General features: G+C 72.9%; 53 protein-coding genes (2 of these 53 running past the window's edge). 33 read left to right on the top strand and 20 right to left on the bottom strand.

Annotation, left to right across the window (positions count from 1 at the left end; translation table 11 throughout):
- Positions 1-244, top strand: the 3' portion of a protein-coding gene (locus J7523_RS04745; RefSeq protein ID WP_291882890.1) for a hypothetical protein. It extends 167 nt beyond the left edge of the window; only the last 244 of its 411 coding nucleotides appear in the window; its start codon lies off the left edge, out of view; the stop codon is at positions 242-244.
- A 3-nt stretch (positions 245-247) separates the two neighbouring features.
- On the opposite strand, the gene J7523_RS04740 is transcribed toward J7523_RS04745, so the two are convergent.
- Together J7523_RS04740 and J7523_RS04735 are read right to left on the bottom strand one after the other, a co-directional pair.
- On the bottom strand, positions 248-1192 hold the full coding sequence (locus tag J7523_RS04740; protein WP_291882887.1) for a DMT family transporter: 945 nt from the start codon (positions 1190-1192) through the stop codon (positions 248-250).
- A 16-nt stretch (positions 1193-1208) separates the two neighbouring features.
- On the bottom strand, positions 1209-1787 hold the full coding sequence (locus tag J7523_RS04735; protein ID WP_291882884.1) for a GNAT family N-acetyltransferase: 579 nt from the start codon (positions 1785-1787) through the stop codon (positions 1209-1211).
- A gap of 66 nt (positions 1788-1853) precedes the next feature.
- On the opposite strand from J7523_RS04735, the gene ligA reads away from it, so the two are divergent.
- Both ligA and J7523_RS04725 read left to right on the top strand, forming a co-directional pair.
- Positions 1854-4085, top strand: coding sequence for an NAD-dependent DNA ligase LigA (gene ligA, locus J7523_RS04730; protein WP_291882881.1), 2232 nt, complete (start codon positions 1854-1856; stop codon positions 4083-4085).
- Between the two features lies 1 nt (position 4086).
- Positions 4087-5379: a GNAT family N-acetyltransferase gene (locus tag J7523_RS04725; RefSeq protein WP_291882879.1), complete on the top strand. Its 1293-nt coding sequence runs from the start codon at positions 4087-4089 to the stop codon at positions 5377-5379.
- A 90-nt stretch (positions 5380-5469) separates the two neighbouring features.
- On the opposite strand, the gene J7523_RS04720 is transcribed toward J7523_RS04725, so the two are convergent.
- Complete coding sequence (locus J7523_RS04720; protein WP_291882876.1) at positions 5470-6123, bottom strand: ThuA domain-containing protein; 654 nt, start codon at positions 6121-6123, stop codon at positions 5470-5472.
- A gap of 17 nt (positions 6124-6140) precedes the next feature.
- Positions 6141-7310, bottom strand: a complete 1170-nt coding sequence (locus tag J7523_RS04715; protein WP_291882873.1) for an ROK family protein — start codon at positions 7308-7310, stop codon at positions 6141-6143.
- Between the two features lie 109 nt (positions 7311-7419).
- Between J7523_RS04715 and J7523_RS04710 the strand changes: the two genes are divergently transcribed.
- The 5 genes from J7523_RS04710 (at position 7420) to J7523_RS04690 (ending at position 13392) form a co-directional block, all read left to right on the top strand.
- On the top strand, positions 7420-8934 hold the full coding sequence (locus tag J7523_RS04710) for a sugar ABC transporter ATP-binding protein (protein ID WP_291882870.1): 1515 nt from the start codon (positions 7420-7422) through the stop codon (positions 8932-8934).
- 41 nt (positions 8935-8975) lie between these two features.
- The gene (locus tag J7523_RS04705; protein ID WP_291882963.1) at positions 8976-9977 is read left to right on the top strand and encodes an ABC transporter permease; all 1002 of its coding nucleotides are present in this window, start codon (positions 8976-8978) and stop codon (positions 9975-9977) included.
- 53 nt (positions 9978-10030) lie between these two features.
- A complete protein-coding gene (locus J7523_RS04700) occupies positions 10031-11092 on the top strand; it encodes a substrate-binding domain-containing protein (protein WP_291882866.1) in 1062 nt (353 codons plus the stop codon).
- A gap of 147 nt (positions 11093-11239) precedes the next feature.
- The gene (locus J7523_RS04695; RefSeq protein ID WP_291882960.1) at positions 11240-12394 is read left to right on the top strand and encodes a Gfo/Idh/MocA family oxidoreductase; all 1155 of its coding nucleotides are present in this window, start codon (positions 11240-11242) and stop codon (positions 12392-12394) included.
- Positions 12391-13392 carry a sugar phosphate isomerase/epimerase family protein gene (locus J7523_RS04690; protein ID WP_291882863.1) on the top strand — a complete coding sequence of 334 codons (1002 nt, stop codon included), beginning with the start codon at positions 12391-12393 and terminating at the stop codon, positions 13390-13392. The genes J7523_RS04695 and J7523_RS04690 overlap by 4 nt, the downstream gene beginning before the upstream one ends.
- Positions 13393-13450: 58 nt before the next feature.
- Here the strand turns inward: J7523_RS04690 and J7523_RS04685 are convergent, their stop codons facing one another.
- Positions 13451-14722 carry an FUSC family protein gene (locus J7523_RS04685; RefSeq protein WP_291882861.1) on the bottom strand — a complete coding sequence of 424 codons (1272 nt, stop codon included), beginning with the start codon at positions 14720-14722 and terminating at the stop codon, positions 13451-13453.
- Between the two features lie 54 nt (positions 14723-14776).
- On the opposite strand from J7523_RS04685, the gene J7523_RS04680 reads away from it, so the two are divergent.
- The 6 genes from J7523_RS04680 (at position 14777) to J7523_RS04655 (ending at position 19821) form a co-directional block, all read left to right on the top strand.
- Positions 14777-15271 (top strand): MarR family transcriptional regulator, encoded by a 495-nt coding sequence (locus J7523_RS04680; protein ID WP_291882858.1) that lies wholly within the window; start codon positions 14777-14779, stop codon positions 15269-15271.
- A 43-nt stretch (positions 15272-15314) separates the two neighbouring features.
- Positions 15315-15737: a pilus assembly protein CpaE gene (locus tag J7523_RS04675; protein ID WP_291882856.1), complete on the top strand. Its 423-nt coding sequence runs from the start codon at positions 15315-15317 to the stop codon at positions 15735-15737.
- A gap of 84 nt (positions 15738-15821) precedes the next feature.
- Positions 15822-16121, top strand: coding sequence for an Asp-tRNA(Asn)/Glu-tRNA(Gln) amidotransferase subunit GatC (gene gatC / locus J7523_RS04670; protein WP_291882853.1), 300 nt, complete (start codon positions 15822-15824; stop codon positions 16119-16121).
- Positions 16118-17623 (top strand): Asp-tRNA(Asn)/Glu-tRNA(Gln) amidotransferase subunit GatA, encoded by a 1506-nt coding sequence (gatA, locus tag J7523_RS04665; RefSeq protein WP_291882850.1) that lies wholly within the window; start codon positions 16118-16120, stop codon positions 17621-17623. Before gatC ends, gatA begins: the two co-directional genes overlap by 4 nt.
- On the top strand, positions 17620-19119 hold the full coding sequence (gene gatB / locus J7523_RS04660; RefSeq protein WP_291882847.1) for an Asp-tRNA(Asn)/Glu-tRNA(Gln) amidotransferase subunit GatB: 1500 nt from the start codon (positions 17620-17622) through the stop codon (positions 19117-19119). Before gatA ends, gatB begins: the two co-directional genes overlap by 4 nt.
- Positions 19120-19272: 153 nt before the next feature.
- Positions 19273-19821 (top strand): GNAT family protein, encoded by a 549-nt coding sequence (locus J7523_RS04655; protein WP_291882845.1) that lies wholly within the window; start codon positions 19273-19275, stop codon positions 19819-19821.
- A gap of 28 nt (positions 19822-19849) precedes the next feature.
- On the opposite strand, the gene J7523_RS04650 is transcribed toward J7523_RS04655, so the two are convergent.
- Complete coding sequence (locus tag J7523_RS04650; protein ID WP_291882842.1) at positions 19850-20443, bottom strand: TetR/AcrR family transcriptional regulator; 594 nt, start codon at positions 20441-20443, stop codon at positions 19850-19852.
- Between the two features lie 95 nt (positions 20444-20538).
- Here J7523_RS04650 and J7523_RS04645 point away from each other — a divergent pair, with 95 nt between their 5' ends.
- Positions 20539-21606: an ABC transporter permease gene (locus tag J7523_RS04645; RefSeq protein ID WP_291882839.1), complete on the top strand. Its 1068-nt coding sequence runs from the start codon at positions 20539-20541 to the stop codon at positions 21604-21606.
- Positions 21607-21724: 118 nt separating this feature from the next.
- Positions 21725-22798, top strand: coding sequence for a zinc-dependent alcohol dehydrogenase family protein (locus J7523_RS04640; RefSeq protein ID WP_291882836.1), 1074 nt, complete (start codon positions 21725-21727; stop codon positions 22796-22798).
- 6 nt (positions 22799-22804) lie between these two features.
- Here the strand turns inward: J7523_RS04640 and J7523_RS04635 are convergent, their stop codons facing one another.
- Positions 22805-24160, bottom strand: coding sequence for a deoxyribodipyrimidine photo-lyase (locus tag J7523_RS04635; RefSeq protein ID WP_291882833.1), 1356 nt, complete (start codon positions 24158-24160; stop codon positions 22805-22807).
- A gap of 63 nt (positions 24161-24223) precedes the next feature.
- Here J7523_RS04635 and J7523_RS04630 point away from each other — a divergent pair, with 63 nt between their 5' ends.
- The 4 genes from J7523_RS04630 to ilvD (J7523_RS04615) all read left to right on the top strand — a co-directional run bounded on the left by J7523_RS04630 (position 24224) and on the right by ilvD (J7523_RS04615) (position 30086).
- The gene (locus J7523_RS04630) at positions 24224-25750 is read left to right on the top strand and encodes a peptide MFS transporter (protein ID WP_291882830.1); all 1527 of its coding nucleotides are present in this window, start codon (positions 24224-24226) and stop codon (positions 25748-25750) included.
- Between the two features lie 38 nt (positions 25751-25788).
- Positions 25789-26652, top strand: a complete 864-nt coding sequence (locus J7523_RS04625; RefSeq protein ID WP_291882827.1) for an oxygenase MpaB family protein — start codon at positions 25789-25791, stop codon at positions 26650-26652.
- 165 nt (positions 26653-26817) lie between these two features.
- On the top strand, positions 26818-28098 hold the full coding sequence (locus J7523_RS04620) for an extracellular solute-binding protein (protein WP_291882825.1): 1281 nt from the start codon (positions 26818-26820) through the stop codon (positions 28096-28098).
- Between the two features lie 125 nt (positions 28099-28223).
- The gene (ilvD, locus tag J7523_RS04615; protein ID WP_291882824.1) at positions 28224-30086 is read left to right on the top strand and encodes a dihydroxy-acid dehydratase; all 1863 of its coding nucleotides are present in this window, start codon (positions 28224-28226) and stop codon (positions 30084-30086) included.
- Positions 30087-30110: 24 nt separating this feature from the next.
- Here ilvD (J7523_RS04615) and J7523_RS04610 read toward each other — a convergent pair whose 3' ends face one another.
- Positions 30111-32534, bottom strand: a complete 2424-nt coding sequence (locus tag J7523_RS04610) for a GGDEF domain-containing protein (protein WP_291882822.1) — start codon at positions 32532-32534, stop codon at positions 30111-30113.
- Positions 32535-32729: 195 nt separating this feature from the next.
- Here J7523_RS04610 and ilvD (J7523_RS04605) point away from each other — a divergent pair, with 195 nt between their 5' ends.
- On the top strand, positions 32730-34424 hold the full coding sequence (gene ilvD, locus J7523_RS04605; RefSeq protein WP_291882820.1) for a dihydroxy-acid dehydratase: 1695 nt from the start codon (positions 32730-32732) through the stop codon (positions 34422-34424).
- 35 nt (positions 34425-34459) lie between these two features.
- Positions 34460-36178 carry an alpha-glucosidase gene (locus J7523_RS04600; RefSeq protein WP_291882817.1) on the top strand — a complete coding sequence of 573 codons (1719 nt, stop codon included), beginning with the start codon at positions 34460-34462 and terminating at the stop codon, positions 36176-36178.
- On the opposite strand, the gene J7523_RS04595 is transcribed toward J7523_RS04600, so the two are convergent.
- Entirely contained in the window at positions 36157-36927 is a 771-nt protein-coding gene (locus tag J7523_RS04595; RefSeq protein ID WP_291882813.1) for a DUF2306 domain-containing protein, read from the bottom strand. The two genes, J7523_RS04600 and J7523_RS04595, sit on opposite strands and share 22 nt — an antisense overlap.
- A gap of 131 nt (positions 36928-37058) precedes the next feature.
- Between J7523_RS04595 and J7523_RS04590 the strand changes: the two genes are divergently transcribed.
- The 7 genes from J7523_RS04590 to J7523_RS04560 all read left to right on the top strand — a co-directional run bounded on the left by J7523_RS04590 (position 37059) and on the right by J7523_RS04560 (position 44519).
- On the top strand, positions 37059-37628 hold the full coding sequence (locus tag J7523_RS04590) for a pyridoxamine 5'-phosphate oxidase family protein (protein ID WP_291882811.1): 570 nt from the start codon (positions 37059-37061) through the stop codon (positions 37626-37628).
- A 240-nt stretch (positions 37629-37868) separates the two neighbouring features.
- Positions 37869-39746 (top strand): acetolactate synthase large subunit, encoded by a 1878-nt coding sequence (locus J7523_RS04585; RefSeq protein ID WP_291882809.1) that lies wholly within the window; start codon positions 37869-37871, stop codon positions 39744-39746.
- A gap of 99 nt (positions 39747-39845) precedes the next feature.
- Positions 39846-40370 (top strand): acetolactate synthase small subunit, encoded by a 525-nt coding sequence (ilvN, locus tag J7523_RS04580; RefSeq protein ID WP_291882806.1) that lies wholly within the window; start codon positions 39846-39848, stop codon positions 40368-40370.
- A gap of 45 nt (positions 40371-40415) precedes the next feature.
- Entirely contained in the window at positions 40416-41444 is a 1029-nt protein-coding gene (ilvC, locus tag J7523_RS04575) for a ketol-acid reductoisomerase (protein WP_291882804.1), read from the top strand.
- Between the two features lie 103 nt (positions 41445-41547).
- The gene (locus tag J7523_RS04570) at positions 41548-42090 is read left to right on the top strand and encodes an ASCH domain-containing protein (RefSeq protein ID WP_291882802.1); all 543 of its coding nucleotides are present in this window, start codon (positions 41548-41550) and stop codon (positions 42088-42090) included.
- Between the two features lie 74 nt (positions 42091-42164).
- Complete coding sequence (locus J7523_RS04565; RefSeq protein ID WP_291882799.1) at positions 42165-43229, top strand: 3-isopropylmalate dehydrogenase; 1065 nt, start codon at positions 42165-42167, stop codon at positions 43227-43229.
- 180 nt (positions 43230-43409) lie between these two features.
- Positions 43410-44519, top strand: coding sequence for a branched-chain amino acid aminotransferase (locus tag J7523_RS04560; protein WP_291882796.1), 1110 nt, complete (start codon positions 43410-43412; stop codon positions 44517-44519).
- 81 nt (positions 44520-44600) lie between these two features.
- On the opposite strand, the gene J7523_RS04555 is transcribed toward J7523_RS04560, so the two are convergent.
- The gene (locus J7523_RS04555) at positions 44601-45236 is read right to left on the bottom strand and encodes a hypothetical protein (RefSeq protein ID WP_291882793.1); all 636 of its coding nucleotides are present in this window, start codon (positions 45234-45236) and stop codon (positions 44601-44603) included.
- Between the two features lie 359 nt (positions 45237-45595).
- Between J7523_RS04555 and cimA the strand changes: the two genes are divergently transcribed.
- Positions 45596-47215, top strand: a complete 1620-nt coding sequence (cimA, locus tag J7523_RS04550) for a citramalate synthase (protein ID WP_291882790.1) — start codon at positions 45596-45598, stop codon at positions 47213-47215.
- Positions 47216-47311: 96 nt separating this feature from the next.
- A complete protein-coding gene (locus J7523_RS04545) occupies positions 47312-48388 on the top strand; it encodes a biotin/lipoate A/B protein ligase family protein (RefSeq protein ID WP_291882787.1) in 1077 nt (358 codons plus the stop codon).
- A 10-nt stretch (positions 48389-48398) separates the two neighbouring features.
- Here the strand turns inward: J7523_RS04545 and J7523_RS04540 are convergent, their stop codons facing one another.
- The 6 genes from J7523_RS04540 to J7523_RS04515 all read right to left on the bottom strand — a co-directional run bounded on the left by J7523_RS04540 (position 48399) and on the right by J7523_RS04515 (position 53857).
- Positions 48399-48704: a DUF202 domain-containing protein gene (locus J7523_RS04540; protein WP_291882785.1), complete on the bottom strand. Its 306-nt coding sequence runs from the start codon at positions 48702-48704 to the stop codon at positions 48399-48401.
- Positions 48701-49072, bottom strand: a complete 372-nt coding sequence (locus tag J7523_RS04535) for a DUF202 domain-containing protein (RefSeq protein ID WP_291882782.1) — start codon at positions 49070-49072, stop codon at positions 48701-48703. The genes J7523_RS04540 and J7523_RS04535 overlap by 4 nt, the downstream gene beginning before the upstream one ends.
- 291 nt (positions 49073-49363) lie before the next feature.
- The gene (locus J7523_RS04530) at positions 49364-50107 is read right to left on the bottom strand and encodes a YggS family pyridoxal phosphate-dependent enzyme (RefSeq protein WP_291882779.1); all 744 of its coding nucleotides are present in this window, start codon (positions 50105-50107) and stop codon (positions 49364-49366) included.
- A gap of 21 nt (positions 50108-50128) precedes the next feature.
- The gene (gene ybaK / locus J7523_RS04525; protein WP_291882957.1) at positions 50129-50629 is read right to left on the bottom strand and encodes a Cys-tRNA(Pro) deacylase; all 501 of its coding nucleotides are present in this window, start codon (positions 50627-50629) and stop codon (positions 50129-50131) included.
- Positions 50630-50637: 8 nt separating this feature from the next.
- A complete protein-coding gene (locus J7523_RS04520; protein WP_291882776.1) occupies positions 50638-51201 on the bottom strand; it encodes a VIT1/CCC1 transporter family protein in 564 nt (187 codons plus the stop codon).
- A 94-nt stretch (positions 51202-51295) separates the two neighbouring features.
- Positions 51296-53857 carry a DEAD/DEAH box helicase gene (locus tag J7523_RS04515; RefSeq protein ID WP_291882774.1) on the bottom strand — a complete coding sequence of 854 codons (2562 nt, stop codon included), beginning with the start codon at positions 53855-53857 and terminating at the stop codon, positions 51296-51298.
- 59 nt (positions 53858-53916) lie between these two features.
- Here J7523_RS04515 and J7523_RS04510 point away from each other — a divergent pair, with 59 nt between their 5' ends.
- Positions 53917-54654: a glutamine amidotransferase gene (locus tag J7523_RS04510; RefSeq protein ID WP_291882772.1), complete on the top strand. Its 738-nt coding sequence runs from the start codon at positions 53917-53919 to the stop codon at positions 54652-54654.
- A 72-nt stretch (positions 54655-54726) separates the two neighbouring features.
- Here the strand turns inward: J7523_RS04510 and J7523_RS04505 are convergent, their stop codons facing one another.
- Positions 54727-55713 (bottom strand): zeta toxin family protein, encoded by a 987-nt coding sequence (locus J7523_RS04505; protein WP_291882769.1) that lies wholly within the window; start codon positions 55711-55713, stop codon positions 54727-54729.
- Positions 55710-56189, bottom strand: coding sequence for a hypothetical protein (locus J7523_RS04500; protein ID WP_291882765.1), 480 nt, complete (start codon positions 56187-56189; stop codon positions 55710-55712). The genes J7523_RS04505 and J7523_RS04500 overlap by 4 nt, the downstream gene beginning before the upstream one ends.
- A 134-nt stretch (positions 56190-56323) precedes the next feature.
- On the opposite strand from J7523_RS04500, the gene J7523_RS04495 reads away from it, so the two are divergent.
- Complete coding sequence (locus J7523_RS04495; protein ID WP_291882762.1) at positions 56324-56950, top strand: hypothetical protein; 627 nt, start codon at positions 56324-56326, stop codon at positions 56948-56950.
- Positions 56951-57085: 135 nt separating this feature from the next.
- On the opposite strand, the gene J7523_RS04490 is transcribed toward J7523_RS04495, so the two are convergent.
- Together J7523_RS04490 and J7523_RS04485 are read right to left on the bottom strand one after the other, a co-directional pair.
- The gene (locus tag J7523_RS04490) at positions 57086-57520 is read right to left on the bottom strand and encodes a DUF4913 domain-containing protein (RefSeq protein ID WP_291882760.1); all 435 of its coding nucleotides are present in this window, start codon (positions 57518-57520) and stop codon (positions 57086-57088) included.
- On the bottom strand, positions 57517-57671 hold the 3' portion of the coding sequence (locus tag J7523_RS04485) for a TraM recognition domain-containing protein (protein ID WP_291882757.1). 1594 nt of this gene lie beyond the right edge of the window; the window shows 155 of its 1749 coding nt (coding positions 1595-1749); the start codon falls outside the window, past its right edge — the gene reads right to left on this strand; its stop codon occupies positions 57517-57519. Before J7523_RS04485 ends, J7523_RS04490 begins: the two co-directional genes overlap by 4 nt.

Below are 57671 nucleotides of genomic sequence, written 5' to 3'. Positions count from 1 at the left end.
GCGCACCGGTGGCGAGCCCTGCCTCGAGGCGTACGCGGCCCAGACCGACGACGCGTACGTGCGGTACCAGGCCTTCCCGCCGAGGTCGGTGTGCGAGTGGGACGTCGACGGGACGCGCGAGGAGGTCGTGGTCGCGAGCGTGTCCGGGCCGCTGGTGACCGTGGGCGGGGCGCTCGCGGTCGCGGGGGTCGTCACCTCGCTCGCACTCGTGGTCGTGCCGCGCGTGCGTCGCCGGGAGTCCTGACGCTCACGCCGGTGCGGGGTGCTCCTCGTCCGGGCGGAGCGCGACGACGGCGGCGAGGATCAGGACTCCGCCGAGCATGGTCGGCCAGGTGAGCCGCTCCCCGAGGACCAGGGCGGCGAGCAGCGCCGCCGACAGCGGCTCCATCAGCGTGGCGATCGTCGCTGCCGCGCCCGACGTCGTCCGCAGCCCGGCGTAGAGCAGGCCGTAGGACAGCGCCATCGTCCCGACGCCCAGGTAGACGAGCAGCACCAGCGACCACGCGTCGCCCGGGACGAGAGGTTGTCCCGTCGCGGCCGCCACGACGGCGAACGGCGCGAGCACGACCGCCCCGACCGTGGTGGTGCAGGTCGTGAGCGCGATCGGGTCGGCACGCTGCGCGAGGGTGTGGCCCAGCACGGTCGTCGCCGCGTACGTCGCTCCCGCGGCGACGGCCAGCGCGAGCCCGACCGTCGGGTTGCCGCCGGGGGTCGGCGACCCGTGTCCCGCCGTCGCGCTGATGAGCAGCAGACCGGCGAGCGCGGCGCCCAGGATGGCGGCCTCGGTCCACGACGGCCGGGTGCGCCGGGCGACGTGCTCCCAGGTCGCGGCCAGGATCGGCGCGAGCCCCAGCGAGACGACGGTCGCGACGCCGACTCCGACCAGGAGCACCGAGACGAAGTAGAGGCCCTGGTAGGCGGCCGTGCCCGTGCCGATCACGATCGTGAGGAGCGGGTGGGTCCGCATCAGGGCGACGGCCGGTCGCAGCCGTCCGGTGACCGCGGCGAAGGCGACCAGCGCCACCGCGGCGACCGCCATGCGCCACGCGCTCACGGTCATCGCGCCGAGCGCAGCCCGGTCGTGCAGCAGGGTCACGACGACGCCGCCGGTGCCCCACAGGACGCCGGCGGCGCAGACCTGGTACAGACCGGTCCGGGACGCTCGCGGGGGTGCGGCGGGACGGTCGATCACCGGACGGACTCTACGGTCACCTCGGGGTCGTCAACGCGAGCCGCATGACCGGCCGTTCGGGGGAGCGGCGGGCGACCTCGACGAAGCCGGCCGCCGCGAACGTCGCCGCGTAGCCGGTGCTCGTCGCGCTGGGGGACCGCGTGGCGTCGAGCGGGTACGCCTCGACAGCCGGGGCGCCGGCTCGCCGCGCGAGGTCGACGGCCGCGTCGACGAGCGCCCCCATGACGCCCGCGCGGCGGCGGCCCTTGCGGACGTAGAAGCACGTGATCGCCCAGACCGGCATGTCGTCGACCGGGCGCAGCCGCCACTGGCGGCCGATCGCGGGCACGTCGGCGCGCGGCGTGACCTGGCACCAGCCGACGGCGACGCCCTCCGCGTCGAACGCGAGCAGCCCCGGTGGCGGGCCGCGCCGGACGACGCCGTGCATGTCCTCGCGGTTCTGGTCGGCCGGGCGGCGGCGGTACCCCGGGCCGACGCGGTACGCCATGCACCAGCAGCGACCGGCCGGGCCACCCGCGTCCATGAGCTCCTCGAACGCGGGCCAGCGGTCGGGCGTGAGCGGCTCGACGACCAGGTCGGTCCGGCGTGCGGGCATGTCCCAGCGAACCGCGTGCCGGGCCGCCGTGCCACGGGTGTGGGTGGTCCGCGCGATGATGTGCGGGTGAGCGACGACGTCCCCGCGCCGGTGAGCGCCTCCGCCGACCAGGAGATCCCCGCCGACGCGCGGCACCGCTGGACCGAGCTGGCGGACCTCATCCAGGCCGACCAGTTCGCCTACTACATCCGCGACGCCCCGACGTCGTCGGACGCGGAGTACGACGCGCGGCTGCGCGAGCTGCAGGCGCTCGAGGACGCGCACCCCGGCCTGCGGACGCCCGACTCGCCGACGCAGCGGGTGGGCGGCACGTTCTCCACGGAGTTCGCGTCGGTCGAGCACGTCGAGCGGATGCTGTCGCTCGACAACGCGTTCTCCGACGAGGACGTCGCGACGTGGGCGGCCCGCGCGCACCGTGACCTCGAGACGGACGCCGTGCTGCACTATCTGTGCGAGCTGAAGATCGACGGGCTCGCGATCGCGCTGCTGTACGAGAAGGGCCGCCTGGTGCGGGCCGCGACGCGCGGCGACGGGCGGACGGGCGAGGACGTCACGCTCAACGTCCGCACGATCTCGACGATCCCCGACGTGCTGGCCGGTGACCCGGCCACGCACCCCGAACGGATCGAGATCCGGGGCGAGGTGTTCCTGCCCGTCGCGGCGTTCGCGGAGCTCAACGCCTCGCAGGTCGAGGCGGGCAAGAGCCCGTTCGCGAACCCCCGGAACGCGGCTGCCGGGTCGCTGCGGCAGAAGGACCCCCGTGTGACGGCGTCGCGCGACCTGCGGATGTACGCGCACGGCATCGGCGCGCTGGTGTGGGGTGCCGGGCGCGGGACCGGGATCGAGCGGCAGTCCCAGGTGTACGACCTGCTCGCGTCGTGGGGCGTGCCGGTCTCGGGGCACACGCGCATCGTGGAAGGGCTCGACGGCGTGCGCGAGATGATCGCGTACTACGGCGAGCACCGGCACGACGTCGAGCACGAGATCGACGGCATCGTCGTCAAGGTCGACGAGATCGCGCTGCAGCGCCGGCTCGGGGCGACCAGCCGCGCTCCGCGGTGGGCGATCGCGTACAAGTACCCACCCGAGGAGGTCAACACCACGCTCCTCGACATCCGCGTCAACGTCGGCCGCACGGGTCGCGTGACGCCGTACGGCGTCATGGAGCCCGTGTTCGTGTCGGGGTCGACGGTCGAGATGGCGACGCTGCACAACGCGAGCGAGGTGGCCCGCAAGGGTGTGCTCATCGGCGACACCGTGGTGCTGCGCAAGGCCGGCGACGTGATCCCGGAGATCGTCGGACCGGTCGTCGACCTGCGCGACGGCACCGAGCGGGCGTTCGTCATGCCGACGGAGTGCCCGTCGTGCGGCACGCCGCTCGCCCCCGCGAAGGAGGGCGACGTCGACATCCGTTGCCCCAACCAGCGGTCGTGCCCGTCGCAGCTGCGCGAGCGGCTGTTCCACGTCGCGTCGCGCGGGGCGTTCGACATCGAGGCGCTCGGCTGGGAGGCGGCTTCGGCGCTGCTTGCGGCCGGCGTCGTGGCCGACGAGGGCGACCTGTTCGCGCTCGACGCCGACGCGCTGCGCAAGGTCCCGCTGTTCACGCTCTCGACGAGCTCGAAGGTCGGCGGCGTGGTGCGCGAGGCCGGCGACCTCAACGCGACGGGCACCGCGCTGCTCAGCAACCTCGAGAAGGTCAAGCAGGTCGCGCTGTGGCGTGTGGTCGTGGCGCTGTCGATCCGGCACGTCGGGCCGACCGCGGCGCGGGCGCTCGCCCAGCACTTCGGGTCCGTGCCCGCGATCGCGGCCGCCACGGAGGAGGAGATCGCCGCCGCCGAGGGCGTCGGGCCGACCATCGCGGGGGCGGTGCGTGCGTGGTTCGACCAGCCGGGCGAGGACGACAAGTGGCACGCGCGGATCGTCGAGAAGTGGGCTGCCGCAGGAGTGCGCATGCAGGAGGAGCGCGACGAGTCGGTGCCGCGCACGCTCGAAGGTCTGACCGTCGTGGTGACCGGCGGGCTCGAGCGGTTCAGCCGGGACGGCGCCAAGGAGGCCATCCTCGCGCGCGGCGGGAAGTCGGCGGGCAGCGTGTCGAAGAAGACGGACTACGTGGTCGTCGGCGAGAACGCCGGCTCCAAGGAGACCAAGGCTCGCGAGCTCGGGCTGCGCATCCTGGACGAGGCGGGCTTCGAGCTGTTGCTCGCGCACGGGCCCGCCGGGGTGGGAGACAGCTCGCCCGGGGACGGTGCCGGAGCGGCGAGCGCCGACGGTGGCGCCGTCACCGTCGAGGACGCCTGAGGTGCCGGCTGCGGTCGTCCGCGTCGCCCGCGGTCGCGAGGTCGCCGACGCCGGTGCGTTGACGGCGGAGGCGTACCTGGCGGACCGGCTGGTCGACGCGACGGACGCGTACGCCGACGAGCTGCGGGACGCCGAGCAGCGGTCACGCGAGGCGACGGTGCTGGTCGCGCTGCTCCCGGGCGGTGAGCCGGAGGACGACCTCGTCGTGGTCGGCACCGTGACCCTCGCGCCTTACGGCACGTCGTACGCGGAGGTCGCCGAACCGGGCGAGCTCGAGATCCGCATGCTCGCGGTCGCGCCCGAGGCCAGGCGGCAGGGGATCGCCGAGCTCCTGGTGGGTGCGGCGCTGCGCGAGGCCGTCGCGGGCGGCGCCCGGCGCGTGGTCCTCTCGACGCTCGACTCCATGGAGTCGGCTCGGCGCCTGTACGCGCGGCTCGGGTTCGTCGCGGTGCCGGAGCGCGACTGGGACCACACCGTCGTGCACCTGCGGGTGCACACGTGGACACCTCCCGACGCGCCGGGTGCGCTCGTCGAGCAGGCGACCTGGCCACCGGCGCGCATCGTCGACGTGGACGGGTGGCGGGTCGGCCTGTCGGGCGGGCTCACCCGCCGGGCCAACAGCCTGCTGCCGCTCGGCGTGCCGGCGGATCTCGACGCGGCTCTCGACCGGGTCGAGGCGCTGTATGCCGAGGTCAGCCAGCCGACCGTCGTCCGCATGTGCCGCGCGGCCACACCGGGGCTCACCGAGCTCCTCGACCGTCGGGGGTACGCGGTGGTCGCCCGCACGGACGTGCTGGTCCGCCCGGTCGACGACGGCGGGCGAGCCGGGCACCGGGCGGCTGCGACGCACACCGACGCGGGCCCGGTGCGGGTGTCGCTGGCGGACCGGCCCGGCGACGCCTGGCTCGCGCTGTGGTCGGGAGCGAAGTCCCGCCTGCACGCCAGCGGGAGCGCGGCGCAGGACGACGGCACGAGCCTGGCGCTCGCGCGCACGGTGCTCGGTGGTGCACCCGCGGTCTACCTGCTCGCGACGGATGCCGACGGGCCGGTCGGCGTGATCCGTGCGGCGTTCGCCGAGGACTGGGTCGCCCTGTCCTGCCTCGTGGTCGCGCCGCACGCCCGGCGGCGCGGGCTGGGTCGTGCGCTCACGCTGCGTGCGCTGGACGAGGCCGCCCGGCGTGGGGCGCGTCGAGCGTTCCTGCAGGTCGAGGCGGACAACACCGGGGCCGCGGCGCTGTACGCCGGACTGGGGTTCCAGCCCGCGGAGCGGTACCTGTACCGCGAGCGCCGCTAGGCGGCGCGGCGCCCTGCGCGCCGGGTCGCCAGCAAGGGGGATGAGCGACGAGCAACGGCGACGAGCGAGGGCGATCGCGACGAGCAGCGGTCAGCGGGTCGCCCAGAGCAGTCCGCGCTCGATGATGGTCCGCACGGCGGGCACCTCGAGGTCGGCGAGCTGGTGCCCGGGTGCGCAGACGAAGATGCGCCCTCGGCCCCACCGGCGGGTCCAGACGGCCGGGGACGTCACCGGGGCGTGCCACGGGTCGTCGGGGCCCGGCGTGATCGTCGTCGTCGCGTGGACGTCGTTGAGCGGGTCGGTGAGCAGCCAGTACTGCTCGGAGCGCAGCGTGAAGTCAGGCACGCCGGCCACGATCGGGTGGTCGCCGGTCACGGTGACGGTGTGCTCGACGATCCCGCCGGGGTGGGCGGCGAACTGGGCGCCGACCATCTGGAGGTAGTCGGTCGCGATCCGGAACGAGTCGACGACCCCACCGTGCCAGCCGGCGAACCCCGTCCCGGCGGCGACCGCCGTCCGCAGGCCGCGCAGCTCGTCGGCGAGGATGTCGCCCATCGTCCAGCACTGCACCACGAGGTCGGTCGCGGCCATGAGGTCGGGGTCGGCGTAGGCCTCGAGGGAGCCTTCGACGACGACGTCGAAGTCGTGCTCGCGCAGGAACGGCACGAACAGGTCGGCGGCCTCCTCGGGGGCGTGGCCGTCCCATCCGCCCCGGACCACGAGCGCTCGGCGTTGCTGGGTCACGCGTTCCTCCACTCGGGTCAGCTGATCAGGGCGTCGATGGCGGCGGCGGACAGCACGTGGTCGGACGCCATGGCGGACGCGCCGAGCACGCCGGCGCGGCCCTTGGTGCGGGAGGCGACGATGCGCAGGTGCTGCGTCGCGAGCGGCAGCGAACGGCGGTAGACGACCTCGCGGATGCCTGCGAGCAGGTGCTCGCCGGCCTCGGCGACGACGCCGCCGATGACGATGACGGACGGGTTGAGCATGCTCACGCAGGCGGCGAGCACCTCCCCGATGTGGCGGCCGGCCTCGCGGACCTCACGGCTCGCGGCCAGGTCGCCGGCGCGGACGAGCGCGACGACGTCCGCGCTGGTGGTCGCGTCCGGCAGTGCGCTCGCGATGGCGGGGCCGCTCGCGACGGCTTCGAGGCAGCCGGTGTTGCCGCACCGGCACGGCAGGTCGAGCCCACCCGGCACGGCGATGTGGCCGAGGTCGCCCGCCGCCCCCTGCGCGCCGCGGCGGATCTGGCCGTCGGAGATGATGCCCGCGCCGATGCCGGTCGCCACCTTGACGAACAGGAGGTGGTCGACCTGGGGCCACTGCGACGTGTGCTCGCCGAGGGCCATGATGTTGACGTCGTTGTCGACGAGCACGGGGACCCGCAGCTTGCGCGCCAGGAGGCCGGGCACGTCGGCGTCGTCCCAGCCCGGCATGATCGGCGGGTTGATGGGCCGCCCGGTCGAGTGCTCGACGGGCCCCGGCAGGCCGACGCCCACGCTGACGAGGTCGCTCAGGGGCCGCTCGGCCGTCGCGAGCAGCTCGAGGCCGAGGTCGACGACGCGGTCGAGGACCGGCACGGGCCCCTCGGCGATGGCGATCGGCTCGTGGTGCTCGGCGAGCACGGTGCCTGCGAGGTCGGTGAGCGCGAGCCGCGAGTGGGTCGCGCCCAGGTCGACGGCGAGGACGACGCGCGCCGACGGGTTGAACGCGAACGTCGCCGGGGGCCGGCCCCCGGTCGAGCTGGCCTCCCCGGCCGGTGAGACGAAGCCCGACGACAGCAGGAGGTCGACGCGCGCGGCGATCGTCGACCGGGCCTGGCCGGTGAGAGTGGCGAGGTCGGAGCGGGTGCGGGGCTGGCCGTCCCGGAGGAGCTGGAACATCTCCCCGGCGCCCGTCGGCTTGGGGGCGAACTTGAGGAGCTCGTCCATGCGCACAGTGAATCATTCCGCCTTGTGTCGGTCACGTTCGCGTAACTCTGACACATCGAAGACGACTTTTGCTTGACCGGCGGCAGAAGTGGGTTCTACGGTCTGGCACATGGTCAACGTGGACCCACCGCTGCTCCAGATGAGCGGGATCGTCAAGCAGTTCCCGGGCGCGAGAGCGCTCGACGGCGTCGACCTGGAGATCCGGGCCGGCGAGGTGCACTGCCTGCTGGGCCAGAACGGCGCCGGGAAGTCGACGCTCATCAAGGTGCTCGCGGGCGCCCACCAGCCCGACGAGGGACAGATCCTCCTCGACGGCCGGCCGGTCACGATCCCGCACCCCGTCGCGGGTCTGCGGCTCGGCATCGCGACGATGTACCAGGAGCTCGACGTCGTCGACGGCCTGTCGGTCGCGGAGAACATCTACCTGGGCCACGAGCTCGCCACGGCGGGCTTCTCGCAGCGTCGGGCGGCCACCGCGAACACCCGTGCCCTGCTGCGCCGGCTCGGCCACGGCGACATCGCCCCGCACCGCGAGGTCGGCCGGCTCTCGGCCGCGGGCAAGCAGATCGTCAGCATGGCCCGCGCCCTCTCGCACGACGCGCGCGTGATCGTCATGGACGAGCCGTCGGCCGTGCTCGACGCCGAGGAGGTCGACAACCTCTTCCGCGTCGTGCGGGAGCTCACCGCGTCGGGCGTCGCGGTCGTCTACATCTCGCACCGCCTGGACGAGATCCGCCAGATCGGCGACCGCATCACCGTCCTCAAGGACGGCCGCACGGTCGCGACCGGTCTGCCGGCCGCCCAGACGCCGACGGCGGAGCTGATCCGCCTCATGACCGGGCGGACGGTCGAGTACGCGATCCCGCCCCGGCCTCCGGTGCGCGAGGACGCCGCGACGGTCCTGCAGGTGGACGGGCTCACGCTGCGAGGGTCGTTCCATGACGTCTCGTTCGACGTCCGCGCCGGGGAGGTCGTCGGGCTGGCTGGGCTCGTCGGCTCCGGGCGGACGGAGATCCTCGAGACCGTGTTCGGCGCCCGCCACGCGACGGCGGGCACCGTCCGCGTCGGCGGGCGCCGACTGCGACCCGGCTCGGTGAGCGACGCGGTCCGCTCCGGCATCGGCCTGTGCCCCGAGGAGCGCAAGAGCCAGGGCCTGCTGCTCGACGAGCCCGTGTACCGCAACATCACGCTCTCCACGTTCGGACGCAACGCGAGGGCCTCGTTCCTCGACGAGGGCGCCGAGCGCACGGTCGCCCGCGAGCAGATCGACGCCCTCGACGTCCGGCCGGCCGACCCCGAGCGGCGCGCCCGCACCCTGTCCGGCGGCAACCAGCAGAAGGTCCTGCTCGCGCGCTGGCTCGTGCACGGCTGCCGCGTCCTGCTGCTCGACGAGCCCACGCGCGGTGTCGACGTCGGCGCGCGTGCCGAGATCTACGCGCTCGTCGCGGACCTCGCGGCACAGGGCGCCGCCGTGGTCGTCGTCTCGAGCGAGATCCCGGAGGTGCTCGGCCTGGCCGACCGGGTGCTGGTCGTCTCCGAGGGGCGCGTGGTCCACGAGGGTCCGGCGTCCGGCATCGACGAGCACCGCGTGCTCGACCTCGTCATGGAAGGAAGTGCCGCGTGACTGACATCCCCGCAGCGGTCCCGGCGGACGAGTCGGCAAGGATCGAGAAGGCGTCGAGGAGCACCACCACGACCCGCAAGGGCTTCCTGCACGGTGCCACCGGCCGCAACCTCGGCCTCGTGATCGCGCTCGTCGCGCTCTGCATCTTCGGCGTGATCACCGCGGGCGAGCGGTTCGCCAGCATCGACAACGTGCTGACGATCCTGCGGCTCGCCTCCGTGATCGGGGTGCTGAGCATCGGGATGACGTTCGTCATCACCGGCGGCGGCATCGACCTGTCCGTGGGGTCCGTCGTCGGCCTCTCGTCCGTGTGGGCGTCGACGCTGGCCACGCAGACGATGGCGCAGGACACGCACTGGATCGTCATGGTCGGCTGCGCGCTCGCGGTCGGCCTCGGCGCCGGGCTGGTCAACGGCGTGCTCATCGCCTACGGCCGGGTCGTCGCGTTCATCGCCACGCTCGCGATGCTCGTCTCCGCCCGGGGGCTGGCGGAGATCATCGCCAACCGGCAGACCCAGATCGTCAAGGTGCAGGGCTTCCTCGACTTCTTCCGGGACGACGTCATCGGCATCCCGATGCTCGTCTGGATCTTCGTCGTCGTCGCGGTCGCCGGGTGGATCCTGCTCAACCGCACGACGTTCGGCCGCCGCACCATCGCGGTCGGCGGCAACCCCGAGGCGGCCCGTCTCGCGGGCATCAAGGTCAAGCGCCACACGATGTACCTGTACGCGCTGTCCGGGCTCGCCGCGGGCATCGGCGGCGTGATGATGCTCGGCCGCACGACGGCCGGCAGCTCGACCAACGGCCAGCTCTACGAGCTCGACGCCATCGCCGCCGTGGTCGTCGGCGGCACGCTGCTCATCGGCGGCCGCGGCACGATCGTCGGCACCGTCCTGGGCGTCCTCATCTTCTCGACGCTCACCAACGTGTTCACGCAGAACAACCTGTCCATCTCGGCGCAGGCCGTCGCCAAGGGCGTGATCATCGTCGTCGCCGTGCTGCTCCAGCAGCGCATCGCCGAGCGCTCCCGCGCCGGGACCTGACGTCCCGCACCCGCACCAGCCCCCGTGTGACTCATCGATCAAGGAGGATCGTCATGACTTCAGCGTTGCGTGTCCCGGTGCGTCGGCGCCGCTGGATGATGGCCGGCACCGCCGCGGCCCTCGCGCTCGTCGTCGCCGGCTGCACGTCCAACACCCCGGAGGAGGACACCACCGGCGGCGCCGCCCCGGCCGTCGCCGCCACCGGCAACGACGAGCCCGGCGACAAGGTGACCATCGCCTTCTCGGCCCCGGCCGCGGACCATGGCTGGATCGGCGCCATCACGAAGGGTGCGGTCGCCGAGGCCGGCAAGTACTCGGACGTCGAGCTCGTCCAGGCCGAGGCCACGAACGACGTCAACCTGCAGATCAGCCAGGTGGAGCAGTTCATCAACGACAAGGTCGACGTCATCGTGCTGCTGCCGTTCGACGGCGCCGCGCTCACCGAGGTCGCCACGAAGGCCATGCAGGCCGGCATCCCCGTCGTGAACGTCGACCGCGAGTTCTCCGACCCCAACGCCGCGCGTGTCACCGTGCTCGGCGACAACTACGGCATGGGCGTCAGCGCCGGGAAGTTCATCTGCGACCAGCTCGGTGGGAAGACGGACGCCAAGGTCGCGGAGATCGCGGGCATCGACTCGCTGCCCCTCACGCAGGACCGCAGCAAGGGCTTCAAGGACGCGCTCGCGACGTGCGGCCTGACCGTGAGCAACCGGGTCGCCGCCGACTTCACCGTCCAGGGCGGCGAGGCCGCTGCGGCGAACCTGCTGCAGGCGGCGCCCAAGCTCGACGCGATCTGGAACCACGACGACGACCAGGGCGTCGGCGTCATGGCGGCGATCGAGAACGCCGGTCGTGACGAGTTCTTCATGGTCGGCGGCGCCGGCTCGAAGAACGTCATGGAGGCCATCAAGGCCGACAACACGGTGCTCAAGGCCACGGTCGTCTACCCGTCGACGCAGGCCGCGGACGGCATCAAGCTCGCCCGGCTGCTCGCGCAGGGCAAGGCGATGAGCGACCTCGTCGAGGTCGAGGTGCCCCGCACGGTCCAGCTCTACGCGCCCGTCGTGACCAAGGAGAACGTGGACCAGTACCTGCCGACGGCGTTCGAGTCCTGACCGGCCGCACCACCCGGGCGGGCCGCCCCTCCGCAAGGCGGCCCGCCCGGCCACCGGCATCCCGGTGGGAACTCGAAGGAGCTGCTCGTGACCTCTGATCAGCAACGTCTCGGCGTAGCTGAGGCGAAGACCCGTCTCGGCGTAGGGATGGTCGGCTACGCCTTCATGGGCGTGGCGCACTCCCAGGCGTGGCGCACCGCACCCCGGTTCTTCGACCTGCCGCTGACCCCGGACATGACGGTCGTCGCCGGCCGGAACCCCGAGGCCGTCCGCGCCGCCGCCGACCGTCTGGGCTGGCGCGACGTCGAGACCGACTGGAAGGCCCTCGTCGCCCGCGACGACGTCGACCTCGTCGACATCTGCACGCCCGGCGACACGCACGCCGACATCGCCCTCGCGGCGCTCGCGGCCGGCAAGCACGTGCTGTGCGAGAAGCCGCTCGCCAACTCGGTCGCGGAGGCGGAGGCCATGGTCGCCGCGGCGGCCGCCGCCGACGGGCTCGCGATGGTCGGCTTCACGTACCGCCGGGTCCCCGCGATCCAGCTCGCGCGCTCGCTCGTCGAGCAGGGCCGCATCGGGACCGTCCGGCACGTGCGCGCGCAGTACCTGCAGGACTGGATCGCCGACCCCCAGGTGCCGCTGTCGTGGCGGCTCGACAAGCAGAAGGCCGGGTCGGGCGCGCTCGGCGACATCGGCGCGCACGTCGTCGACCTCGCGCAGTTCGTCACCGGCGAGACGCTCACGGGCGTGTCCGCGATCCTCGAGACGTTCGTGCGGGAACGCCCGGTCGCCGACGCCTTCAGCGGCCTGTCCGGCACGGGTTCGACGTCCGGCGCGACCGGTCCGGTGACCGTGGACGACGCCGCGGTGTTCCTGGCGAGGCTCTCCGGCGGCGGGCTCGCGAGCTTCGAGGCGACCAGGTTCGCGTCGGGCCGCAAGAACGCCATCCGCCTCGAGATCAACGGCTCGGCGGGCTCGCTCGCGTTCGACTTCGAGGACATGAACGTCCTGCACTACTTCGACGCGTCGCAGCCCGCGTGGGAGGCGGGCTTCCGCCGCATCGTCGTCACCGAGCCCGACCACGCGTACGTCGGGGCGTGGTGGCCGCCCGGGCACGGGCTCGGGTACGAGCACGCGTTCACGCACCAGGTCGTCGACCTCGTCGAGGCGCTCGCCGCGCACCGCCAGCCCACGCCGAGCTTCGCCGACGGGCTGCAGGTGCAGCGCGTGCTCGACGCCGTCGAACGATCAGCCGCCGACGACAGCCGCTGGACCCCCCTCGAGCAAGGAGTGTCGCGATGACCCGCCCCGTCACGCTGTTCACCGGCCAGTGGGCCGACCTGCCGTTCGAGGAGGTGGCCCGGCTCGCCGGCGAGTGGGGCTACGACGGCCTCGAGATCGCGTGCTGGGGCGACCACCTGGACCCGTGGCGCTGGGACGACGACGCGTACGTCGACTCCCGCCGGGAGATCCTCGAGCGCAACGGCCTGCAGGTGTGGGCCATCTCCAACCACCTCAAGGGCCAGGCGGTCTGCGACGACCCGATCGACCAGCGGCACCGCGACATCCTGTCCGACCGCGTGTGGGGCGACGGCGACCCGGAGGGCGTCCGGCAGCGCGCGGCCGAGGAGATGAAGAACACCGCGCGGCTCGCCGCGAAGCTCGGCGTCAAGACCGTCGTCGGGTTCACCGGGTCGAGCATCTGGAAGTACGTCGCGATGTTCCCGCCCGTGTCGCAGGAGGCGGTCGACGCCGGGTACCAGGACTTCGCGGACCGCTGGAACCCGATCCTCGACGTGTTCGACGAGGTCGGCGTCCGGTTCGCGCACGAGGTGCACCCGAGCGAGATCGCGTACGACTACTGGACGTGCGTGCGGACGCTCGAGGCCATCGGCCACCGCGAGGCGTTCGGCCTCAACTGGGACCCGAGCCACTTCCTCTGGCAGCAGCTCGACCCGGTCGACTTCATCCTCGAGTTCCGCGACCGGATCTACCACGTGGACTGCAAGGACGTGAAGCTGCGCCTCGGGAACGGCCGCAACGGCCGGCTCGGCTCGCACCTGGCGTGGGCCGACCTGCGTCGCGGCTGGGACTTCGTGTCGACGGGACGCGGCGACGTGCCGTGGGAGGCGTCGTTCCGCGCGCTCAACTCGATCGGGTACGACGGGCCCATCTCGGTCGAGTGGGAGGACGCCGGCATGGACCGGCTGCTCGGAGCGCCCGAGGCGCTCGACTTCGTGCGACGCAACGCGTTCGACCCGCCGACGGCGGCGTTCGACGCGGCGTTCAGCACGCGCTGACCCGGGGCACGGGGAGGGGCGGCACCGGGACGACGAGGGGCGTCCCGGTGCCGCCGGTTCACTCCGTGCGTGCCCGGTGCGGCAGGACGACGAGCGCGACGAGTGCGACGACCGCGCCCAGGACGGTGTCGAGCGCGCGGGTCAACGTGAGGTCGGTCGGGCCGGTCGCACCGCCGAGCGACGTCATGAGCAGCGCCATCGGCGTGATGGTGAGCATCGCCAGGCCGTAGTGCCGCATGACGATCGTCTCGGTGACGAGCTGCAGCGCGACGACGAGCGCAGCGACCGCCCAGAAGTCGAGGTGCGCCGCCAGCAGCGGCCACGCGACGAGCGCCCCGACGGCCGTCCCGGCGGCCCGCTGGGCGCCCCGGACGACGGCGTGCCCGGTCGACGTGCCCTGGAGCGTGGCCGTGGATCCCATGACCGCCCACGCACTGTGCGACCACCCGAGCCCGTGCGCGGCACCACCGGCCGCGAGCCCCGCGACGAGGACGCGCAGCAGCCCGCGGGCGTCGACGCCCCGGGCGCCGTGGCGCACGTCGGCGACGAGCGAGCGCCGGGCCGGCAGCGGCTCGTCCAGCACGCCGAGCCGGACGGCGAGCGGTGCAAGCTCGGCGGCGAGGGGAGCGGTCGCGAGCCGCCCGCGCCGGTGCGACGCGTCGTCGCCGAGCACCTCGCGCGCGCGGCCGAGCGCGGCGACCGCACGGGCGTGCGCGGCGGGGGAGTCGTCCGCCTGCTCGGCGGCGCGCAGCGCGCGCCGGACCGCGACCCGCGCCGGCCCGGCAGCATGCAGCAGCCACCCGGCGCAGCAGACGACCCACGCCAGCGCCGCCCCGACGAGCGCGGCGAGCGCGCGAGGGCCGACGTCGCCGCCGGTCGGCGCGCCCGCGAGCCCGGCCCCGACGCAGAAGACGGCGATCGTCGCGCCCGGCGCCCCGGTCCGCAGCAGGCCGCACAGCACCGCGCTCGCGGTCGCGACACCGGCCGCGAGCAGCACGGTCACCGCGGCGGGAGCGCCGAGCACGGCGAGGGCGGTGCTCAGCACGATGACCGCGACGAGCCACGCGCCGACGACGGCCAGCAGGGTGCCGCGCCACCGGTACGGCTCCCAGCGCCCGTACAGCGACACGAGCGCGGCGAGGGCGGCGAACCCCGCGACCTCGCGGTGCCCGGCGAGTGCGCAGACGGCGAGCGCGAGCCCGACGGCCAGCCCGCAGCGGACGGCGGCGGCGAGCGTCGAGTCGGCGGGCGTGGTGCGCAGCGCGGTGCGCAGGTGGGCGGGGTCGAGGACGTCGCGGGCGGCGGTGGTGTAGGGGGCGAGGGTCGTCATCGCCGTTCATGATAGTTCACCAGTAAATTACTGGTGAAGGGTTACGCTCCTCACATGGACGCCGTCGACCGGGCCCGCGCGCAGTGGGCCGCCCAGCACCCGGACGTCGACACGTCCGGCATGGCCGTCGTCGCGCGCGTGCTCCGGCTCGCCGGGCTTGTCGGCCACGACCACGAGGCCGGTCTCGCCCGCCACGACCTGACTCTCGGCGAGTTCGAGGTCCTCGCCGCCCTCCGCCGCGCCGACGCGCCGCTGCGCGCACGCGAGATCGCGACGCTCACGTCGAGCCCGGGCGCGACCCTCACGAAGCGGCTCGACCGGCTGCACGGCGCGGGACTCGTCGAGCGCCGCACGTTCGAGCGCGACCGCCGCGGCGTCCTCGTCACGCTGTCCGACCAGGGCCGCGCGCTGATCGACGCCGTGCTGCCCGAGCACGCCGCGCGCGAGCTCGACCTGCTCGCGGACCTCAGCGACGACGAGCGGACCACGCTCGCCGACCTCCTCGCCCGTGTGCTGGCGACAGCGGAGACGCGAGCCGCCCGGGGCTGACGACACCTGTGCCGGTGCGCTCGATGCGGCACATACTGGGCGGATGATCAGCATCGACCGCGCCCTCGAGCTCCGGAACGCGGGTCTGCGGTGGCACCCGACGTCGGGGGACCGGTTCGCGGTGCTGCAGCCGGAGATGGACAACGAGATCTTCACGATCAGCGAGATGACCATCGAGGCCCACACGTTCCCCACGGGCACGGTCCTGGGGTTCAACGGGACGACGGAGTGGGCGCTCGACTCCGTCGCGCAGGAGGACGCCGTCTGGCTGCCCCGCGAGGACCAGCTCCGCGACCTGCTCGGCAGCACGTTCCGCAGCCTCGCCCGCTCGACGACCGGCGCGTTCCAGGTGGTCGTCGAGCGCACCGGGCACTTCGAGGAGTCGTTCTGGGGCGACACCGCCGAGGAGGCGTACGCGCAAGCCGCGCTGGCCCTGGTCCACGCCGCCGTGGAGCGCCCGGTCTGACCGCTGCCGTCGACGCAGCGGCGGGCCGGGCCGTCGGCGGTCGGGCTCCCGGGCGACCGCGCCGCGACGTCTAGACTCCTGCGCATGTCCACCCTCTCTCGCGACGAGGTCGCGCGCGTGGCGGGCCTGGCACGGATCGACCTCACGCCGGCGGAGCTCGACCGCCTCGCGGGCGAGCTCGACGTCATCGTCGAGTCGGTCGCGCGCGTGAGCGAGATCGCCACGCCCGACGTGCCGGCCACCAGCCACCCCCTGCCGCTGACGAACGTGTTCCGCCCCGACGTGCCGGTGGCACCCGTGGACCGCGACGCGGTGCTGGCCGCCGCGCCGGCGTCCGAGGACGGCAAGTTCTCGGTGCCGCAGATCCTGGGGGAGGACGCGTGACCGACCTCACGAGGATCCCGGCGGCCGCGCTCGCCGAGAAGCTGGCCGCGAAGGAGGTGTCGAGCGTCGAGGCGACGCAGGCGCACCTCGACCGGATCGCGGCCGTGGACGACAAGGTGCACGCGTTCCTGCACGTCAGCGGCGACGAGGCCCTCGCCGCCGCGGCCGACGTCGACAGGAGGCGTGCCGCCGGCGAGGACCTGCACGTGCTCGCGGGCGTGCCGATCGCCGTCAAGGACGTCGTCGTGACGAAGGGCCTGCCGACCACGGCCGGGTCGAAGATCCTCGAGGGCTGGGTGCCGCCGTACGACGCGACGCTCGTCGAGCGGATCAAGGCCGCGGGCCTGCCGATCCTCGGCAAGACGAACATGGACGAGTTCGCGATGGGCTCGTCGACCGAGCACTCCGCGTTCGGCAACACGCACAACCCGTGGGACCTCGACCGGATCCCCGGCGGGTCCGGCGGCGGGTCGGCGGCCGCGGTCGCCGCGTACGAGGCGCCGCTGGCCATCGGCACGGACACCGGCGGCTCGATCCGCCAGCCCGGCGCCGTCACCGGCACGGTCGGCGTGAAGCCGACGTACGGCTCGGTGTCCCGGTACGGCCTCATCGCCATGGCGTCGTCGCTCGACCAGGCCGGCCCGGTGACCCGCACGGTGCTCGACTCCGCGTTGCTGCACGAGCTCATCGGCGGCCACGACCCGCTGGACTCCACGTCGATCGCGGAGCCGCTCCCGGCGCTCGTCGCCGCCGCCCGGCAGGGTGCCACCGGTGACCTGAGCGGCGTCCGCGTGGGCGTCATCCGCGAGCTGCAGGGTGAGGGGTACCAGGCGGGCGTGCTCGCACGGTTCACCGAGTCGCTCGCGATCCTGGAGCGCGCCGGTGCCGAGATCGTCGAGGTCTCCTGCCCGCACTTCGAGTACGCGCTCGGCGCCTACTACCTGATCATGCCGAGCGAGGCGTCGAGCAACCTCGCGAAGTTCGACGGCATGCGCTTCGGTCTGCGCGTGGTCCCGGAGGACAACCCGACGGCCGAGCGCGTCATGGCGGCGACGCGCGGTCAGGGCTTCGGCGACGAGGTCAAGCGCCGCATCATCCTCGGCACGTACGCGCTCTCGGCGGGCTACTACGACGCCTACTACGGCTCGGCGCAGAAGGTCCGCACGCTCATCCAGCGCGACTTCGACGCCGCCTTCGCGCAGGCCGACGTGCTCGTGTCGCCGACCGCGCCGACCACGGCGTTCAAGCTCGGCGAGAAGCTCGACGACCCGCTCGCGATGTACCTCAACGACGTCGCGACGATCCCCGCGAACCTCGCGGGCGTCCCGGGGCTCTCGCTCCCGAACGGCTTGTCTGACGACGGCCTTCCGGTCGGCTTCCAGGTGCTCGCCCCGGCCAAGGCCGACGACCGGCTGTACCGGGTCGGCGCCGCGCTCGAGGCGCTGCTCGAGCAGGAGTGGGGCGGTCCGCTCCTCAGCAAGGCCCCGGAGGTGGCCCGATGACGACCCTGGTGGACTACGACGACGCCGTGGCCCGGTTCGACCCGGTCATCGGCATCGAGGTGCACGTCGAGCTGGGCACCCGCACCAAGATGTTCGACGGCGCGCCCGCGGGCTTCGGCGAGGAGCCGAACACGTCCGTCACGCCGGTGTCGCTGGGCCTGCCCGGCTCGCTCCCGGTCGTCAACGGCACGGCCGTCGAGTACGCGATCCGCATCGGCCTGGCGCTGAACTGCCAGATCGCGGAGACGTGCCGGTTCGCGCGGAAGAACTACTTCTACCCGGACGTCCCGAAGAACTTCCAGACGTCGCAGTACGACGAGCCGATCGCGTTCGACGGCCACGTCGACGTCGAGCTCGAGGACGGGACCGTGTTCCGCGTCGAGATCGAGCGCGCGCACATGGAGGAGGACGCCGGCAAGAACACGCACGTCGGCGGCGCCACGGGCCGCATCCACGGCGCCGAGTACTCGCTCGTCGACTACAACCGCGCCGGCATCCCGCTCGTCGAGATCGTCACGAAGCCGATCACCGGCGCGGGTGCGCGTGCTCCCGAGGTCGCGCGTGCCTACGTCCAGACGCTGCGCGACATGTTCCGGGCGCTCGGCGTCTCGGAGGCCCGCATGGAGCGCGGCAACGTCCGCGCCGACGTCAACGTGTCCCTGCGGCCCACCCCCGAGTCGGCGCTCGGCACCCGCACCGAGACCAAGAACGTCAACTCGTTCCGCTCCGTCGAGCGTGCGGTCCGCTTCGAGATCGGCCGGCAGGCCGCCGTGCTCGACGAGGGCGGCACGGTCGTCCAGGAGACGCGGCACTGGCACGAGGACACCGGGACGACGACGTCGGGACGCATCAAGTCCGACGCCGAGGACTACCGGTACTTCCCGGAGCCGGACCTCGTGCCGATCGCCCCGGACCGCGCGTGGGTCGAGGAGATCCGCGCGTCGCTGCCCGAGCTGCCCGCCGCCCGTCGGCGCCGGCTGCAGGGCGAGTGGGGCTACGCGGACGCCGAGATGCGCGACGTCGTGAACGCCGGTGCGGTCGAGCTCATCGAGGCGACCGTCGCGGGGGGCACCAGCCCGGCCGCTGCGCGCAAGTGGTGGATGGGCGAGCTGGCCCGCACCGCCAAGCAGCAGGAGGTCGAGCTCGACTCGCTGCCGATCACGCCCGCGCAGATCGCGTCGTTGCAGAAGCTCGTGGACGACGGGCGGATCAACGACAAGCTCGCGCGCCAGGTGCTCGAGGGCGTGCTCGCCGGCGAGGGCGACCCCGAGGCGGTCGTCGTCGCGCGCGGCCTGGAGGTCGTCTCGGACGACGGTCCGCTGCTCGAGGCGATCGACGCGGCGCTCGCGGCGCAGCCGGACATCGCCGAGAAGATCCGCTCGGGCAACCTCGGCCCGGTCGGCGCCATCATCGGGGCGGTCATGAAGGCGACGCGCGGCCAGGCGGACGCCGGCCGGGTCCGCGAGCTGCTGCTGGAGCGTGTGACCCAGGGCTGACGCCCGCGTCGTGCGGCGTCCGTGTCGCTCTCGACGCGGACGCCGCACGGGACACCCGGACGGCGGCGTCGCCGCGACGCAACATCGCGGTCACACGACGTCCTTACGATCGACGACGGCACCCCCGACGGGTGCCGGACGGGAGCGGGTCCGATGCAGAAGCCGACGCTGCAGGGCGAGATGCTCGTGCTGCGCCCGATCCGGGCCGACGACGCGGACGCGATGTGGGACATGCTGGCCGACCCGGAGGGCCGCCGGCTCACGGGCACGACCGCGACGTTCACGCGTCCGCAGATCGACGCGTGGTGCGCGAGCCGGGCGACCGCGGAGGACCGCTACGACTTCGCGGTGACGGCCAACGGCTCGGACGAGCTCCTGGGCGAGATCGTGCTGAACGACATCGACCACGAGGTGCGCAAGGCCAACATGCGGCTCGTCATGCGGCCCGCGTTCCGGGGGCGCGGGTACGGCACGGAGGGCATCGAGCTCGTGCTTGGGTTCGCGTTCGACGGGCTCGGGCTGCACCGCGTCGAGCTCGACGTGCTCGCGATCAACGCCCGGGCGAAGTCGCTGTACGAGAACATCGGCTTCCGCGTCGAGGGTCGGCGTCGCGACGCGTACCGCGACGGCGACGGCTGGTGCGACGCGATCGACATGGGGATGCTCGAGGACGAGTACCGGGCGACGCAGGTCTCGTCCTGAGGATGCGGCCGGCCGACCAGGCGACCGATCAGGACGGCAGGTTCCGCTCGACCGACGCGAGGTAGGCCTCCGCGTCGAACCCGGGCAGCAGCGACGACTGGATGACGTAACCCTGCACCGCGGCGAGCAGCAGCGGCACCTGGTCGGCGGCGAGCGCGTCGGCCTCGTCGGGCGGGGTGCCGTGGGTGCGCTGGTGCCAGAGCGACGTGTAGTGGCGGCAGGTGTCGAGGAGCCGGTCCAGGACCGTCGACGCGAGCTCGGCGATCTCGACCTCCGTGACGGCCTCGCCCCAGAGCTGGAGCATGACCGACGGGCTGCCGAGCTCTCGGGTCATCGCCGTGACGAGCACGCGCACGAGGCCCGGGGGCGGCGTCATGGGCGACTCGTCGACGAGCCGGCCGATCTCCTCGATGCGGCCGCCGACGACGCGCGCGGCGACCTCGACGACGAGCGCGGCCTTGCTGGGGTAGTGGCCGTAGATCGCGCCGGCGGACAGGCCGGACTCCTCGATGATCTCGGCCATCGACGTGGCCTGGAACCCCTTGCGGCGGAACGCGCGCAGCGCGGCGTCGGCGATCTCGTCGCGGCGGGCGGCGCGGTAGTCCTCGGTGACCTTGGGCACGGCCCACCATAAAAACGAACGAACGTTCTTGACAAGCCGGAGGAGCCTTCTAGGCTGAGCAAAGAACGAACGTTCGATTTTAGAAGGAGGTCACCATGTCGCACCACACCGGTCCCCACACCCCGTGGCGTCGCCTGCTCGGCGTCGCCGTCGCGCTCACCGCCCTCGCGACGGTGCTCGTGCTGGCCTTCCTGTGGCCCGCGCACACGTCCGAGCCGCGCGACCTGCCCGTCGCGGTCGCCGGTCCCGCCGCTGCCACCGCACCGCTGACCGCGGCGCTCGAGCAGCGCGCACCCGGCGCGTTCGACGTCGTCCCCGCCGCCGACCGGCAAGCAGCCGCCGACCTCGTCGAGACCCGCGACGTCTACGGCGCGATCGTCCTCGGCCCCGAGCCCGAGGTGCTCGTCTCCACGGCGTCCAGCGCGGTGGTCGCCCAGCAGTTCTCGGCGCTCGCCCCCGTGCTGCAGGCGCAGCTCACCGAGGCGGCCGGTGCGCCCGTCGCCGTCGCGGTCACGGACGTCGTGCCGCTCGGTGCGGGCGACCCGCGCGGCGCGGTCATCGGCGCCGTCACGCTCCCGCTCGTCATGGGCGGGATGATCGGCGGCATCGCGATCTCGCTGACCGTCGTCGGCGTGTGGCGCCGGGTCGCTGCGGTCACCACGTACGCGGCGCTCGCCGGGCTCGCCGTCGCGGGCGTCCTGCAGGGCTGGTACGGCGCGCTCGCCGGCTCGTTCGCCGTCAACGCGGGGATCATCGGCCTCGGCGTGCTGGCCGTGGCGGGCGTGATCGTCGGCGTCGTGTCGATCCTCGGACGGCCCGGCATCGCGATCGGCCCGGTGCTGTTCCTGCTCGTCGCCAACCCCCTCGCGTCGGCCGCCCAGCCGTGGCAGATGCTGCCCGCGCCGTGGGGTGCGATCGGCCAGTGGATGCCGCCGGGCGCCGCCGCCGCGCTGCTGCGCGACGAGTCGTACTTCCCGCGCGCCGACACCGGACAGCTGTGGACCGCCCTCGTCGCGTGGGCCGTGCTCGGGCTGGTGCTCGCGACGGTGGGCCACTTCCGTGACGCGGGTGCCGCCTCCCGGGCGGCGGTCGCCGAGGCCGAGGCGGACCGCGACCGGGAGACGCACGAGGACGCCCGGCCGAGCATCACGGTCGACGCCTGACGCGGAGCGGTGGACGGACGGCTCGGCGCACCGCGGACGGTGCGTCGAGCCGCCTTACACTGGCCGGGCCGCACGCCCTGTCGGGGCCGCGGAACCCCATCACCTGCGAGGGAGCACCATGCGCGCCACCGTGATCCACGGCGAGAGGGACGTCCGGGTCGAGGACGTCCCGGACCCGGAGCTGCTGGCCGGCGGGAGCGGGCGCGACGCCGTCGTGCGGGTCGTCGCGGCGTGCGTGTGCGGGTCGGACCTGTGGCCGTACCGCGGGGTGCAGCCGGTCCGCAGCCCGCGGCGGATCGGGCACGAGTTCATCGGGATCGTCGAGCAGGTCGGCGACGCGGTCGAGCGGGTCGCGGTCGGCGACGCGGTGATCGCGCCGTTCTACGTGTGCGACGGCACGTGCACCAACTGCCGCAACGGCGTGAGCACCTCCTGCCTGCACGGCGGGTGGTGGGGCTCGACGACCGGCGAGGGCTCGTCGGCGGACGGCGGCCAGGGGGAGCGGGTCCGCGTGCCGCTCGCGGACGGCACGCTCGTCGTCGTCCCCGGCGTGGACCTCGAGTCCGACGAGGGGCGCGCGCTCGTCCCGCACCTGCTCACGCTCTCGGACGTCATGGGCACCGGGCACCACGCCGCCGTGCAGGGCGGCGTCGGGCCGGGGACCACGGTCGCGGTCGTCGGCGACGGTGCCGTCGGGCTCTGTGCGGTGCTCGCCGCGCGGCGGCTCGGGGCGTCCCGCGTGGTCGCCATGTCGCGGCACGCCGACCGGCAGGAGATCGCCCGCGCGTTCGGTGCGACCGACGTGGTGCCCGAGCGCGGCGACGAGGGCGTGGCGCGGCTCAAGGAGCTGTTCGACGGCGTCGGCCCGGACGTCGTGCTGGAGTGCGTCGGCACCAAGGAGTCGATGGACCAGGCGCTGCGCTCCGCGCGGCCGGGCGGTCAGGTCGGCTTCGTCGGCGTGCCGGCCGGAGGCCCGGAGCTGCCGGTCAGGACGATGTTCGACACCAACGTCGGCGTCCGCGGCGGCGTCGCGTCGGTGCGCGGGTACATCGACGAGCTGCTGCCCGAGGTGCTCGACGGCCGCCTGCAGCCGGGCGCCGTGTTCGACCTGGAGCTGCCCCTCGAGCAGGTCGCCGAGGCCTACGCGGCGATGGACGAGCGCCGCGCCACGAAGGTGCTGCTCCGCCCCTGACCGGGCTCAGCCGCCGCGGCGGTGGAAGTCGTCGAGCGCGACCCGACGCTCGGTCGCGTGGTCGACGACCGGTGACGGGTAGTCGTCGGGCGCCTCGAGGCCGAGCCGCCACGGCTGGTGCACGGCCCGGCCGGCGACGCCGCGCAGCTCGGGCACCCACCGGCGCACGTAGTCGCCGTCGGGGTCGAACTTCTCGCCCTGCGTCACGGGGTTGAACACCCGGAAGTAGGGGGCGGCGTCACGCCCGGTCCCGGCGACCCACTGCCAGTTGAGCTGGTTCTGCGGCACGTCGCCGTCGACCAGCCACGCCATGAAGTGGTCGGCGCCGCGCTGCCACCGCACGTGCAGGTCCTTGACCAGGAACGACGCGACGACCATGCGCACCCGGTTGTGCATCCACCCGGTGGCCCGCAGCTGGCGCATCCCGGCGTCCACGAACGGGTAGCCCGTGCGCCCCTCGGCCCACGCGGCGAACAGCGCGTCGGCGGTCGCCCCGGACGCCCACGCGTCGTCGGGCACCACGGGACGCAGCGAACGGTGCGCGGCGCCGGGGTGGTGCCAGAGCACGTCGGCGTGGAACTCGCGCCAGGCGAGCTCGGACCGGTAGGTGCCCACGGAGTCCGACGACGGCCGGGCGGCGAGGTCGGCCAGCAGCGTCCGGGGGTGCAGCTCGCCGTACTTGAGGTGCACGGAGAGCGCGGACGTGCCGTCGAGGTCGGGCCGGTCGCGGGCCCAGCGGTAGTCGTCGAGCCCGTCCTCCAGGAAGGTGCGCCACCGGCGGTGCGCGGCGTGCTCGCCCGCGGCGGGCAGGATCACGTCGGTCGCGGGCTCGTCGGGCAGCCCGTCGGACCGCACGGACGCCCACGGCACCGTGCGCGGCCGGACCGCCGGCGCCGACCAGCCGTGGTCCAGCCATGCGCTCCGGAACGGCGTGAACACCTGGAACGGCGTCCCGCCGCGGGTCACCAGCCGCCCGGGTGCGACGGCGTACGGAGACCCGGTCCGCACGAGCGGCACGTCGAGCGCGCGCTCAACGGCCTCGTCCCGCCGTCGCCCGTAGGGCTCGGTCGCCGCCGTCACGTGCACGGCCGCCGCGCCGACCTCGCGCACGAGCGACGGGACGACGGTCGCGGGCGCCCCGCGCCGGACGACGAGCCGCCCACCGGTCGCCTCGTCCAGCGCGCGCAACGACCGCACGAGGTAGGCCAGCCGCGGCGAACCTGAGACCCGCCACAGCGCGGGGTCGGCGACGAACAGCGCGACGACCTCGTCGTCCGCAGCCCGTGCGCCCTGCACGGCGGCGAGAAGGGCGGGGTGGTCGGCCAGGCGCAGGTCCCGGCGGAACCACAGGACCACGGGCACCGGGCGACGCTACCCCGGCGGCCAGGCGTGCGCGCGGGCGGGCGAACCGCCACCATGGGGACCATGAGCGAGGGGGCTCAAGGAACGGGGACCGCCGACGAGCGCGTCCTGCCGCGCGACCGGGGGTTCTTCGGGCACCCGATGGGGCTGTTCACGCTCTTCAACACCGAGCTGTGGGAGCGGTTCAGCTACTACGGGATGCGCGCCATCCTGCTGTTCTACCTGACCGACACCGCGGCCAACGGCGGGCTGGGGCTGCCCGAGGCGACGGGCGAGGCGGTCGTCGCGGTGTACGGCGCCGCCGTCTACCTGCTGTCGGTGCTCGGCGGCTGGCTCGCGGACCGGTTCATCGGCGGCCGGCGTTCCGTGCTGTACGGCGGCATCGTGATCGCGTCGGGCCACGTCGCGCTCGCGATCCCGAACCCGAGCTTCTCGTTCCTCGGCATCGTGCTCGTGGCGCTGGGCACGGGCCTGCTCAAGCCCAACGTGTCGAGCATGGTCGGCGAGCTGTACCACCGCGACGACCCGCGGCGGGACTCCGGGTTCTCCATCTACTACATGGGCATCAACATCGGGTCGCTGCTCGCGCCGCTGCTCGTGGGATGGGCCCGCGACTGGGGCGGCTACCACGCCGGGTTCGCCGTCGCGGCGATCGGCATGGGCATCTCGCTCGTCGTGTTCGTCCTGGGCCGCCGGCTGCTGGGCGGTGCGGGCGAGCTGCCCCCGAACCCGATGACGGTCGAGGACCGGGCGGGCGCGGTGCGGATCGTGCTCGCCGTGGTCGTCGGCATCCTGCTCGCCGTCGCGCTCGCGTGGGCCGTGGGCGGCGGGTTCACCGTCAACACGTGGATCGACGCGCTGTCCTACCTCGCGTTCGCCGCGCCGATCGCGACGTTCTGGGTGATGTTCCGCTCGCCGAAGGTCACCGAGCACGAGAAGCAGCGCCTGCGGGCGTACATCCCGCTGTTCGTCGCCGCGATGCTGTTCTGGATGATCTTCGAGCAGGCGTCGAGCACGCTGTCGAGCTTCGCGAAGAACCGCACCGACCTCACCGTGGGCGGGCTGACGATCTCGCCGGAGTTCTACCAGACGGTCAACCCGGCCTCGATCGTCATCCTCGCGCCGGTGTTCGCGTGGATCTGGACGAAGCTCGACGACCGCCCGCCGACCGCCGTGAAGTTCGCGCTGGGCCTGACCTTCGCGGCCCTGAGCTTCGTGTTCCTCGCGGGCATGTCGGCGCTGTTCGAGGGCGACAAGGCGCCGTGGTGGGTGCTGATCGTCGTCTACGTCATCCAGACGATCGGCGAGCTGTGCCTGTCGCCCGTGGGCCTCGCGGCGACCACGCTGCTCGCGCCCCGGGCGTTCCGCGGCCAAGCCATGGCGCTGTGGTTCCTCGCCACGTCGGCGGGCAACGCCATCACCGCCCAGCTCGTGCAGGCGACGCAAGACGTGAGCGACACCGCGTACTTCGGCTGGATCGGCGTCGTCGCGCTCGCGGTCGCGGGCGGCATGTTCGCGATCGCGCCGTGGGTCACGCGGCACATCAAGGCCGGCGCGGAGTCGGCGGGCGAGGCGGCGCTGCAGCACTGAGAGTCGCGCGGCGCGCCGGACCGACGCACCATCGAGGGGTGACGACCACCGTCGAGCGCCGCCCGTCGTTGCGTCGCCGCGCCGGCGACGTGCTGTTCCTGCGCGTCTCGGGCGCGGACGGCTTCGCCACGCGCGAGCGCATCCACCACGCACCGGGCCCGCGCTGGTTCCCACCCGGGTCCGCCGTGCAGGTGGTGCACGGCGACGCCTCGATGTTCGCGGGCGGCCTGCGCGCGCTGCTCCTGCAGGCGCTGCACCCCGTCGCGATGGCGGCGGTCGCCGAGTTCTCGGACTTCCGCGAGGACCCGTGGGGCAGGCTCGCGCGGACGAGCACGTTCCTCGCCATGACGGCGTTCGGGCGAGCCGAGGACGCCGAGGCGGCGGTGCAGCACGTCCGCCGCGTGCACGGTTACGTCCGGGGAGTGACCTCCGACGGCGTGCCGTACACGGCGGACGACCCGCACCTGCTGGCGTGGATCCACGCGGCGGGCGTGGACAGCTTCGTCGCGGCGCACCGCCGGTTCGGGGAGCGGCCGCTCGACGGCGCCGGGTACGACGAGTACGTCGCGCAGTCCGCGGTCGTCGCGCGCGGACTGGGCGTGGTGGACCCGCCGATGACGCTGGCGGAGGTGACCGCGCTGATCGACGCGTACCGTCCCGAGCTCCGGGTCACCGACGCGTCCCGCGCGACGGTCGACTTCCTGCTCCGGACACCGCCCCTTCCGCTGGCGCTGCGCCCGACCTACCGCGCGCTCGCGGCGGGTGCGGCGGCGACCCTGCCGTCGTGGGCGCGGGCCGCGCTCGAGCTGCGACCCGAGCCGCTGCTCGGCGGCGGCCCTGCACGCGTCGGGGGAGACCTCGTCACGCGAACCATCCGGTGGCTCATTCCGCCGATCGACTGACCCGTCTGCGGAGCAATCGGGACACCTTGGACGAGTGTCCGTTGTTTCGATAGATAACGATGTCGATAACGATTGATTCCTGGTGTCGGAACCTGCCAAACTCCCCGCTGATCAGCACGTCAACGAGGACGACAAGGGGATCGAACGATGGCGACGAAGCGCCGGGTGAGCGTTGTGGTGGCGCTCGCGACGACGACTGCGCTGCTGGCCGCGTGCAGCGGCGGCGGGAACGACGACGCGGCCGACACGAGCAACGACCAGGTCACGCTCACGTGGTGGCACAACGGGACGGCCGAGCCGCTCAAGGGCTTCTGGGAGTCCGTCGCGCGCGAGTTCGAGGACACGCACCCGAACGTCACCGTCGAGGTGAGCGCGGTGCAGAACGAGGAGCTGCAGAAGACGCAGATCCCCGTCGCGCTGCAGTCCTCCGACCCGCCGGACCTCTTCCAGCAGTGGGGCGGCGGCGACCTCGCCGACCAGGTCGCCGACGGCAAGGTCAAGGACATCAGCCGCGACGTGCTCGACGAGATCGGCCTCATCGGCGGCTCTGCGGCCGCCTGGCAGGTCGACGGCGCGACGTACGGCCTGCCGTACAGCGTCGGCGTCGAGGGCTTCTGGTACAACAAGGCGCTGTTCGCCCAGGCGGGCATCGAGGGCACGCCCCAGACGATCGACGACCTGAACGACGTCGTCGAGCAGCTCAAGGGCGCGGGCATCACGCCCATCGCGGTCGGAGCCAAGGACACCTGGCCCGCGGCGCACTACTGGTACAACTTCGCGCTGCGCCAGTGCAGCACCGACACCATGAAGCGCGCCGGCGTCGAGCTCCGGTTCGAGGACCCGTGCTTCACGCAGGCCGGGGAGCAGCTGGCCGCGTTCCTCGCGACGCAGCCGTTCCAGCAGGACTTCCTCGGCACGCCCGCGCAGACGGGGATGGCGAGCTCCGCCGGGCTCGTCGCGAACGGCAACGCCGCGATGGAGCTCATGGGCCACTGGGAGCCGGGCATCATGCGCGGCCTCACCGGCGACGACGCGCTCGGCGAGAACCTCGGCTGGTTCCCGTTCCCGACGGTCGAGGGCGGTCAGGGCGACCCGGCCGCGGCGCTCGGCGGCGGCGACGGGTTCTCCTGCTCGTACTCGGCGCCGCCCGAGTGCGTCGAGCTGCTCAAGTACATCGCGAGCGTCGACGTGCAGAAGCGGTACGCCGAGACCGGCTCCGGCCTGCCCGTGACTCTCGGTTCCGAGTCGGGCGTGTCCGACCCGAACATGCAGACGCTGCTGCAGTACCGCAACAGTGCTACGTACGTGCAGATCTGGCTCGACGTCGCGTACGGCGGCAGCATCGGCGGTGCGATGAACGACGGCATCGCGGCGATGTTCGCCGGCCAGGCGACCGCCCAGGACATCGTCGCCGGGATGGTCGACGCGTCGTCCGGCGGCCGCTGACCAGCGCGTCCGCCCCGTGGTCGTGGACCACGGGGCGGACGGCTCACGTCGGGGCGTGGACGCGGACGTAGCCTGACGCAGCAGCCGCGTGCCGCGGCTGCTCGTGCGTGTCGAAGGAGCTTGGAATGAGCCGCCCCCTGCGCTCTCGGACGTCCACCCATGGCCGCAACATGTCCGGCGCCCGCGCGCTGTGGCGCGCGACCGGCATGGGGTCGGAGGACTTCGGCAAGCCGATCGTCGCGATCGCGAACTCCTACACGCAGTTCGTCCCGGGGCACGTGCACCTCAAGGACATGGGCGACCTCGTCGCGTCGGCGATCCGCGAGGCCGGCGGCGTCGCCAAGGAGTTCAACACCATCGCGGTCGACGACGGCATCGCGATGGGCCACGCGGGCATGCTCTACTCGCTGCCGAGCCGCGACCTCATCGCGGACTCCGTCGAGTACATGGTCAACGCGCACTGCGCGGACGCGCTCGTGTGCATCTCGAACTGCGACAAGATCACGCCCGGCATGCTCAACGCGGCGCTGCGGCTCAACATCCCGGTCGTGTTCGTCTCGGGCGGCCCGATGGAGGCCGGCAAGGCGATCGTCGCGAACGGCGTCGCGAAGACGCCGCTCAACCTGATCAACGCGATCAACTACTCCGCGGACGACAACGTCTCCGACGAGGCGCTCGCGGCCGTCGAGGAGTCCGCCTGCCCCACGTGCGGCTCGTGCTCGGGGATGTTCACCGCGAACTCGATGAACTGCCTCACCGAGGCGCTCGGCCTGTCGCTGCCGGGCAACGGCTCGACGCTCGCCACGCACGCGGCCCGCCGCGAGCTGTTTCTCGAGGCCGGCCGCACGGTCGTCGAGCTCGCGCGCCGCTACTACGAGGACGAGGACGACACCGCCGCGCCCCGCGGGATCGCGACGCGGGCCGCGTTCGCCAACGCGATGGCGCTCGACGTCGCCATGGGCGGGTCGACGAACACCGTGCTGCACGTCCTCGCCGCGGCGCAGGAGGCCGAGGTCGACTTCACGCTCGCCGACATCGACGACATCAGCCGCCGCGTCCCGTGCCTGTCCAAGGTCGCGCCCAACCACCCGAGCTTCCACATGGAGGACGTCCACCGCGCCGGTGGCATCCCGGCGCTGCTCGGCGAGCTCGAGCGGGCCGGCCTGCTCGACCACGACGTCACGTCGGTGCACACGCCGACGCTGCGCGCGTGGCTCGACGACTGGGACGTCCGTGGGGGCCGTGCGACGGACCGCGCGCGGGAGCTGTTCCACGCGGCCCCGGGCGGTGTCCGCACGACGCAGGCGTTCTCGACCTCGAACGTGTGGGAGTCGCTCGACACCGACGCGGTGAACGGCTGCATCCGCGACGTCGCGCACGCCTACACGGTGGAGGGCGGTCTCGCGGTGCTGCGCGGCAACCTCGCCGAGGACGGCGCGATCATCAAGACCGCCGGCATCGACCCGGAGCTCTTCCACTTCGTCGGCACGGCCCTCGTGTGCGAGTCGCAGGACGAGGCCGTCGAGAAGATCCTCACCAAGCAGGTCCAGCCCGGGCACGTCGTGGTCGTGCGCTACGAGGGCCCCTCGGGCGGTCCCGGGATGCAGGAGATGCTCTACCCGACGTCGTTCATCAAGGGCCGCGGCCTCGGCAAGGTGTGCGCGCTGCTCACGGACGGCCGGTTCTCCGGTGGCTCGAGCGGCATCTCGGTCGGCCACGTCTCCCCGGAGGCGTCGGCGGGCGGGGCGATCGGCCTGATCGAGGACGGCGACGAGATCGAGATCGACGTCGAGACGCGCCTCATCCGCATCAACGTGCCGGACGCCGTGCTCGCCGAGCGTCGGGCGAAGATGGAGTCGTCCGAGAACCCGTGGCAGCCGAAGGACCGCGACCGCTACGTGTCGCCGGCCCTGCAGGCGTACGCCGCGATGGCGACGTCGGCCGACCGCGGTGCCGTGCGTGACGTCAGCCGGATCCGCCGCGCCTGATCCGCGCGGGGCCGTGCCCCCCGCTCAGGAGGACCGGGCGGGGCGCACCGGCTCCCGAGGCGTCGGGAGGGTCGTCGTGCCGCCGAGCCTCGCGTCCATCTCCTCGCGCGGGACCGGGCGGCCGAACCGGTAGCCCTGCCCCTGCGGGCACCCGAGGGCGCGCAGCGCGTCGGCCTCGTCGTCGGTCTCGATCTGCTCGGCCACGGCCTGCAGGTCGAGGGTGCCGCACAGGTCGACGATCGCGCTGGCGAGCGCGCGACGGCGCCGCGCCTCGTCGCCGGCCTCGGCGGCGAACCGGGTGAAGGCGCCGTCGATCTTCACGATGTCGACGGGCAGGTGCTGCAGGTAGGCGAGCGAGGAGTAGCCCGTGCCGAAGTCGTCGATCGCGACGCGGACGCCGTGCTCGCGGAGCCTCGACAGGTGCGACACGACGAGGGCGTCCTCGGCCCCGCCGGTCGCGAGCAGGGTCGTCTCGGTGATCTCGAGGACGAGCGCGCGGCCGGGGAGCCCCGCGGCGTCGAGGGCGGCGAGCACCCGCTCGACGACGTCCGGCTCGCGCAGCTGGCGGCCCGACACGTTCACGTGCACGCCGACGCCGCGCTGCTCGAACCAGGGGCGTGCGTCGGCGCACGCGCGCCGCAGCACGTGGTCGCCGATGGGGACGATGAGCCCGGTGTCCTCGGCCACGGGGATGAACCGGTCCGGCATGACGAGGCCGTCCGGGGAGTTCCACCGCAGCAGCGCCTCCACGGACAGCACGTCGCCGGTGTCGAGCTGTACGACGGGTTGGTAGTGGACGGCGAGCTCGTCGCGGTCGAGCGCGAGCCTCAGGCCGTCGGCGAGGCGGGCCCGTTCGACCTGGGCGTCGCGCAGCCGTGGGTGGAAGACGCAGACCTGGCTCCTGCCGCCGGCCTTCGCGGCGTAGAGCGCCAGGTCGGCGTCGCGCAGCGTCTCCTCGGTGCTGACCCGGCCGTCGACGACGCGGACGCCGACGCTCGCCGTGATCCGCATGACCTGCCCCTCCACGACGAACGGCTCCGCGACCGCGCGCGCGAGCTGCGCGGCGCGTTCGCGTGCCTCGGCCTCGTCGGTCCGCGCGAGCACGAGCGCGAACTCGTCGCCGCCGAGCCGCGCGAGCGTGTCGCCGTCGCCGACGACCTGCCGCAGCCGCTGCCCGACCTGCACGAGGAGGTCGTCACCCGCGTGGTGCCCGTGGTCGTCGTTGACCCGCTTGAAGCCGTCCAGGTCGACCATGAGGACCGCCCGTCGGGTGCCGCCGTCACCCGGGTCCGCGAGCCGGTCGGTGAACAGGGTGCGGTTGCCGAGGCCGGTGAGCGGGTCGTGGAGCGCCTGGTGGCTCAGCTGCTGCTGGAGCGCCTGCTGGTCGTGGAGCGCCTGCGCGAGCTGCGCGGCCTGCCGGTCCAGCTGGAGCGTGCGACGCTGCGCGGTGCTCGTGCCGACCACGAGCCGCCCGACGAGGAACGCGGACAGCAGCGCGACGGTGAGCACCGGCACCGCCAGGTCGCCCCACGCCAACGTCACGGTGGACCCGGCCCGGAACGTGAACAGGAACGTCACCGGCCCCACGGTCGCGATCACGAAGAACGCCACCCCGCGTGCGAGCGTGAGGGCGGGACTGGGGGTCGCGTCCGGCGTGCCCCGGACACCGGGGTGCAGTGCGGCGGCGCCGAAGAGCACGAACCAGCAGAGCCACGCGGCGCTGCCGAGCCCTTCGGCGAGGGACGTGTCGAGCAGCGAGATCCCCGGGTTCCCGTCGCCGATCAGCGTCACGGTGTAGAGCACGTCCCCGGTCGTAGAGGCGGCGACACCACACGCGAGCAGCACGTACGCGCCGTTGCGGCCGCCGTACCGGAACCACAGGCGCGACGCGAAGAGCACGACACCGAGCCCCATCGCGAGCGACACCACGGACAGGCTGCGCGCCGGGTCGGCGAGCGCGCGGTCGCCGATGAAGTCGCGGAAGACGAGCACCCAGTAGAGCAGGGCGGCCCCGACGACCACGACGACGGCGTCCGCCGTGGCGGTCTCGTGGCGTGCGCGCAGCGAGTTGCGGGGCAGCAGCGCGAACCCGACCACGAGGAACAGGTAGGTCGGCGTGTAGAACCCGTCGAACCACCACGGCACGAGGTCGGCGTCACCGTCCACGGCGACGTACCAGACGGTCCAGGCGACGTCCGCGACGGCCCAGAGCGCGGTCCCGGCGGTGAGCCACCACCACGCCCGGGGCACGGACGTCCCGTGCCGGCGCACGCCGGTCACCATCGCCAGGACGGACAGGAGCGGGACGACGTCCCACAGGACCTCGCCGGGCCAGCCGGGGACCACCATGACGGCGGCCGTGAGCAGGAGCCCGACCACGAGGAAGACGCGCCACGTGATCCGGTCCGACCACCGGGTGCGGCTCGGTGCGGCGCTCGGCGTCGACATGCCCCGCCTCCGTCCCGTGGTCGTCTGCTCGGTGAGGGCGTGCGGTCGCCTGCCCTGCCGGGGGGTCGTCCATCGGATCGGCTGGAAGGGGTGGGGGGATGAGGTTTGTCGCCCGACGTCACACCCGGCGGGCGGGCCGGCGGCGACGGGCGGCCTGCCGCGCGTGCCAGTGCCGTGCGTCCCTAGACTCGCGGCATGAGCACGCCGGACATCAAGCCCCGCTCGCGCACGGTCACCGACGGGCTGGAGGCCACCGCGTCGCGGGGGATGCTCCGGGCGGTCGGCCTCGGGGACGACGACTTCGCGAAGCCGCAGATCGGCGTCGCGAGCTCGTGGAACGAGATCACCCCGTGCAACCTGTCGCTCGACCGGCTCGCCAAGGCGGCCAAGTCGGGCGTGCACGCCGCGGGCGGGTACCCGCTCGAGTTCGGCACCATCTCGGTCTCGGACGGCATCTCGATGGGCCACGAGGGCATGCACTTCTCGCTGGTCAGCCGCGACATCATCGCGGACTCGGTCGAGACGGTCATGCAGGCCGAGCGGCTCGACGGCTCGGTGCTGCTCGCCGGGTGCGACAAGTCGCTGCCCGGGATGCTCATGGCCGCCGCGCGCCTCGACCTGGCGAGCGTGTTCCTGTACGCCGGTTCGATCGCGCCGGGCTGGGTCAAGCTCGAGGACGGCACCGAGAAGGACGTGACGATCATCGACGCGTTCGAGGCCGTCGGCGCGTGCGCGCGCGGGCTCATGAGCCGCGAGGACGTCGACCGGATCGAGCGCGCGATCTGCCCGGGCGAGGGTGCGTGCGGCGGCATGTACACCGCGAACACGATGGCGTCCGTCGCGGAGGCGATCGGCATGTCGATCCCGGGATCGGCGGCGCCGCCCTCGGCAGACCGCCGCCGCGACGCGTTCGCGCACAAGTCCGGCGAGGCCGTCGTCGAGCTGCTCCGGCGCGGCATCACGGCTCGCCAGATCATGACGAAGGAAGCGTTCGAGAACGCGATCGCGGTCGTCATGGCGTTCGGCGGCTCGACGAACGCGGTCCTGCACCTGCTGGCGATCGCGCACGAGGCGGAGGTCGACCTCACGCTCGACGACTTCTCCCGCGTCGCCGCACGCGTCCCGCACCTCGGTGACCTCAAGCCGTTCGGCCGGTACGTCATGAACGACATCGACCGCATCGGCGGTGTCCCGGTCGTCATGAAGGCGCTGCTCGACGCGGGTCTGCTGCACGGCGACTGCCTCACGGTGACGGGCAAGACGGTCGCCGAGAACCTGGCCGACGTGAACCCGCCCGACCCGGACGGCAAGATCCTGCGCGCGCTCGACAACCCGATCCACCGCACGGGCGGCATCACGATCCTGCACGGCTCGCTCGCGCCCGAGGGGGCGGTCGTGAAGTCGGCGGGCTTCGACTCGGACGTGTTCGAGGGCACGGCCCGGGTGTTCGACCGCGAGCGCGCCGCGATGGACGCGCTGGAGGACGGCACGATCGTCGCGGGCGACGTCGTCGTCATCCGCTACGAGGGCCCGAAGGGCGGCCCGGGCATGCGCGAGATGCTCGCGATCACGGGAGCGATCAAGGGTGCCGGCCTCGGCAAGGACGTCCTGCTGCTCACCGACGGCCGCTTCTCGGGCGGCACGACCGGCCTGTGCGTCGGGCACGTCGCCCCGGAGGCCGTCGACGGCGGGCCCATCGCGTTCGTCCGGGACGGAGACCGGATCCGGCTCGACGTCGCGAACGCGACGCTCGACGTGCTGGTCGACGACGCCGAGCTCGAGTCCCGCCGGGCCGGCTGGGCGCCGCTGCCCCCGACGTACACGCGCGGCGTGCTCGCGAAGTACGCCAAGCTCGTGCAGTCGGCGTCGAAGGGCGCCGTCCTGCTCTGAGCCGACCCGGGCGGTGACAGGGAGGGGCTGACCGCATGAGCTGGACCGTCGACGACGCGCCGTGGTGGACGAAGGCCGTCGTCTACCAGATCTACCCGCGCTCGTTCGCCGACTCGGACGGCGACGGCATCGGCGACATCCCGGGGATCCTGCAGCACCTCGACCACCTCGTCGAGCTGGGGGTCGACGTCGTCTGGCTCTCGCCCGTGTACTCCTCACCGCAGGACGACAACGGGTACGACATCAGCGACTACCAGGACGTCGACCCGGTGTTCGGCACGCTCGACGACCTCGACGAGCTCATCGGGGCGCTGCACGCGCACGGCATCCGGCTCGTCATGGACCTCGTGGTCAACCACACGTCCGACGAGCACCCGTGGTTCGTCGACTCGCGCTCGGGGAAGGACAGTGAGAAGCGCGACTGGTACTGGTGGCGGCCGGCCCGCCCCGGCACGGAGCCGGGCCAACCCGGCGCGGAGCCGACGAACTGGGGCTCGTTCTTCTCAGGTCCGGTGTGGGAGCTCGACGAGGAGACGCAGGAGTACTACCTGCACCTGTTCAGCCGCAAGCAGCCGGACCTCAACTGGGAGAACCCGCAGGTCAGGCACGCCGTCTACGACATGATGCGCTGGTGGCTGGCCCGTGGGGTCGACGGCTTCCGCATGGACGTCATCAACCTCGTGTCCAAGGAGGTGCCGCTGCGCGACGGCGTGGTGCACGGCGGGCTGTGGGCCGACGGCTCGCCGTTCTACACGTGCGGCCCGCGCATCCACGAGTTCCTCGCCGAGATGCACCGGGAGGTCTTCGCCGACCACCCGGAGCAGCTGCTCGCGGTGGGCGAGATGCCGGGCGTCACGATCGAGGACGCACGCCTGTTCACCGACCCGGCCCGCGCCGAGGTCGACATGGTGTTCCAGTTCGAGCACGTCGGGCTGGACCACGGTCCGGGAGGCAAGTTCGACACGCGGCCGCTGCGGCTGACCGACCTCAAGACGTCGTTCGGGCGCTGGCAGTCCGGCCTCGCTGACGCCGGCTGGAACAGCCTCTACTGGGACAACCACGACCAGCCGCGCATCGTGTCCCGGTTCGGCGACGACGGCGTCTACCGCCGGGAGTCCGCGACGATGCTCGCGACGGTGCTGCACCTGCACCGCGGGACGCCGTACGTCTACCAGGGCGAGGAGCTCGGGATGACGAACGCGCACTTCACGCGGTTCGAGGACTACCAGGACATCGAGTCGCTGCGGCACATCTCGGAGGCGCGTGCCCGCGGGCACTCGACCGACGACGAGCTGCTCGAGGGCCTCGCCCGGATGAGCCGCGACAACGCCCGCACCCCGGTGCAGTGGGACGCGTCGGAGCACGCGGGTTTCACGACGGGTACGCCGTGGCTGCCGGTGAACGCCAACTACCCGACGGTCAACGCGGAGGCCGAGCGGGCCGACCCGCGCTCCGTGTTCCATCACTACCGCCGGCTCGTCGCGCTGCGGCACGAGGATCCGGTGGTCGCGCTCGGCGACTTCACGATGCTGCTGCCCGACGACGAGCACGTCTACGCGTTCACGCGCCGCCTCGGCGACGAGTCCCTGCTGGTGCTGGGCAACTTCACGGGCGACGAGCAGACGGTCGACGTGGGGGACGCGTGGGCGTTCGACGAGGGCAGCACGCTGCTGCTGGGCAACTACGACGACGCCGGGGCCGCCGGGTCGCTGCGGCCGTGGGAGGCGCGGGTCTACCGCCGCTCGACGACCTGAGCGGGGAGCGGGTCGACGACCCGCAGCGCGGGCAGCCCGCGCCGCCGGACGAGGAGCTCGGCGATCACGACGTTCGGCAGCCATGCGAGGAACGGCACCGCCGCGTACGCGTTCTGGAAGGCCGCGTCAGGGTCGAACCCGTCGCCCGCGGCGAACGCCTGGACGGCGATGAGCACGCCCGTCCACGTCCGCAGCGTCACCGCCGCGTACGTCATCGCGAAGGTCCGGATCATCCACGCCTGGTGCGACCGCACGTCGCCGGACCGGATCGCCCGGTACGCCCGCCACCCGGACCAGACCCACAGCACGCCGAGCGTCCCGAACCCGAAGAACCCGACCATCCCGGCCGTGTTGAACGGCGCCATGACGAGCGACGCGACCCCGCCGACCAGCACGCCGACGAGGTACGTGCGCCCGAGCCACCTGTGCACCCGCGGGAACCGGCGCCGGAACGCCGCCCAGAACTGGAACGGGCCGACGAGCAGCGCGACGGCGGCGCCGACCACGTGCAGCACGAGCGCGACCTGGACGACGGTGGGCGTCGCCGCGTACGCGGACGCGAGCGGCGCGCGGTCGGGGTCGGCCTGCGCGAGCGAGGACGTGAGGTAGGGGACCGCCGAGTACGCGACGATCGCGAGCGACGTGAGCAGCACGGCGACCCAGCTGATGCGGCGAGTCGTGCGGCGACGGCGTCGGGTGCGCGAGGCGGGCGGCCGCTGGGGCGGGGCGGTGGTCGCGGTGCTCGTCATGTCCGACAACGGTAGATATGTCCCGCGACCGTGTCGGTGGGGCAGACCCACGCGTCCGCACGGTGGCCCTCCCGGCCGTGCGCTCGCCGCTCGCCGTAGGGTCGTCGCAGGCGGGCGACGAGGAGGAGCGCATGGGCAAGGTCCACGAGCGGATCGACGAGCGTCTGCGGGCGTTCCTCCTCGCGCAGCACATGTTCTTCGTCGCCACCGCGCCCAGCGGCCCGGATGGTCACGTCAACGTGTCCCCGAAGGGGATCGGCGGCTCGTTCGTGGTGCTCGACGACCACACGGTCGCCTACGTCGACCTCACGGCGAGCGGCGCCGAGACGATCGCCCACCTGCGCGACAACGGCCGGATCACGCTCATGTTCTGCGCGTTCGAGGGGCCGCCCAACATCGTGCGCCTGCACGGCCGGGGCCGGTTCGTCACGCTGTACGACGAGGGGTTCGACGAGCTCGTCGGGATGTTCCCCGAGACCCGCGGCGCGCGAGCTGTGGTGGTGGTGGACGTCGAGCGGGTCAGCGACTCGTGCGGGTACGGCGTGCCGTTCATGGACTACGTGGGGGAGCGGGACCTGCTGCCCCCGTACATGGAGCGCAAGGGCGTCGAGGGTCAGGCCGACTACCGGCGGCTGAAGAACCGCACGAGCATCGACGGCCTGCCTGCCTTCGACATGGACCCGGCCGAGGCCTCGAGCTAGGCACTCGTGTCCATAGCGTGGTCTCGTGAACCACGATGTGAGACGGCGTGACATCCCTCGTCACGCGGCGTACTGTCGGCGACGTGCAGACGATCCTCGTAGTACTTCCTGAGCGCGCCGGCTGAGGCCACCCGCCAGGTCTCGTCAGCGCGCTCACCCCTCGTCAGGCCGATCATGGCGTCGAGGGGTTTTCGTTTGTCCGGCACCGTCACGCCAGCTGCACCACCCAGGGAGACAACGATGGTCCAGGGTCCCCACCCGGCACCGCCGCGCTCGACAGGACCGGCCGCTGCGCCGGCCACCCCGGCGGTCGTCGTCCCGGCCGCGCGCCCGGCCGCCACGGTCACGGGCAGTGTGCCCGCCGCCCCCGAGAAGGTCACGGGCGCGCAGTCGATCGTCCGGTCGCTCGAGGAGGCCGGCGCCGAGGTCGTCTTCGGCATCCCTGGCGGCGCGATCCTCCCGACGTACGACCCGCTGATGGACTCGACCCGCCTGCGCCACATCCTCGTGCGCCACGAGCAGGGCGGCGGTCACGCGGCCGCCGGCTACGCGTCGGCCACGGGCAAGGTCGGCGTGTGCATGGCGACGTCGGGCCCCGGTGCGACGAACCTCGTGACGCCGATCGCCGACGCGCACATGGACTCCGTGCCGCTCGTCGCGATCACCGGCCAGGTGGGCGCGTCGCTCATCGGCACCGACGCGTTCCAGGAGGCCGACATCGTCGGCATCACGCTGCCGATCACCAAGCACAACTACCTGGTCACGAACCCCGACGACATCCCGCGGGTCATCGCCGAGGCGTTCCACATCGCGTCGACCGGCCGCCCCGGCCCGGTGCTCGTCGACATCGCCAAGTCCGCGATGCAGAGCCAGACCACGTTCTCGTGGCCGCAGGAGCTCACCCTTCCCGGCTACCACCCGGTCACCAAGCCGCACGCCAAGCAGATCCGTGAGGCCGCCCGGCTGCTCGCGACCGCACGTCGTCCCGTCCTGTACGTCGGCGGCGGCGTCATCCGAGCGCGTGCCGCGGCCGAGCTGCAGGCGCTCGTCGACGCGTCGGGTGCGCCGGCCGTCACGACGCTGATGGCCCGCGGCGCCCTGCCCGACGCGCACCCGCAGAACCTCGGCATGCCGGGCATGCACGGTACGGTCGCGGCCGTCGCGGCCCTGCAGAAGGCCGACCTGATCGTCGCGCTCGGCGCCCGGTTCGACGATCGCGTCACGGGCCAGCTGTCCAGCTTCGCGCCCAAGGCGACCGTGGTGCACGCCGACATCGACCCGGCCGAGATCGGCAAGAACCGCGCGGTCGACGTCCCGATCGTCGGCGACCTCAAGGAGGTCCTCACCGACCTCCTGCCGGAGCTGCAGCGCGAGCACGGCCAGCACGGCAAGCCGGACCTCGAGGCCTGGTGGCAGCAGCTCGACGAGTGGCGCGGCACGTTCCCGCTCGGCTACGACGAGCCGTCCGACGGTCACCTGGCCCCGCAGCACGTCATCAGCCGCATCGGCGAGCTGTCCGGCCCCGAGGCGATCTACGTCGCCGGAGTCGGGCAGCACCAGATGTGGGCCGCGCAGTTCATCAAGTACCAGCGGCCCAACTCGTGGCTGAACTCCGGCGGCCTCGGCACCATGGGCTACTCGGTCCCGGCCGCGATGGGCGCGAAGGTCGGCCAGCCCGACCGGACCGTCTGGTCGATCGACGGCGACGGCTGCTTCCAGATGACCAACCAGGAGCTCGCGACCTGCGCGATCAACGACATCCCGATCAAGGTCGCGGTCATCAACAACTCGTCGCTCGGCATGGTCCGGCAGTGGCAGACGCTGTTCTACGAGTCCCGCTACTCGAACACCGACCTGCACACCGGCCACGGCACCGTGCACATCCCCGACTTCGTCAAGCTCGCCGACGCGTACGGCTGCGTGGGGCTGCGCTGCGAGACGAAGGCGGACGTCGACGCGACGATCAAGCGCGCGCTCGAGATCGACGACCAGCCGGTCGTGGTCGACTTCACCGTCTCGCGCGACGCGATGGTGTGGCCGATGGTCGCCGCGGGCGTGAGCAACGACAAGATCCAGTACGCCCGGGGCATCAGCCCGGCGTGGGACCGGGAGGACTGAGCGAAATGCAGCGGAAGTTGAGGGCCGCAGCGCAGCAAGGCACTCGGCTGCAGCGGAATGCAGCCTCAGTCCGACCCAACGAGACAGAGGACTGAAGCCATGTCCCGTCACACCCTCTCGGTGCTCGTGGAGAACAAGCCCGGTGTGCTCACACGCGTCGCGGGCCTGTTCGCGCGCCGCTCGTTCAACATCCACTCGCTCGCGGTGGGTCCGACGGAGCACGCGGAGATCTCCCGGATCACCGTCGTCGTCGACGTCGACGAGCTGCCCCTCGAGCAGGTCACCAAGCAGCTCAACAAGCTCATCAACGTCATCAAGATCGTCGAGCTCGAGGACGCCGCGTCCGTGCAGCGCGAGCTGCTGCTCGTCAAGGTCAAGGCCGACACCTCGCAGCGCACGAGCGTGCTCGAGGTCGTCCAGCTGTTCCGCGCGCACGTCGTCGACGTGGTGCCCGACACGGTCGTCGTCGAGGCGACCGGCAGCCCGGGCAAGCTCGACGCGCTGCTCGCGGCCCTCGAGCCGTTCGGCATCCGCGAGATCGTCCAGTCCGGCACCGTCGCGATCGGCCGAGGCTCGCGGTCGATCACGGACCGGGCGCTCGAGCGCGTCACGCGCGCGTCCTGACATCCTTCGTCCCGCACGACCCCACATCACCTGAGGAGATCCACCGTGGCTGAGCTGTTCTACGACGACGACGCCGACCTGTCGGTCATCCAGTCCAAGAAGGTCGCCGTCATCGGCTACGGCAGCCAGGGGCACGCGCACTCCCTCAACCTGCGCGACTCCGGCGTCGACGTGACCGTCGGTCTGCGCGAGGGCTCGTCGTCCCGCGAGAAGGCCGAGAACCAGGGCCTCAAGGTCGCCACGGTGGCCGACGCGGTCCGCGAGGCCGACGTCGTCGTGATCCTCGCGCCCGACCAGGTGCAGCGGATCGTCTACCGCGACGAGATCGAGCCGAACCTCAAGGACGGCGCGGCGCTCGTCTTCGGCCACGGCTTCAACATCCGCTTCGGCTACATCAAGCCGGCCGCCGGGCACGACGTGCTCATGGTCGCGCCCAAGGGTCCGGGCCACCTGGTCCGCCGCGAGTACGTCGACGGGCGCGGCGTGCCGGTGATCGTCGCGGTCGAGCAGGACGCCTCGGGCGCCGCGTGGGACCTCGCCCTGTCGTACGCCAAGGCGATCGGCGGCCTGCGTGCCGCCGGCATCAAGACGACCTTCACCGAGGAGACCGAGACCGACCTGTTCGGTGAGCAGGCCGTCCTGTGCGGCGGCGTGTCGCAGCTCATCCAGTACGGCTTCGAGACCCTGACCGAGGCCGGCTACCAGCCCGAGGTCGCGTACTTCGAGGTGCTGCACGAGCTCAAGCTCATCGTCGACCTCATCTTCGAGGGCGGCATCACCAAGCAGCGCTGGTCGGTGTCCGACACGGCCGAGTACGGCGACTACGTCTCGGGCCCGCGCGTCATCACGCCGGACGTCAAGGCGAACATGCAGGCGGTCCTCGGCGACATCCAGAACGGCGCCTTCGCCAAGCGGTTCATCGACGACCAGGACGCGGGCGCCCCGGAGTTCAAGGCGCTCCGCGAGAAGGGCCAGAACCACCCGATCGAGCCGGTCGGCCGCGAGCTGCGCAAGCTGTTCGCGTGGGTCAAGCCCTCGGAGACCGACTACGTGGAGGGCAGCGCCGCGCGCTGACCTTCCTCGTCACGCCGACGGGCGTGCGTCCTGGCCCCGGCCGGGTCGCACGCCCGTCGTGTTTGCGGCCATGATGGGCCGCACCGACGACGAGAGGGCGACGATGACCGACGACGTGCAGGCGGCCGACGGGGTCGAGGACGAGCGGGTCACCGCGTTCTGGCAGGCGGCCCGCGGGCACCTCGGGTTTGGCAACCTCTCCCCGGTGCTGGGGGAGTCGCCGAACGACGCCGTGCCGCCGCCGTCGTGGTCGTTCGGGGACAACCCGGCGCTCGCCGACCAGCTGCTGGGTCTCGTGCTCGACGGCACCAAGACGGGGACGTCGACGGCGCTCGTCGAGCTCGAGGACGCGGGCCTGGAGACGCCGCGGCCGGGCGACCTGTCGATCGTGCTCGACTCCGCGGGTGAGCCGCGGGCGCTGCTGCGCACCACGGAGGTGGAGGTCGTCCCGTTCGACCAGGTCGGCGCGGAGCACGCGGCGGCCGAGGGGGAGGACGACCGCAGCCTCGAGTCGTGGCGCGTGGAGCACGAGAAGTACTGGCGCCGCGTGCTCGGCGACGACCGGTTCGGCGCGGACCTGCAGGTCGTCGCGGAGCGGTTCGAGCTGATCTACCCGAAGGACGGTCCGACGCCCGCCGTGGACTGAGCGTCGGCACGCGGCGATGACCGCGACGTGAGACGGCGGTCCCGCCAGGTGGGACAGGGGCTAGGCTGGCGGACATGGTCGACAGCCCCTCCGCCCAGGACATCCGCCTCGCCGTCGTCGCCGGGGACGGCATCGGTACGGAGGTCGTCGAGCAGGGCCTCCTGGCCCTCGAGGCCGCGCTGCACGGCAGCGGGACCACGGTCTCCACGACCGACTTCGACCTGGGTGCGCGCCGCTGGCACGCCACGGGCGAGACGCTCACGGACACGGACCTCGACGCGATCCGCGAGCACGACGCGATCCTGCTCGGCGCCATCGGCGACCCGACGGTCCCGTCCGGCGTCCTCGAGCGCGGCCTGCTCCTCAAGCTGCGCTTCGCGCTCGACCACTACGTGAACCTGCGCCCGAGCAAGCTGTTCCCTGGTGTCGCGAGCCCGCTCGCCAACCCGGGGGACGTCGACTTCGTCGTCGTGCGTGAGGGCACCGAGGGCCCGTACGTCGGCAACGGCGGCGCGATCCGCGTCGGCACGCCCGCCGAGGTCGCCAACGAGGTCAGCGTCAACACCGCGTTCGGCGTCGAGCGCGTGGTCCGCGACGCGTTCGCCCGGGCCGCGGCCCGCCCGCGCAAGAAGCTCACGCTCGTGCACAAGCACAACGTCCTCGTGCACGCAGGCCACCTGTGGCGCCGCCAGGTCGAGGCGATCAACGCCGAGTTCCCGGACGTCACGGTGGACTACCTGCACGTCGACGCGGCCACGATCTTCCTGGTGACCAACCCGAGCCGGTTCGACGTGATCGTCACCGACAACCTGTTCGGCGACATCCTCACCGACCTCGCCGCAGCCATCACCGGCGGCATCGGCCTGGCCGCGTCCGCGAACATCAACCCGGACCGCACGGCCCCGAGCATGTTCGAGCCGGTCCACGGCTCGGCGCCCGACATCGCGGGCCAGGGCAAGGCCGACCCGACGGCCACGGTGCTGTCGGTCGCGCTGCTGCTCGACCACCTCGGCCACACCGACGCCGCGCGTCGCGTGGAGGCGGCGGTCGCCGCCGACATCGCCGACCGTCGCGGTGCCGAGCGAGTACGTTCGACGGCCGAGGTGGGCAAGGACCTCGCCGCGCGCATCGCCGGCTGATCCTCCCGGCCGCCGTCGGGCATCCCGCCCGGACGGCTCCCGATGCTCCACCCCGGCCGTCGCACCGGACCCGCACGTGCACCGGCGGCGTCCGGGTTCGCGACCGGTCACCCGTGACCTGTCCACCCGGCCGCACGCCCAGGTAGCGTCTGACTCGACCCTGGTGAAAGGCCCCCGACCATGAGCACTCTCGCGACACCGACGTCCGCCGATCTCTTCGAGATCCACCGCACGGACTCGCCCGTCCCCGACGCCGACCGGGAGGCCGCCCTGGCCGCCCCGCGGTTCGGGACGGTCTTCACCGAGCACATGGCTCGGATCAGCTACCGCCACGGCGAGGGTTGGCAGGACCGTCGCGTCGAGAAGTACGGCCCCCTGCAGCTCGACCCCGCCACCGCGGTGCTGCACTACGCCCAGGAGATCTTCGAGGGCCTCAAGGCGTACGCGCACGCCGACGGTTCGGTGTGGACGTTCCGGCCGCAGGCCAACGCGGCGCGCTTCGCCCGGTCCGCGCACCGGCTCGCGCTGCCCGAGGTCTCCGAGGCGGACTTCCTCGGCGCCATCACGGCGCTCGTGCAGACCGACCGCGCGTGGGTGCCCACCGGCGGGGAGACGAGCCTCTACCTGCGGCCGTTCATGTACGCCTCGGAGAGCTTCCTCGGCGTGCGGCCCTCGCTCGAGGCCGAGTTCCTCGTCATCGCGTCGCCCGTCGGTCCGTACTTCGCGGGCGGCGTGAAGCCGGTGTCGATCTGGGTCGACCAGGAGTTCCACCGCGCCGGCGCGGGGGGGACGGGTGCGGCCAAGTGCGGCGGCAACTACGCCGCGAGCCTGCTCCCGCAGCAGCAGGCCTACGACAAGGGCTTCGAGCAGGTCTGCTTCCTCGACGCGTCGACCAACACCGAGCTGGAGGAGCTCGGCGGCATGAACGTCTTCGTGATCAAGGCCGACGGCAGCGCGATCACGCCGCCGATCTCCGGCTCGATCCTCGAGGGCGTCACGCGCAGCTCGATCATCCAGCTGCTCACCGACGCGGGTCACGAGGTCAGCGAGCGCACCCTGCCCCTCTCCGAGGTCCGCGCGGGGCTGGCCGACGGGTCGATCCGCGAGGTGTTCGCGTGCGGCACCGCGGCCGTGATCACCCCCATCGGGCGGCTCGCGAGCGACGACTTCGACCTCACGGTCGCCGACGGCGGCGCGGGTGCCGTGACCATGCGGATCCGCACGGAGCTGACGGACATCCAGTACGGCCGGGCGACCGACCGCCACGGCTGGCTGCACCGGCTCGTCTGACGACACGACGACGGCCCCACCCAGGACCGGGTGGGGCCGTCGTCGTTCACGGGTGTGCGCCCCCCGCGCGGCGGCCGGGGCTCAGACGAGCGGGATGGTGCGCTGCGACGTGCGGGCGAGCACGCCCGTGAGCAGCGACCACACGGCGATGCCGATGAGCAGGTTGACGAGCCCGCTGCACAGGGCTGCCGTCGTGTCGTCGGTCCAGGTGAGCGGCAGGAGCGCGGCGACGAGCGTGCCGAGGCCCATGATCCAGCCGAAGAACGTCGACGGCTCGGGCGTCGCGAGCACGAGCACCTGCAGCAGGAGCGCCGCGACGAGGGTCGTCGCGATCGCCCCGACCACGTACGCGCCCATCGACGAGCCGGTGCCGAAGGGGTCCTTGTTGACGAGCGTGATGTCGAAGATCCGCTCGAACACGACGACCCCGACCACGCCGACGAGGGCGGCAACGACGGCTGTCGCGGCGACGCCGCCCCAGTAGCGGCCCGCGTCGATCGCGACGCGGGTGCGCGGAGGTGGGGTCGCGACGGGGACGGCGGCCTGCGCGGGGACCGCGACGGGGACCACGGGCTGCACGGCGGCCGGCGGAGGCGGTGGCACGGCGGGTGGCATCGCGGGCTGCGCGGCAGGCGCGGCAGGCGCGACGGGTGCCGTGGGTGGCACGGCGGGCTGCTCGGGGTGCGGGTACTGCGAGTCACGGGGCGGGACGGTCATGCGACCTCCTCGGCGGGCGGGACGCCGGTCGGGCCGGCGTCGGGGTCCACTCGTCAAGGTAGCGAAGCACCTGCCGGGCCGCCCGGCCTGCGGACCGCTCACGCGATGTCCAGCACGTGGAACGGATGACCACGACGGGTCCCGTGTGCCACCATGACGGCGTGACCACCATCACGCTCATTATCGAGTAGCGCGTCGGCCAACCTCCCGACGCGCAGACCTCCCGTACCCCGGGGGGTCTTTTTGTTGGTCGGACACCACCCCCGTCCGGCCGACCGGCGCTCGATCTGTACGAGGATCAGCAGGACGCACGAGCACCACGCACGAGCACGGCACCAGCGCATCGAAGAGAGCTCATCGTGACCACGAGCCCCACCCCGTTCCACGTGTACGACACGACCCTGCGCGACGGCGCCCAGCAGGAGGGCATGAACCTCTCGGTCGCCGACAAGCTGGCGATCGCGCCGATGCTCGACGAGCTGGGCGTGGGGTTCATCGAGGGCGGCTGGCCCGGGGCCGTCCCGAAGGACACGGAGTTCTTCAAGCGCGCCGCCAAGGAGCTCGACCTGCGCAACGCGGAGCTCGCCGCGTTCGGCAGCACGCGCAAGGCGGGCACGCGCGCGGTCGACGACCCGCAGGTCCGGGCGCTCGTCGACTCGGAGGCGCCCGTGGTCGCGCTCGTCGCGAAGCACGACCTGCGGCACGCCGAGAAGGCGCTCCGGACGACGGGCGCGGAGAACATCGCGATGATCGCGGACACCGTGCAGTTCCTCGTGCGCGAGGGACGCCGGGTCGTCGTCGACGCGGAGCACTTCTTCGACGGCTACCGGTTCGATCCCGCGTACTCGCGCGCGGCGGTGCTGGCCGGGTTCGAGGCGGGCGCCGAGGTCGTCGCGCTGTGCGACACCAACGGCGGGATGCTGCCGACCTGGGTCGCGGACATCGTGCACGAGATCCGCGGCGCCGTCGGGCCGGACGCGATCCTCGGCATCCACGCGCACAACGACTCGGGCTGCGCGGTCGCGAACTCGCTCGCGGCCGTCGAGGCCGGGTGCACGCACGTCCAGGGCACCGTCAACGGCTACGGCGAGCGGACCGGCAACGCCGACCTGCTCTCGATCGTCGCGAACCTCGAGCTCAAGTACGGCCTCAACGTGCTGCGCACCGACGGTGTCCACCCCGGCGGCCTGCCCGAGCTCACGCGACTCGCGCACGCGATCGCCGAGATCACGAACATCTCGCCGTTCGCGCGCCAGCCGTACGTCGGGGCGAGCGCGTTCGCGCACAAGGCCGGCATCCACGCCTCGGCGATCAAGGTCGACCCCGACCTGTACCAGCACACCGACCCGGCCAACGTCGGCAACGACATGCGGATGCTCGTGTCCGACATGGCCGGCCGTGCGTCGATCGAGCTCAAGGGTCGCGAGCTCGGCTTCGACCTGTCGGGCCGCCCCGAGCTGCTCGGGCGCGTGACGGAGCGCGTCAAGGACGCCGAGGCCAACGGGTACACGTACGAGGCGGCCGACGCGTCGTTCGAGCTGCTGCTCGTCGAGGAGATCGACGGGCGCCGCCCGCAGTACTTCTCGGTCGAGTCGTGGCGGACCATCGTCGAGCGCGCGGGCGGCCGGGGCACCCCCGCGACTGCCGAGGCGACCGTCAAGCTGCACGCCGGCGGCGAGCGGATCGTCAGCACCGGCGAGGGCAACGGCCCGGTCAACGCGCTCGACCACGCGTTGCGTCAGGCGCTCGTGCGGGTCTACCCGGAGCTCGAGGACTTCGAGCTCATCGACTTCAAGGTCCGCATCCTCGACTCGATGCACGGCACCGACGCGATCACGCGCGTGCTCATCGAGATGACGGACGGCCAGACGGCGTGGAGCACGGTCGGGGTCGGGCCGAACCTGCTCGAGGCGTCGTGGGAGGCGCTCACCGACTCGGCGATCTGGGGCCTGCGCAACCGGCGCGTCGCACCGCGCTGACGGGACCGCCCGTGGGCGGCTGACGGTCGTGCCGGCGGTCGCCACGGCGGGTTCGACGGCGCGGCCGGGGTGCGCGCGTCGCATAGGTTGGTGCGCGTGCACGGTGAGTACAAGGTTCCCGGTGGCAAGCTCGTCGTCGTCGACCTGGAGGTCGTCGACGACACCCTGAAGGACGTCGTGGTGAGCGGCGACTTCTTCCTCGAGCCGGACGACGCACTCGCGGTGGTCTCCACCGCGCTCGACGGGCTCCCGGCCGACTCGACGACGGCGGTGCTCGCCGACGCGGTGACGGCCGCGCTGGCCGCTGCGCAGGCCGACGGCACCATCGTCGGACAGGTCGCGATGGTCGGCTTCGACGCGCACTCCGTCGGCGTCGCGGTGCGTCGCGCGCTGGGCCGCTCGACCGCCTGGTCCGACCACACCTTCGAGCTCCTGCACCCGGGCCCGCTGCCGCCCGCGATGCACACCGCGCTCGACCAGGTCCTCACAGAGGAGCTCGCCGCGGGTCGCCGCGGCCCGACGCTGCGGTTCTGGGAGTGGGTCGAGCCGGCGGTGATCATCGGCTCGTTCCAGTCGCTGCGCAACGAGGTCGACCAGGAGGCCGCCGACCGCTACGGCATCACGGTGGTCCGCCGGATCTCGGGCGGCGGGGCGATGTTCATGGAGGCGGGGAACTGCATCACGTTCTCGTTGGTCGTGCCCGCGTCGCTCGTCGACGGCATGACGTTCGAGGAGTCCTACGCGTTCCTCAACCAGTGGGTGCTCGGCGCGCTCGCGGACGTCGGCGTCCAGGCGTTCGTCAGCGGGCTCAACGACATCGCGTCACCGGCCGGCAAGCTCGCGGGCTCGGCGCAGAAGCGGATGGTCGGGGGTGCTGTCCTGCACCACGTGACCATGTCGTACGACATCGACGCGGACAAGATGCTGCAGGTGCTGCGGATCGGCCGCGAGAAGCTGTCCGACAAGGGCACAGCCAGCGCGAACAAGCGCGTCGACCCGGTCCGTTCGCAGACCCACCTGCCGCGCGAGGACGTGATCGCCGCGTTCGCCGCGCACTTCCGGTCCCGCTACCCGACGGTCGACGGCGAGCTCCGCGCCGACGAGGTCGAGCGTGCAGCCGCGCTCATGGAGTCGAAGTTCACCGACCCGGCGTGGACGGCCCGCGTACCGTAGCGGGCGCGGCTCAGAGCCTGCCGAGCACCATCAGCACGGACGCGACCCCGATGACGACGACCGTCGCCGCGCACACCGTCACGAGCCGCCCGCCACCCGCGTGCTCACCGGTGTGCCGCTGGTAGGCCGCGACGAGCAGCGCAGCGCTTGCGGCCAGACCCGCGATCCCGAGCGCCCACGCGGCACCGCCGACGACCTCCTGCAGCAGCCGCGCCGCGGCGACGCTCCCGGCGGCGAGCGCCAGGCCGGTGCGTCGCCACGCGAGCCGCGTCCGTTCGGCGGCGAGCCCCTCGTCGGGCGCGGCCGACACGCTCACGCGAGCACCATCCCCACGAGCACGAGGCCGCCGGCGAGCACGACGCCCACCACGAGCAGGCCGAACGACGACGGGGCGGGCAGGGGGAGCCGCTGCCGAACCGCGCGCTCGCCGCGCGCCCACCCGATCCAGGCGGCCACGGGCGCGACGACGCCCACACCCACGAGCACGAGCGCCGCGGCGAACCGGAGCCGCTCCTCGATGGGCAGGTCGAGCGCCTCGAGCGCGACGCCGGACGCGAGCAGTGCGAGCGAGGTGCGGACCCAGGCGAGGAACGTCCGCTCGTTGGCGAGCGAGAACCGGGCGTCGGGCTCCGACCCCACGCCGTAGACCCAGCGGGGAAAGCGCGTCGGGGGAGCGTCGTCCATGGGCCCATCCTCGCGGCATCCGCGCGGGTGGTGGCGCCGGACGACACGACGGGCCGCCGTCGGCGTGCAAGAGACCCGTGGTCGACGACATGTATCTGGTGGCGCGTCCAGCACTCCTGTGCAGCGGACGAGGGGGAGGACGATGGACGACGACCTGGACCGCACGGACCTCGACCGTGCGCTGCGCCGCATGAGCCTGCTGCACGAGCGCGAGCTCGCGGCGAGCCGCCGGGCCCGTACCGCGGGCACCGCGCACGTCTCGTCGCGGGCCGCCCGTCTCGTCGTGCTGCGTCAGATGGTGCGGCTGCCGAACACGGCCGTGCCGACGCGGACGATCGTCGCCCCCTCGGCGACCGCGGCCTCGAGGTCGCGGCTCATCCCCATCGACAGCTCTCGTGCGTCGCTCGTGCCGGGGGCGCCCGAGCTGAGCACCCGGTCGCGGACCTGGCGCAGGAGCGCGTAGCCCGCCCGCACCACGTCGTCCTCGGGCGAGTTCGCGCCCACGGTCATGAACCCGGTGAGCCGCACACCGTCCAGCGCGGCCACGCCGAGCGCGAGCTCGACGGCAGCCTCGGGCTGCACCCCGTGCTTCGTCGGCTCGCCCGACACGTTGACCTGGACGCACACGTCCACCCGTCGTCCGCGTGCACGGTCGGACAGCCGCCGCGCGAGGTCCAGGCTCTCGACCGACTCGACGCACGTCGCCCACCGCAGCGCGGCGTTGACCTTGTTCGACTGCAACGGCCCGATGAGGTGCGTCGCCGGCGCGAGGTCGGCGAGGTCCGGACCCTTGGCGACGAGCTCCTGCACGCGGTTCTCGCCGATCAGCACCGGTGCGAGCGACGGGTCGTCCGCCCGCAGGGCCGCGTCGGCCTCCAGCGCTGCGCGCACCGTCGGCGCGGGCATCGTCTTGGTCGCCAGGAGCAGGCGGACCTGGTCGGGCGCTCGTCCGGCGGCTGTCGCCGCACGCTCGATGCGCTCCCGGACCGCGGTGAGGCGCGCGACGAGCACGGCACGCTCCGGCACGTCGGTCATGGCGTCGTACGGTACCGGCGGTCAGTCGCGCGCGATGTCGGCGACCGTCGCGGCGGTGAGCCGGACGAGGTCGTCGGGCGCGAGCTCGACGTCCAGACCGCGGCGACCGCCCGACACCAGGACGGTGTCGAACAGCCAGACGGTCTCGTCGACCACCGTGGGGTGGGCGGTCTTCTGGCCGAGCGGCGAGATGCCACCGACCACGTACCCGGTGGCCCGCTCGGCGTCGGGCTTGGCCGCCATCGCCGCCTTCTTGCCGCCGACCGCCTGCGCGAGCGCCTTGAGGTCGAGCTTGCCCGTGACGGGCACGACGGCGACGGTGAGCGTCCCGTCCACGATCGTCATGAGCGTCTTGAAGACCTGCTCGGGCGGCACGCCGAGCACCTGCGCGGCCTCGAGGCCGTAGCCGACGTCGTTCGACGCGTCGTGCTCGTACGGGTGCGCGGTGTGCGGGACACCGGCCGCCGCGAGCGCGACGAGCGCCGGGGTGCCGGTCGGGGCGTGCTTGGCCACGGCGCCCAGCGTAGGCGTCAGACGACGAGGCCGACGAGGCTGCCCACGCCGTACGTCACGGCCATCGCGATCCCGCCGCCGAGCACGTTGCGCAGCACGGCCCGCGGCACGGCCGCGTTGCCGATGCGCGCGCTGATCGCGCCGGTCGCGACGAGCGCGAGCACGACGGCGACGACGACCGCGGGGACGCGGGCGGCACCCCACGGCAGCAGCACGACGAGCATCGGGATGAGGCCGCCGACCACGAACGCGCCGAGCGAGGCGACCGCCGCGTGCCACGGGTTCGTCTGCTCGTCCTCGGGCGCCTGACCCGCACGCTCCGCGTCACGCTGCGAGCTCACCGACACGTACTCGCCGCTCGCCATCGACAGCGCACCCGCGACGAGACCGGCGACGCCCGCGGTCACCAGGGCGGACCGGGACGGCGACGCGCCCGCGACGCCGAGCAGGATCGCCGCGACGGACACGATGCCGTCGTTGGCGCCGAGCACGCCGGCGCGCAGCTGGTTGAGGGTGCCCGCCGACGGGGGAGCGTCGACCGGTCGGGGCGTGCCGAGGAGGGCGTTCGAGAGCACGGTCATGCGGCCACGGTAGGCCGCCCGCCGGTGCTTGTCATCGCAGGAAAGGCTGCCCTGAACTGCGCAAACACAGGCAAGCCTTGCCTCAGACGACGGGTCAGAGGGGCCCCACGGCGACCACCCGGAGCTGCACCTCGCCCGTCTCGTCGGACCCCGCGAGGTCGACCACCGCGTCGATCCTCCAGTCGTGGTCGCCCTCGGGGTCGTCCAGGAGCTGACGCACCTCCCACGTCGCGGCGCCGGTCGTCACGAGGAACAGCCCGGGACCGCGAGCCGGGGGGCCGGTGAGGACGACCTCGTGGTCGTCGTAGTACGGGTCCATCGCCTCGGCCCACCGCTCGGAGGTCCAGGCGACGTCGTCGGCGTCACGGTCACCGAGCGCGGCCAGTGCGCCGTACTGCTCGCGGGCGACGAGCTCGACGCGCTTGAACAGCGCGCCGCGCACGAGCGCCCGGAACACGCGCGGACTCGCGGTGATGGGCTCGGGGGTGTCGTCGTCCGTGCCGCCCGGAGCGTCGGCCCCGTGCTCGTCCAGAGGGTTGCTCAGGCGTTCCCACTCGTCGAGCAGGCTCGAGTCCGTGCGGCGGACGAGGTCGCCGAGCCACTCGACGACCTCCCACAGCTCCTCCGTGCGGGCGTCCTCGGGGACCGTCTGGCGCAGCGCGCGGTACGCGTCGGCGAGGTAGCGCAGCAGCACACCCTCGGTGCGGTCGAGCTGGTAGTGCGACACGTACTCGGCGAACGTCATCGCGCGCTCGTGCATCTCACGGACCACCGACTTCGGCGCGAGCGCCAGGTCGGCGACCCACGGGTTGGTCGTGCGGTACGTCGCGAAGGCTGCCTCGAGCAGCTCGGCCAGCGGCCGCGGGTACGTGACGTCCTCGAGCAGGGCCATCCGCTGGTCGTACTCCAGGCCGTCCGCCTTCATCGCCGCGACCGCCTCGCCGCGGGCCCGGTTCTCCTGCGCGGCGAGCACCTGGCGCGGGTCGTCGAGCGTGGCCTCCAGGACCGAGACGACGTCGTGCGCGTAGGCCGGGTCGTCGCGGTCCAGGAGGTCGAGGGCCGCGAACGCGAACGGGGACAGCGCCTGGTTGAGCGCGAAGTTGGGCGGCAGGTCGTGCGTGAGGCGGACGGTGCGGCGGCGGCCCTTCGGGGCGGACGGGTCGTCGACCCACACGCGCTCGACGACGCCGGCGGCCCGCAGCGAGCGGTAGACGGCCACCGCGCGACGCACGTGCCGGCCGCGCGCGCCCTCGGGCTCGTGGTTGTCCGTGAGCAGCTTCACCATGTGGGCCACCGGGTCGCCCGGGCGGGCCAGCACGTGCAGCACCATCGCGTGCGACACCTGGAAGCTCGACGTGAGCGGCTCGGGCGGGGCGTCGCGCAGCCGCTCGAACGTCTTGTCGGTCCAGTTGACGGCACCCTCGGGGGCCTTCTTGCGGACGATCTTCTTGAGCTTGCGGGGGTCGTCGCCCGCCTTCTCCAGGAGCTTGCGGTTCTCGATGACGTGCTCGGGGGCCAGCACGATGACCTCGCCGACCGTGTCGAAGCCCGCGCGGCCCGCCCGTCCGGCGATCTGGTGGAACTCGCGCGCCGACAGGTGCCGCATCCGGACGCCGTCGTACTTCACGAGGCTCGTGAGGACCACCGTGCGGATCGGGACGTTGATGCCCACGCCGAGCGTGTCCGTGCCGCACACCACGGGCAGGAGGCCCTTCTGGGTGAGGCGCTCGACGACCCGGCGGTACTTCGGCAGCATCCCCGCGTGGTGCACGCCGACCCCGTGCCGCAGCAGCCGGGACAGCGTCCGGCCGAACCCCGGACCGAACCGGAACGCGCCGAGCTCGGCCGCGATCGCGTCCCGCTGCTCCCGGCTCGCCAGGGGAGTCGACAGCAGCGACTGCGCGCGCTCGACGGCGTCCTTCTGCGTGAAGTGCACGACGTACACGGGGGATCGTCGGGTCTTCACGAGCTCGTCGAGCAGCTCGTGCAGCGGCTCGACGGCGTACGTGAACGTCAGCGGCACGGGGCGCTCGGCGTTCGTCACGACTGCGACAGACCGGTCGGTGCGGCGCGTCAGGTCTTCCGCGAAGAACCCGACGTCGCCGAGCGTCGCGGACATGAGCACGAACTGGACCGTGCTGAGCTCGAGCAGAGGGACCTGCCACGCCCAGCCCCGCTGCGGGTCCGCATAGAAGTGGAACTCGTCCATGACGACCTGGCCGACGTCGGCGTCGTCGCCGTCGCGCAGGGCCAGGTTGGCGAGGATCTCCGCGGTGCAGCAGATGATCGGCGCGGTCGGGTTGACCGACGAGTCGCCGGTCATCATGCCGACGTTCGTCGAGCCGAACGCCTCGACGAGCGCGAAGAACTTCTCGCTCACCAGCGCCTTGAGCGGGGCGGTGTAGAACGTGCGCCGGCCCTGGGCCAGCGCGACGAAGTGCGCGGCGGTCGCGACGAGCGACTTCCCCGATCCGGTCGGCGTCGACAGGATCACGTGCGAGCCCGTGACGAGCTCCAGCAGCGCCTCGTCCTGGTGCGGGTACAGCGACAGTCCGCGCTCAGCCGCCCACTCCGTGAACGCCTCGTACAGCGCGTCGGCGTCGGTCGGGTCGGCGGGGATCCGGTCGGCGAGGGTCGCGGTCGAGGTGGCGGGCACGCCCGATCCTCGCACGCGCTCGCAGCGCCGGGTCACCGGTGGCTGGCTAGCCTCGGGGCATGAAGCCGTTCGTGCTGCTGGCTTCGCGCGCCGAGGACAAGGCGGCCGACGGGGAGTACGCGGCGATGCTGCGCTACGGGGGGCTGCGGCCGCAGGACCTGCGCCGCATCCGCATGGAGGCGGGCCCGATCCCTGCCCTCGACCTCGACGAGATCTCCGGGATCCTCGTCGGCGGCAGCCCGTTCGACGCCAGCACGCCCGAGGAGGACAAGTCCCCGACGCAGCGACGCGTCGAGGAGGAGGTCGCGGTGCTTCTCGACGACGTGGTCGACCGCGACCTGCCGTTCCTCGGCGCGTGCTACGGCGTCGGGACGCTCGGCGTGCACCAGGGCGGCGTCATCGACCGGACGTACCCCGAGCCCATCGGGGCCGTGACGATCACGCTGACCGCCGAGGGCCGTGCAGACCCGCTGCTCGCGCAGGTGCCGGACACGTTCGACGCCTTCGTCGGGCACAAGGAGGCGTGCACCGTGCTGCCGCCGACCGCGACGCTCCTCGCGTCGTCCGCGACGTGCCCCGTCCAGATGTTCCGGGTGCGGCAGAACCTCTACGCGACGCAGTTCCACCCCGAGCTGGACGTCGACGGCATCATCACGCGCCTCGGCGTCTACCGGGAGTACGGGTACTTCCGTCCGGTCGACCACGACGTGCTCGCGGAACGGGCGCGTCGGTCTCACGTCTGGGCGCCACCGCTCGTGCTCGCCGCGTTCGTCCGGCGGTACGCCGTCGACGCCTGACCGTCGCGTCCGCGGTCGGGCTACCGTGCGCCGCGTGCCGCCGGTCGCCTGCCAGGTCCTCCGCCGACCCGCTCAGTCGCCGCGGCTCGTGGTGTGGCGAGGCTGGACGCTCGTGTGCCTCGTGCGGGTGACCGGCTTCGCCGCGCGAGGGTCGGGCGTCGGGGTCAGCGGTGCGCCCGGCCGGCTGCGGTGCAGGTCGGTCTCGAGGTTGCGGGGCTGGTCGGCAGCGGCACCGCGGTACCGCCGGAACCGGCTGACCTCGGGGCACGTGTGGGCCAGGTTCTCGGCGGAGTGCTCGGGGCGGGACTTCCCGTCGGGACCGTCGAAGACGTCTCTGGCGTACTCGTCCGGGACCCAGCGGCCACCGAGGTCGTCGGCACCCTCAAGCGCGGCCACGTAGTCGTGCTCCCACCGGTTCGCGATCGACTGCGCGGACGCGTCGTAGGGGATCTCGACGTCGATCACCTCGACGTCGTAGCCCGCGCGCGCCAGCATCTGGCCGAGCGCGGCGGCCTTGTCGGGGTCGGCGAGCACACCGTCGATGATCAGGTTCTCGCCGTTCGCGATGGCCTCGTTGCGCAGCCGCTTGGCCAGCAGCGACGACTCGTCGTGCACGAGGGAGGCCATCTCCATGGGGAAGAACTTCTCGCCGCCCGCCTCGAGCTGCTTGATCTCGTCCGGCTTGATCGTCGACTCGTACGAGCCGTCGGCCACCGCCTGCCGCAGCAGCTTGGCCTTGAACTCGTCCGGGTCCACCCGCAGGTAGGTGTCCACGCCGTCTCCGAGCGCCTGCTTCAGCACCGTCGACTTGCCTGCTCCTGGCGGGCCGGCGAGGACGATCGCGCGACGCTCGCGAGCCACGTTCGGCTGGGACGCCCGGTACTCCGCGAGGAGTCGGTCGTGCAGGTCGAGTCGGCTCGGCATGGGGTCTTCGGGCGTGGCGAACCACTCGGGGTTGGTGATCGTCGTGCGCGGGTTGTCCATCGACAGTGCGCCGCCAGGTTCGCTCAGTCGGCGGACGGTGTCCCTGTGGGCAGCGACCTGGTCCTGCGTGCTCACGTGTTGAGCGTTCCGCGGCGAGCTCCGGCGGAGCGGATCACCTTTTCGTACGCCTCGGCGTCGATGAGCCGCAGGCCGTACGCCCGTTGTACCTCGTCGGTGGTCCCAGGAGGGTCGATCAGCAGGTCGTCGAGGATGTTCTTGGCCCGGTCCTGGGGGAGGTAGTCCCAGCGGGAGAGCTCGTCGATCATCTGCTCGCGGGTCAGGTATCCGGCCGCGTAGCGCTGGGCGACCTCGAACGGGCTGGCCGACGAGAAGCCCGGGACGGGGTCGGGGACCTTGGCGGCGGACTTGAGCGCCTGCTCGACGGACTCGGGCGTGACGCCGAACCTCCGGGCGATGTCGACGGCCGAGAGCACCTGAGCCAGCGGACGCAGCGCTCGCAGGTAGTCGAGTCGATCGACCAGCGAGCGCAAGTGCAGCACCCGTACGGCCGTGACCTGCTCGTCCACCCCGGTCGTGTCCTGATTGTCCATGCCACACCTCCGCGCGGGACGCTACCGGACCGGCACCACCCGTGACCCCGATATCCACAGACGATCGTCGATAGGGTGACCGCGATCGCCGTGCCGAGCACGGAACGGGCCGAGTCGACGACGGTGGAGGTCGTGTGCGCGAGCAGGACGAGGACCGGACCGCGGCCGAGGCGAGGTCGCGCGTGCCGAGGCAGGACGCCCACCGCGCGGGCGGCGACGTGCGCGAGCGGTTCGGCGTCGACCTCACCGGGCAGGCGACCGCCACCGGTGCCGCACGCGACGCCACGGCACGTGCCGAGACGCTCCGGCGGCAGGCGGACGTCCAGCGGGCGCTGGCACGCGACGACCGCGGCCGGGCCGTGCAGCTCGAGGAGGTCGCGGAGACCACGGCACGGGGCGCCGAGCACGTGGAGCACCGGGAGTACGGGGTGGGCGCCGACGAGGCGGAGCACGGTCCGACCACGGACGACGCCGTCGTCGATGCAGCCCACGAGGGAGCCCGGGTCGCGTACGACTCGGGTGAGCGGCGTGACGCGTGGGCGTCGGACCTCGAACGTCGCGGCGTGGACCGCGAGCTCGCCGCGGGCCGCATCCGGGCAGACGTCAGCAACGCCCACCCCCCGACGCACGCGACGCGTGGACGCGACACGGCGACGCGGACGGCGGGTCGCAGCGGGTCGACCACGGCGCGGACCCGGACGGCTGCGCGCGCGTCGACGCGGACAAGGTCCGCCGGGCCTGCGCCGACACGGAGCCGCTGAGGCGGAAGCCGGCGACGCAAGCTCGCCATCGGGAGCCGTCCGAGGGCAGAGCGAGGGTCGCTCGATGGACCGCGCCGCGCCGCCTGGCACGAGACCCCGCTGAGGGACCCGCCGTCGCGTTGCAGCCCAGGACGGCTAAGTCGCCACCCGCACGTCAGGGAACATCGCCTCGGGCGGTGCCGCGTACGGCAGCGGGTCGCCCCGCCGGCACGTGTCGGCGTCGCCCGTGGCCCCGGCGAACGGCCCGTCCGGGTCCAGCAGGACGCCCATGTGGTAGTCCGCGTGGTCCCGGAACCACTCGCTCATCCCGGTCGCTGCGTCGAGCCGCAGGGCCTCCCACGACCGCCACAGCGCCTCGAGCCGCACGACGGCCTCCTCCGACCGCCACCACTCGGCCGCCCAGCACCGGCTGCGCCCGTCGACCCGCCGCTTGTACACGTGCCGCAGGTAGTCCCGGACGAACTCGTCGACCGAGCCGAAGTGCAGCGCGCCGTCCAGGCCCGGCGTCACCGGGGTGCCGAGGAGCTGCCCGTCGACCGCCGCCCAGTCGGCGTCCGCGTCGTACGTCATGCGCGCTCCTCGGCCTCGGCGAGCACGGCGCTCGCGGACGGGTCGTGCGCGGCGATCGACGCGCGCACGGCAGTCGCGTGCGGGCCCGTCATCCAGGGCTGCGTGCGGATCAGCGTGGGGCGAGACCCCGACGCGAGCACGAGCGCCCGGC

The organism is Cellulomonas sp., from assembly GCF_017744555.1.
Lineage (GTDB): Bacteria > Actinomycetota > Actinomycetes > Actinomycetales > Cellulomonadaceae > Cellulomonas.
This window is presented reverse-complemented; position numbering and strand designations above follow the sequence as displayed.

Coding starts and splice junctions, on each gene's coding strand:
- J7523_RS04735 (WP_291882884.1), bottom strand. CDS start 1,787: ATGCCCGCACGCCGGACCGACCTGGTCGTCGAGCCGCTCACGCCCGAC.
- J7523_RS04715 (WP_291882873.1), bottom strand. CDS start 7,310: ATGGACGAGCTCCTCAAGTTCGCCCCCAAGCCGACGGGCGCCGGGGAG.
- J7523_RS04710 (WP_291882870.1), top strand. CDS start 7,420: ATGGTCAACGTGGACCCACCGCTGCTCCAGATGAGCGGGATCGTCAAG.
- J7523_RS04700 (WP_291882866.1), top strand. CDS start 10,031: ATGACTTCAGCGTTGCGTGTCCCGGTGCGTCGGCGCCGCTGGATGATG.
- J7523_RS04695 (WP_291882960.1), top strand. CDS start 11,240: ATGGTCGGCTACGCCTTCATGGGCGTGGCGCACTCCCAGGCGTGGCGC.
- J7523_RS04690 (WP_291882863.1), top strand. CDS start 12,391: ATGACCCGCCCCGTCACGCTGTTCACCGGCCAGTGGGCCGACCTGCCG.
- J7523_RS04685 (WP_291882861.1), bottom strand. CDS start 14,722: ATGACGACCCTCGCCCCCTACACCACCGCCGCCCGCGACGTCCTCGAC.
- J7523_RS04680 (WP_291882858.1), top strand. CDS start 14,777: ATGGACGCCGTCGACCGGGCCCGCGCGCAGTGGGCCGCCCAGCACCCG.
- J7523_RS04675 (WP_291882856.1), top strand. CDS start 15,315: ATGATCAGCATCGACCGCGCCCTCGAGCTCCGGAACGCGGGTCTGCGG.
- gatC (WP_291882853.1), top strand. CDS start 15,822: ATGTCCACCCTCTCTCGCGACGAGGTCGCGCGCGTGGCGGGCCTGGCA.
- gatB (WP_291882847.1), top strand. CDS start 17,620: ATGACGACCCTGGTGGACTACGACGACGCCGTGGCCCGGTTCGACCCG.
- J7523_RS04655 (WP_291882845.1), top strand. CDS start 19,273: ATGCAGAAGCCGACGCTGCAGGGCGAGATGCTCGTGCTGCGCCCGATC.
- J7523_RS04645 (WP_291882839.1), top strand. CDS start 20,539: ATGTCGCACCACACCGGTCCCCACACCCCGTGGCGTCGCCTGCTCGGC.
- J7523_RS04640 (WP_291882836.1), top strand. CDS start 21,725: ATGCGCGCCACCGTGATCCACGGCGAGAGGGACGTCCGGGTCGAGGAC.
- J7523_RS04630 (WP_291882830.1), top strand. CDS start 24,224: ATGAGCGAGGGGGCTCAAGGAACGGGGACCGCCGACGAGCGCGTCCTG.
- ilvD (WP_291882824.1), top strand. CDS start 28,224: ATGAGCCGCCCCCTGCGCTCTCGGACGTCCACCCATGGCCGCAACATG.
- J7523_RS04610 (WP_291882822.1), bottom strand. CDS start 32,534: ATGTCGACGCCGAGCGCCGCACCGAGCCGCACCCGGTGGTCGGACCGG.
- ilvD (WP_291882820.1), top strand. CDS start 32,730: ATGAGCACGCCGGACATCAAGCCCCGCTCGCGCACGGTCACCGACGGG.
- J7523_RS04600 (WP_291882817.1), top strand. CDS start 34,460: ATGAGCTGGACCGTCGACGACGCGCCGTGGTGGACGAAGGCCGTCGTC.
- J7523_RS04595 (WP_291882813.1), bottom strand. CDS start 36,927: ATGACGAGCACCGCGACCACCGCCCCGCCCCAGCGGCCGCCCGCCTCG.
- J7523_RS04590 (WP_291882811.1), top strand. CDS start 37,059: ATGGGCAAGGTCCACGAGCGGATCGACGAGCGTCTGCGGGCGTTCCTC.
- J7523_RS04585 (WP_291882809.1), top strand. CDS start 37,869: ATGGTCCAGGGTCCCCACCCGGCACCGCCGCGCTCGACAGGACCGGCC.
- ilvN (WP_291882806.1), top strand. CDS start 39,846: ATGTCCCGTCACACCCTCTCGGTGCTCGTGGAGAACAAGCCCGGTGTG.
- J7523_RS04570 (WP_291882802.1), top strand. CDS start 41,548: ATGACCGACGACGTGCAGGCGGCCGACGGGGTCGAGGACGAGCGGGTC.
- J7523_RS04565 (WP_291882799.1), top strand. CDS start 42,165: ATGGTCGACAGCCCCTCCGCCCAGGACATCCGCCTCGCCGTCGTCGCC.
- J7523_RS04560 (WP_291882796.1), top strand. CDS start 43,410: ATGAGCACTCTCGCGACACCGACGTCCGCCGATCTCTTCGAGATCCAC.
- J7523_RS04555 (WP_291882793.1), bottom strand. CDS start 45,236: ATGACCGTCCCGCCCCGTGACTCGCAGTACCCGCACCCCGAGCAGCCC.
- J7523_RS04535 (WP_291882782.1), bottom strand. CDS start 49,072: ATGGACGACGCTCCCCCGACGCGCTTTCCCCGCTGGGTCTACGGCGTG.
- J7523_RS04530 (WP_291882779.1), bottom strand. CDS start 50,107: ATGACCGACGTGCCGGAGCGTGCCGTGCTCGTCGCGCGCCTCACCGCG.
- J7523_RS04520 (WP_291882776.1), bottom strand. CDS start 51,201: ATGACCGTGCTCTCGAACGCCCTCCTCGGCACGCCCCGACCGGTCGAC.
- J7523_RS04510 (WP_291882772.1), top strand. CDS start 53,917: ATGAAGCCGTTCGTGCTGCTGGCTTCGCGCGCCGAGGACAAGGCGGCC.
- J7523_RS04500 (WP_291882765.1), bottom strand. CDS start 56,189: ATGGACAATCAGGACACGACCGGGGTGGACGAGCAGGTCACGGCCGTA.
- J7523_RS04490 (WP_291882760.1), bottom strand. CDS start 57,520: ATGACGTACGACGCGGACGCCGACTGGGCGGCGGTCGACGGGCAGCTC.